40 protein-coding genes are annotated in these 49242 nt (G+C 46.8%); 36 read left to right on the plus strand and 4 right to left on the minus strand.

The features are described from left to right. Positions 1 to 2011 precede the first annotated feature (2011 nt). The 13 genes from mraZ (at position 2012) to GX089_10555 (ending at position 16447) form a co-directional block, all read left to right on the plus strand. Positions 2012 to 2464 (plus strand): division/cell wall cluster transcriptional repressor MraZ, encoded by a 453-nt coding sequence (gene mraZ / locus GX089_10495; protein ID NLP02914.1) that lies wholly within the window; start codon positions 2012 to 2014, stop codon positions 2462 to 2464. Continuing rightward, the gene (rsmH, locus tag GX089_10500; GenBank protein ID NLP02915.1) at positions 2461 to 3393 is read left to right on the plus strand and encodes a 16S rRNA (cytosine(1402)-N(4))-methyltransferase RsmH; all 933 of its coding nucleotides are present in this window, start codon (positions 2461 to 2463) and stop codon (positions 3391 to 3393) included. The genes mraZ and rsmH overlap by 4 nt, the downstream gene beginning before the upstream one ends. Continuing rightward, entirely contained in the window at positions 3390 to 3788 is a 399-nt protein-coding gene (locus GX089_10505; GenBank protein ID NLP02916.1) for a hypothetical protein, read from the plus strand. The genes rsmH and GX089_10505 overlap by 4 nt, the downstream gene beginning before the upstream one ends. Next, a complete protein-coding gene (locus GX089_10510; GenBank protein ID NLP02917.1) occupies positions 3788 to 5740 on the plus strand; it encodes a PASTA domain-containing protein in 1953 nt (650 codons plus the stop codon). Before GX089_10505 ends, GX089_10510 begins: the two co-directional genes overlap by 1 nt. Positions 5741 to 5797: 57 nt before the next feature. Then, positions 5798 to 7270, plus strand: a complete 1473-nt coding sequence (locus GX089_10515; GenBank protein ID NLP02918.1) for a UDP-N-acetylmuramoyl-L-alanyl-D-glutamate--2,6-diaminopimelate ligase — start codon at positions 5798 to 5800, stop codon at positions 7268 to 7270. Beyond that, on the plus strand, positions 7267 to 8658 hold the full coding sequence (locus GX089_10520; GenBank protein NLP02919.1) for a UDP-N-acetylmuramoyl-tripeptide--D-alanyl-D-alanine ligase: 1392 nt from the start codon (positions 7267 to 7269) through the stop codon (positions 8656 to 8658). The genes GX089_10515 and GX089_10520 overlap by 4 nt, the downstream gene beginning before the upstream one ends. Positions 8659 to 8660: 2 nt before the next feature. Further along, on the plus strand, positions 8661 to 10046 hold the full coding sequence (murD, locus tag GX089_10525; GenBank protein ID NLP02920.1) for a UDP-N-acetylmuramoyl-L-alanine--D-glutamate ligase: 1386 nt from the start codon (positions 8661 to 8663) through the stop codon (positions 10044 to 10046). Continuing rightward, positions 10043 to 11209, plus strand: a complete 1167-nt coding sequence (locus GX089_10530) for a cell division protein FtsW (GenBank protein ID NLP02921.1) — start codon at positions 10043 to 10045, stop codon at positions 11207 to 11209. Before murD ends, GX089_10530 begins: the two co-directional genes overlap by 4 nt. Further along, positions 11206 to 12576 (plus strand): UDP-N-acetylmuramate--L-alanine ligase, encoded by a 1371-nt coding sequence (locus tag GX089_10535; protein ID NLP02922.1) that lies wholly within the window; start codon positions 11206 to 11208, stop codon positions 12574 to 12576. The genes GX089_10530 and GX089_10535 overlap by 4 nt, the downstream gene beginning before the upstream one ends. Then, positions 12569 to 13432, plus strand: coding sequence for an FtsQ-type POTRA domain-containing protein (locus GX089_10540; protein NLP02923.1), 864 nt, complete (start codon positions 12569 to 12571; stop codon positions 13430 to 13432). Before GX089_10535 ends, GX089_10540 begins: the two co-directional genes overlap by 8 nt. Before the next feature lie 59 nt (positions 13433 to 13491). Continuing rightward, positions 13492 to 14727: a cell division protein FtsA gene (gene ftsA / locus GX089_10545; GenBank protein NLP02924.1), complete on the plus strand. Its 1236-nt coding sequence runs from the start codon at positions 13492 to 13494 to the stop codon at positions 14725 to 14727. Positions 14728 to 14774: 47 nt separating this feature from the next. Next, entirely contained in the window at positions 14775 to 16115 is a 1341-nt protein-coding gene (gene ftsZ / locus GX089_10550) for a cell division protein FtsZ (GenBank protein NLP02925.1), read from the plus strand. A gap of 140 nt (positions 16116 to 16255) precedes the next feature. Next, complete coding sequence (locus GX089_10555) at positions 16256 to 16447, plus strand: hypothetical protein (protein NLP02926.1); 192 nt, start codon at positions 16256 to 16258, stop codon at positions 16445 to 16447. Between the two features lies 1 nt (position 16448). Here GX089_10555 and GX089_10560 read toward each other — a convergent pair whose 3' ends face one another. Beyond that, positions 16449 to 16796: a histidine triad nucleotide-binding protein gene (locus tag GX089_10560; GenBank protein ID NLP02927.1), complete on the minus strand. Its 348-nt coding sequence runs from the start codon at positions 16794 to 16796 to the stop codon at positions 16449 to 16451. A 645-nt stretch (positions 16797 to 17441) separates the two neighbouring features. On the opposite strand from GX089_10560, the gene GX089_10565 reads away from it, so the two are divergent. From GX089_10565 to GX089_10660, 20 genes are all read left to right on the plus strand, one after another. Further along, positions 17442 to 18332 (plus strand): sugar transferase, encoded by an 891-nt coding sequence (locus GX089_10565; protein ID NLP02928.1) that lies wholly within the window; start codon positions 17442 to 17444, stop codon positions 18330 to 18332. Positions 18333 to 18345: 13 nt separating this feature from the next. Then, positions 18346 to 19356 (plus strand): Gfo/Idh/MocA family oxidoreductase, encoded by a 1011-nt coding sequence (locus GX089_10570; GenBank protein ID NLP02929.1) that lies wholly within the window; start codon positions 18346 to 18348, stop codon positions 19354 to 19356. 134 nt (positions 19357 to 19490) lie between these two features. Next, on the plus strand, positions 19491 to 19970 hold the full coding sequence (locus GX089_10575; GenBank protein ID NLP02930.1) for an N-acetyltransferase: 480 nt from the start codon (positions 19491 to 19493) through the stop codon (positions 19968 to 19970). Continuing rightward, complete coding sequence (locus tag GX089_10580) at positions 19960 to 21159, plus strand: DegT/DnrJ/EryC1/StrS family aminotransferase (protein NLP02931.1); 1200 nt, start codon at positions 19960 to 19962, stop codon at positions 21157 to 21159. Before GX089_10575 ends, GX089_10580 begins: the two co-directional genes overlap by 11 nt. Positions 21160 to 21173: 14 nt before the next feature. Beyond that, positions 21174 to 22124 carry a hypothetical protein gene (locus tag GX089_10585; protein ID NLP02932.1) on the plus strand — a complete coding sequence of 317 codons (951 nt, stop codon included), beginning with the start codon at positions 21174 to 21176 and terminating at the stop codon, positions 22122 to 22124. After that, positions 22121 to 23284, plus strand: coding sequence for a glycosyltransferase family 4 protein (locus tag GX089_10590; GenBank protein NLP02933.1), 1164 nt, complete (start codon positions 22121 to 22123; stop codon positions 23282 to 23284). Before GX089_10585 ends, GX089_10590 begins: the two co-directional genes overlap by 4 nt. A gap of 53 nt (positions 23285 to 23337) precedes the next feature. Then, a complete protein-coding gene (locus GX089_10595; protein ID NLP02934.1) occupies positions 23338 to 24711 on the plus strand; it encodes an O-antigen ligase family protein in 1374 nt (457 codons plus the stop codon). Positions 24712 to 24797: 86 nt separating this feature from the next. Next, positions 24798 to 25763 (plus strand): glycosyltransferase family 2 protein, encoded by a 966-nt coding sequence (locus tag GX089_10600; protein NLP02935.1) that lies wholly within the window; start codon positions 24798 to 24800, stop codon positions 25761 to 25763. Next, positions 25717 to 26880 carry a hypothetical protein gene (locus GX089_10605; GenBank protein NLP02936.1) on the plus strand — a complete coding sequence of 388 codons (1164 nt, stop codon included), beginning with the start codon at positions 25717 to 25719 and terminating at the stop codon, positions 26878 to 26880. The genes GX089_10600 and GX089_10605 overlap by 47 nt, the downstream gene beginning before the upstream one ends. A 111-nt stretch (positions 26881 to 26991) precedes the next feature. Continuing rightward, the gene (locus GX089_10610; protein ID NLP02937.1) at positions 26992 to 27981 is read left to right on the plus strand and encodes a hypothetical protein; all 990 of its coding nucleotides are present in this window, start codon (positions 26992 to 26994) and stop codon (positions 27979 to 27981) included. Continuing rightward, positions 27960 to 29060, plus strand: a complete 1101-nt coding sequence (locus GX089_10615) for a hypothetical protein (GenBank protein NLP02938.1) — start codon at positions 27960 to 27962, stop codon at positions 29058 to 29060. The genes GX089_10610 and GX089_10615 overlap by 22 nt, the downstream gene beginning before the upstream one ends. A 207-nt stretch (positions 29061 to 29267) precedes the next feature. After that, positions 29268 to 30794, plus strand: coding sequence for a hypothetical protein (locus GX089_10620; GenBank protein ID NLP02939.1), 1527 nt, complete (start codon positions 29268 to 29270; stop codon positions 30792 to 30794). 160 nt (positions 30795 to 30954) lie between these two features. Beyond that, positions 30955 to 32154, plus strand: a complete 1200-nt coding sequence (locus GX089_10625; GenBank protein NLP02940.1) for a glutamyl-tRNA reductase — start codon at positions 30955 to 30957, stop codon at positions 32152 to 32154. A gap of 98 nt (positions 32155 to 32252) precedes the next feature. After that, the gene (locus GX089_10630; GenBank protein NLP02941.1) at positions 32253 to 33851 is read left to right on the plus strand and encodes a hypothetical protein; all 1599 of its coding nucleotides are present in this window, start codon (positions 32253 to 32255) and stop codon (positions 33849 to 33851) included. A gap of 14 nt (positions 33852 to 33865) precedes the next feature. Continuing rightward, entirely contained in the window at positions 33866 to 34837 is a 972-nt protein-coding gene (gene hemB, locus GX089_10635) for a porphobilinogen synthase (protein ID NLP02942.1), read from the plus strand. 126 nt (positions 34838 to 34963) lie between these two features. Then, positions 34964 to 36106 (plus strand): glycosyltransferase family 4 protein, encoded by a 1143-nt coding sequence (locus GX089_10640; GenBank protein NLP02943.1) that lies wholly within the window; start codon positions 34964 to 34966, stop codon positions 36104 to 36106. A gap of 79 nt (positions 36107 to 36185) precedes the next feature. Further along, positions 36186 to 37478 (plus strand): NAD(P)-binding protein, encoded by a 1293-nt coding sequence (locus GX089_10645; GenBank protein ID NLP02944.1) that lies wholly within the window; start codon positions 36186 to 36188, stop codon positions 37476 to 37478. Between the two features lie 9 nt (positions 37479 to 37487). Then, entirely contained in the window at positions 37488 to 38546 is a 1059-nt protein-coding gene (locus GX089_10650; GenBank protein ID NLP02945.1) for a UbiD family decarboxylase, read from the plus strand. Between the two features lie 141 nt (positions 38547 to 38687). Next, positions 38688 to 39644, plus strand: a complete 957-nt coding sequence (locus GX089_10655) for a glycoside hydrolase family 32 protein (GenBank protein NLP02946.1) — start codon at positions 38688 to 38690, stop codon at positions 39642 to 39644. A 17-nt stretch (positions 39645 to 39661) separates the two neighbouring features. Continuing rightward, positions 39662 to 40222, plus strand: coding sequence for a UbiX family flavin prenyltransferase (locus GX089_10660; protein ID NLP02947.1), 561 nt, complete (start codon positions 39662 to 39664; stop codon positions 40220 to 40222). A gap of 142 nt (positions 40223 to 40364) precedes the next feature. Here the strand turns inward: GX089_10660 and GX089_10665 are convergent, their stop codons facing one another. Beyond that, positions 40365 to 41498 carry a hypothetical protein gene (locus GX089_10665; GenBank protein NLP02948.1) on the minus strand — a complete coding sequence of 378 codons (1134 nt, stop codon included), beginning with the start codon at positions 41496 to 41498 and terminating at the stop codon, positions 40365 to 40367. A 274-nt stretch (positions 41499 to 41772) separates the two neighbouring features. Here GX089_10665 and GX089_10670 point away from each other — a divergent pair, with 274 nt between their 5' ends. Together GX089_10670 and GX089_10675 are read left to right on the plus strand one after the other, a co-directional pair. Next, positions 41773 to 43386, plus strand: coding sequence for an FAD-dependent oxidoreductase (locus tag GX089_10670; protein ID NLP02949.1), 1614 nt, complete (start codon positions 41773 to 41775; stop codon positions 43384 to 43386). A 35-nt stretch (positions 43387 to 43421) separates the two neighbouring features. Continuing rightward, complete coding sequence (locus tag GX089_10675) at positions 43422 to 44618, plus strand: polysaccharide pyruvyl transferase (GenBank protein ID NLP02950.1); 1197 nt, start codon at positions 43422 to 43424, stop codon at positions 44616 to 44618. Between the two features lie 34 nt (positions 44619 to 44652). Here the strand turns inward: GX089_10675 and GX089_10680 are convergent, their stop codons facing one another. Then, positions 44653 to 45762 carry a hypothetical protein gene (locus GX089_10680; protein ID NLP02951.1) on the minus strand — a complete coding sequence of 370 codons (1110 nt, stop codon included), beginning with the start codon at positions 45760 to 45762 and terminating at the stop codon, positions 44653 to 44655. Between the two features lie 806 nt (positions 45763 to 46568). Here GX089_10680 and GX089_10685 point away from each other — a divergent pair. Then, positions 46569 to 48158, plus strand: coding sequence for a hypothetical protein (locus tag GX089_10685; protein NLP02952.1), 1590 nt, complete (start codon positions 46569 to 46571; stop codon positions 48156 to 48158). Between the two features lie 35 nt (positions 48159 to 48193). Here GX089_10685 and GX089_10690 read toward each other — a convergent pair whose 3' ends face one another. Then, on the minus strand, positions 48194 to 48511 hold the full coding sequence (locus GX089_10690) for a hypothetical protein (protein NLP02953.1): 318 nt from the start codon (positions 48509 to 48511) through the stop codon (positions 48194 to 48196). Positions 48512 to 49242: the final 731 nt, after the last annotated feature.

A 49242-nucleotide genomic window follows, 5' to 3' on the forward strand; every position in this document is an offset into this window, starting at 1 on the left:
ATTCTTTATTTACACCAGGTATAACAATAATAGTTTTTTCGCATTAGTTTTGCTCAGCTTAACTATAAATTAAATGTCTGGGCCGGAGGGTGTCAAAGGGGAAAAATTGCTTACTGGGAGAGGGTTTAAGACTTTCTTTAAAAAAGTAAAAATTATCTATGGCGCCATGCCTGTGAAAACAGGCATCCAGATACAGGGTTGTAGAAAAAAGATCTGGCGGTGGAAGTCTACCCACAGGCTTCAGCCCCAATGTAGCTTCTTAGCGAAGGCGGGTCTGTGTTGACGTAGTGCAGTGGACAGCGGGAAACTGTTGCAAGTTGGGTTGGATTAGCTGGCTTCTTAATCTTTACTGGTGGAAGAAGAAACGATAATTGTATAACGGAGTTTGAACTGTGATTTCGTGAGTAATTGCGTGAAAATATTTACAGATTCCTGCTTTTTCAGGAAACATGTGGAACGTTCTGGCTCGTCCCCTCGTCCCCTCGCGAGAGATAAACTAAGGGGGGCAGGGGAAAGAGTACCTAACGTGCCTGAAGGCGCCCTTGAGAACTATTTGAATTCTGAAACGTCAAATCTTGATAAATCCCAGAAAATAAAGTTGTTTTCGTGGTATGCGACAAAACCATCAGGCTCTGTAATCCAGGTTGTGTGTTGAAATTCTTTACTGTAACCCAGATCAAAAACCAGGTATTTGCAAGGCAGAATATCGGTGTCTATGTATAAGAGATAATTTGCATACTGATATTTTTTATTACAATAACAAACATGAAGCCATTTTCCACCCCGGAGATGAATTATGGAATCAGGACCGCCCAAATCCCCATTGTTTGTATTGGATTTTCCTTTCTGGAATGTGGGTTTCTTTTCCTCGCCCGGATGAGTGGTGGAGTGAAGCCTTGATGACCTTCCAAAAGGTCAGTCCCCAATTTTTCCAGGGGTATGATCCAAATAATGGGTAGTGGAGGCAGGGGATCGGCTATAGCATGACCAGGTGGAAATGTTTGGGGTAAAAGTTATTCTGGCCCGTGTAAAATTCACCTCTGAGGAGAAATGGTGACTTAAGCGGTTAAGTCATAAATTCACCCCGGAGGTGAATTTCGGAAAGACGGCTCTGGATAAAAGAATCCTCTCAATCTTTACTGGTGGAAGAAGAAACGATAATTGTATACCGGATTTCTATTTCGTTCTTGTGCAGCAGGATGGAAAAGGGATCGTAACCTTGTGCTGTCGTACCCAAGGTTGTGGAGGAGAGCCGGACACGGTTCCTGCCATTTCCATATGCTCTTAAATGTTGGCTTCTGATTTAATCGGTTAAGTTATAATTTCACCCCGGAGATGAATTAAGGAATCAGGACTGATCAAATCCTCATTTGTCTGTATTGGATTTTTCCTTTCAGGAATGTGGGTTTCTTTCCCTCGTCCGGATGAGTGGGGGAGTGAAGCTTTGGTGGCCTCCCAAAAAAGCAAAAAAGTAGTCCGTCCCCTTTTCCGAAAAAATGGGACAGTGGAAGCAGTGTTCGGTTATGGGGATAATCAGGCGAAATCTGATGCAAAAAGTTTTTCTCGCCAGTGTTTAAAAATTCACCTCTGAGGAGAAATAACGACTTAAGCGGTTAATTTAATAATTCACCCCGGAGATGAATTACGGAAAAACCGCCGGGCAAACCCTCCTCTTACCTATATATATGTATATGCATTTTCTATCGAGGAACCCGGATTAGGAGCTAAGCTTAAGCCCAAAAAAGAGTAAAAAAGTAGTCCGTCCCTTGCCGAACTCTTTCCATTTTTCCTCCCCGAACCCGGAATTATTCCCCCTCCTGGAGATTTGAATGCCTTATACCCTATGATTTCCATAAAAGTAAAAACATAGTCCGTCCCCTGGCAGGACAAAAAAGTAAAAAAGCAGTCCGTCCCTTTTTGCTCAAATTCACAAAAAACCTTGACATTCTCCCCATAATAAAGTATTCTAATGGGTAATTGTAGGTAATAGTGGGTAATTGTGGGGGAAATTATGGGACAGTTCCACGGAAGGTTTGACTACTCCATCGACAATAAGGGGAGAGTCAACATTCCAGCGAAGTTCCGCAAATCGATGAGTCCGCAGGCCAACGAGACTTTTATTATTTGTCGTGCGCCCAATAACTGCCTGCGCGCATACCCCCGTGATCTGTGGGATGTCTACGAGGCAGAGCTTGCCTCCAGACCCGAAACACCCGAAACACTGAGACATAAAAGACTCCTCTACAATACACTATCCGAATCAACACTTGACGCTCAGGGAAGGATCACCCTGAGCCCTGCGCAAATGTCAATAGCTGGAATCACCAAGGATGTCTCTCTTGTGGGTCATGCCAATTACCTGGAGATCTGGGACACTGCCCGCTACGATGAGTACCTGGGTGCCGATGATGATTTCGACACAGTCTTCTTCCAGTCAGTCGAAAGCAGGTTACCGGCAAAATGAACAGAGAATTCTATCACGAACCTGTTCTGAGGGATGAAGTTACGGGGCTGCTTGTAACCAGAAAAGACGGCGTTTATGTGGATTGCACCATGGGCGGCGGAGGACACTTCAGGGCTCTGGCTGAGAAACTGGATTCCAATGCGACTCTTATCGGTATCGACCGCGACATAGATGCCGTAAACTGGAACAAGTCTCATGCTGTAAAGAGTGATGCCGCTCAGATTATCGAACAGGAGCGGTTCTCTCAATTCAACAAGGTGCTTGACAAGCATGACATTGGTGCTGTGGATGGATTCCTGCTCGACCTCGGGCTCTCATCTTTTCAGATCGACAGCACCGAGCGCGGTTTCAGCTATATGCGCGACAGTGAACTTGACATGAGAATGAGTGCCGATGATGAAACCACCGCTGCCTCTCTTCTGGAAAGAATGAGTGAGGAGGAGCTTTCGGATATCCTTTCCCGCTATGGTGAGATAAGAAATCCCTCACGCATGGCCAGGGCTATCAAGTCCTGCCCGGAGCTCAAGACATCAAGCGATCTCCGTGAGTGTCTCAGCAGAGAGTACGGGCATCTCGATGTAAAGATAATCGCCAGGGTGTTTCAATCCCTGCGCATAGCTGTAAATGATGAGCTGGGTGAACTGAGGAGATTTCTGGACAAGGTGGTTGGTTTTCTCAGAGCCGGAGGACGGCTGGCTGTGATAGCATACCATTCGCTTGAGGACCGGATGGTCAAGGAGTTTATGAGAGAGCAGGAGCAGAGTTGCATTTGTCCGCCGGGTTTACCGGTGTGCAAATGTAATAAACCTGTACTGCTTAAGCGGATAACTAAAGGTGCTGTCAAACCCTCCGAGGAGGAGATCAGGAGAAATCCGCGTTCCCGCAGCGCCCGTCTCAGAGTCGCGGAAAGAACGGCGGTCGCATTATGAATAAGCGAAAAGAGGAATCAATGCTCAAACCAATTATCCGTTTCCGTTCCATGCTCCTCTGGGTAGCGATGCTCTCCATTATGATCTCCGGACCGCTTCTGGCAGTCTGGAAACAGGTGTATATCAATAATGCATCGATCCGGATGAGCGCAATGGCTGATTCCCTGGTTGTACTGAAAAAAGAGGAAGCTACATTGCGGCTTATGGTTCAAAGGTACTCCTCTACGGCGAGAATCGAGCAGTTTGCAAGAGAGGCACTGTCTTTAGAGTACCCGGTTTCAAAGCAGATTGTGATTGTAGGTACTCCTGAGAAGTCAAAGAATCTGAAAATTCTCTACAGTCCAAAGGAGCTTCTGGCGTTTCTGAAAAGGACTTTTTACGGGGACAAGGGCTGATGAATCAGTTCAGGCTGCGCTTGTACTTTATCTCTGTACTGCTCTCTCTGGGCGGAGTTCTCATCATTGCACGCCTCTTTTCGATTCAGATTCTCGAAAGTAAAAGATACGCAGAGAGGAGCCGTGACCAGACCCAGCATCGCCATATCCTCACAGCCCAGCGGGGATCTATTCTTGACAGGCGAGGGGCAGCGCTCGCCTCCAGCATTGAACATTCCATCTCGGTCAAGCCTGAAGTGCTGGGAGTGAATGCCTCAGGGCAGCGCCAGGCACGGGTAAAAAGGGTGTATCCCCTGGGGGACATCGCCGGGCCTCTTCTGGGTTATGTAGGCACCGACGGATACGGGCTTGGCGGGGTTGAATTTGCCTTTGATAATTTCCTTCGGGGCGAGGATGGATGGACAATACTGCAGAAGGATGGCAGAAACAAGAAGTACCGCAAAATCGGACTCCCGTCCAAGGAACCACGCAACGGTTACAACCTGATACTGTCAATTGACAGCGATATACAGAAGATAGTCCAGACTGTCCTGCGTCAGACTGTAAGCAACCTGAATGCGAAATCAGGGGTCTGCATTGTCATGGATCCTCACAGCGGCAGAGTCCTGGCGATGGCAAACGAGCCTTCATTCAACCCCAATGTGCCGCTGCACTACTCTCTCGCACAGCGTCAGAACAGATGTATCAGCGCCAACTATGAGCCGGGTTCCACATTCAAACTGATCACCGCTGCCGCCGCTCTTCAGGAAAACATAAAGAAAGAAAGCGACATTATCTTCGGCAATAACGGTGCATTTCAGGTTTACGATCAGGTAATAAGGGATCATGTCCCATACGGTTACCTTACTTTCACAGATGCACTCGCGAAATCGAGCAATGTCTGTTTTGCCAAGATCGCCAATGATGTGGGCAATGAGACTCTTTACAGGTACACCAGAGATTTCGGATTCGGGACAAAGACCGGAATAGACCTTCCCGGTGAGGAGAGCGGCATTGTTCATCCTGTGCGGTCCTGGTCAGGGCGTACCAGGGTCACGATGGCTATCGGGCAGGAGATTATGGTGACTTTTCAGCAGATGGTACTTCCTTTCGCTGCTGTGGCAAATGGTGGAATTCTTGTAACCCCCAGAATTTACGAAAGAATAGAGAGCAGAAACGGGGAGATTATTGACAGCGCGGAATACAGGCCTGTTCGGCGTATTCTCTCCGAGGATGTGGCATCGAGACTCAGAGTAATGCTTAGGAAAGTTGTTGACGAGGGGACAGGAAAGAACGCCGCCATTGAAGGGGTTTCGGTTGCGGGCAAAACAGGAACCGCACAGAAACCGGATTCCGGCACCTATTCCCAGATCCGTTCATGGTCTTCGTTTATCGGGTTTGTTCCTGCGGAAAACCCGGTTCTTCTCTGCGGTGTGATGATCGATGAGCCGGCCAGAGGAGAGATGGGCGGAGTGGCTGCAGCGCCTGCATTCCGCAAGATGATGTCTCAGATCATAAGTCATCCTGAGCTTGAGTTTGCACAGAAGATTCTCAGGAAAAACAAGGCTGAGCCGGAGCAGAAGAAGCAGGACAAAAAGGAAACAGTCGTTCCTTTTCTCTGCGGGCTTGACAGGAAGAGAGCTGAACAGTTGGCTGATTCAGCGGGGATACGCTGCAGGTTAAGCGGCAATGGCTCCAAGGTCACCTACCAGATCCCGTCACCAGGAACAGTGCTCAGGAGCGGATCTGAGGTGGTTCTCTATTTTGATCTTCCTGAGAGCAGGCCGGGTGTTAAGGTTGAGGTGCCATCATGCGTGGGTAAAGACCTGCGTGATGCGATTAACATGGTGAATCTTCGCGGGCTCAAGCCGTTTGCTGTAGGTGCTGGAACGGTTCGCAGGCAGAATCCTGCTCAAGGCCTGCATGTCAAATCGGCGGAGGTTTGTACGCTGTTTTGTTCGTTTGAGGGTTAATGTGATGAATAAGATAGATGCCGCTACGAAATTAAGAGAGCTGAATGGATTTTACTGATGCGGTTAAATGAATTACTCAAGAGATCTGCACTGCAGGTGATTGACAGATCGGGAGAGGCCGATCCGGAGATCCTGGATATCTGTTATGATTCCAGGAAAGCCGGACCCGCATCGCTTTTTGTTTCCATTCCCGGTACCCGTCTTGACGGTGATTTGTTTATCGCCGATGCGCTCTCCAGGGGTGCTGCCGCTGTGATTTCTGAGAAGCTCCATCCGGGTCTGGCTGTGCCATGTATAAAGAGTGTCAATTTAAGATCATCACTTGGTAAACTTGGAGCGGCTCTGTGGGAAGTGGACTTTTCCGGGATGATCTGTGTTGGGATCACCGGTACAAACGGAAAGACAACAACAGCTCATCTTTACGAACAGCTCCTCTGCCAGAGGATTCCATCAGAACAGATCTGGATGTTCGGCACAGTGGATTTTCATCTTGGGGGAAAACGGATCCCTGCCAGCCATACGACACCAGAAGCACTCGATATTCTCAGATGGATCGGGGAATCGGAGCGCAGGCCATCCGGGCTTGTTATGGAGGTTTCATCGCACTCTCTTTCCCTAGACAGGATCGGAGGGCTTCTTTACAATACCGCGGTCTGGACCAATCTCACACAGGATCACCTCGATTTTCATCATGACATGGAATCCTATTATCAGTCAAAAAAGCGCCTTTTTACAGACTATATGGTTTCCGGAGCACCGGCTGTAATCAATATCGATGATGCCTGGGGTGCGCGTCTGGCGGAAGAACTGACAGGTGCCAATTGCGTGACTTACGGCCGTAATGAAAAAGCACGGGTCAGAATCGTTTCCTGGGACTGTGACTGGAGCGGCTGCAGGGTGGAAATCGAGGAGAACGGCAGCAGAGTCACATTCAGTTCTGCTCTGAAGGGCTTTTTCAACATTTACAACATGGCATCGATGATTGCCGGGGCACGCGCGATGGGTTTTACTGATGAGCAGATCCAAAGTGCGTTTGACAATGTGAAGACAGTACCCGGAAGAATGGACAGGGTAGATGCTGATGTTCCTTTTTCGGTAGTAATCGACTATGCGCATACTCCCGATGCTCTGGAGAATGTTCTTAAAGCAGCCCGTCCTCTCACTAAGGGGAGACTGATATGTGTTTTTGGATGTGGTGGAGACAGGGACAGGACAAAGCGTCCGATTATGGGCAGGATAGTATCGGAAAACAGTGATGAGGCAATAGTGACATCGGATAATCCCCGCACGGAGAAACCTCAGGCGATAATAGATCAGATCCTCGATGGTATACCTCTGGATTTTCCACACATGGTCTGCACAGAAAGACGCTCTGCCATAAAGCAGGCACTCTCTATTGCCAGGGAGGGTGATTGTGTGATTATTGCGGGAAAAGGACATGAGAACTATCAGGAAATTAACGGCGTAAAGCACCATTTTGACGACAGAGAAGTTGTAATGGAGCTGCTTGCGCATGGAGATAAAAATTGAGCGGACACGATAAGAACAGTACAACACTAACGCTGGGCTTACTCATAGAGTGGTGCGGCGGGAAATCTCAAATCGGGGAGCGTCAGAGAAAGATGCCTGCCGGGATGGTATGTAATGATTCCCGCAAGATCGGACCCGGCGATGTGTTTGTGGCTATAAAGACAGAGAATGATGACGGGCACAGGTATGTGGAGGCAGCGTTCAAGGCCGGTGCCTCTGCGGCCATAGTTGACAGAAAGGCAGAGCTTTCACTCAGCGCCGCGCAGAAAAAGAAGCTTATTCTTGTTTCCGATCCGGTCAAGGCGGTTCAGAAGGCCGCTTCACGTTACAGGAAAGAGATGGGGATACTTTTCATAGGTATCACAGGCTCGAGTGGTAAGACCACAACCCGCACCTTTATCTCATCGGTGCTTCGTCAGGGGATGAGTGTCGGGGAGACATTTGGAAACTGGAACAATCATATCGGCGTGCCGATGAGTATCCTGAAGTTTTGTGGAAACGAGTGGGCCGGGGTTATCGAGATGGGTGCCAACCATGTGGGAGAGATTCACGAGTTATCACTTATCACAAAACCGGATATCGCCGTTATTACAAACATCGGATACGGACATGTTGGGCTGTTTGGTTCGATTGAGAACACATGTAAAGCGAAATTCGAGATAGCTGACGGATTGAGCCGTGGAGGTTTTCTGCTCTTAAACGGCGATGATCCCCGTCTGGTAAAGGGAGTACGGGAGAGAGGGCTTGCGGCGGAGTTTTACGGATTGTCATCCCGCTGTTCAGTACGTCCTGAAAACCTGAAGGTGACTCCTGACGGGTTGAGTTTTGATGTTGACGGGAGCCGCTACAGTCTTCAGATGCCCGGCCGTCACTTTGTATATGCCGCTCTTCCCGCGATTTTTCTGGGACGCCGCTGCGGGATACCGGAAAAAATGATAATAAGTGCGCTTGCGGATCAGAGACCGGTATCGATGCGGGGTGGGATAGAGAAGAAAAAAGGAGTGTCATTCATAGTTGACTGTTACAACGCCAATCCGTCATCGATGAGCAGCGGGCTGGCATACCTGGCTGATGTATCCAGACCGGGCAGCAGGGTTGCCATTGTCGGGGATATGCTCGAGCTCGGGAAATACTCTGTTAAGCTTCACAGGGAGCTTGGCAGACAGATAGTGAAAGCTGGTGTGAAAAAGCTGATTGCAGTGGGACAGTTCAGCCGTGAGGTAGGCAGGGCGGCAGAGAAGGAAGGGTTACCGTCGGGGAAGATATTTACAGTTGAAAATGCCGGGTCAGCGGTGGATATTGCCAGAAGAGTTCTCTGTAAAGGGGACACAGTTCTTCTGAAAGGATCCCGCGGAATTTATCTGGAAACCATTTTCGAGAAGTTTTAGATATGAGATTTGATTTCAGAAACAGTTATCCTGAGAAGGTTTCTATAATAGGGGCAGCCAGAAGCGGTCTGGCTGCTGCGGCTTTTTTCTCTCAGAAGGGCACGAAGGTTTTTATCAGTGACACATGTGAAGAGAATAAACTGGAGTTGATTCTGACTGACCAGTTACACGATAAAGTCGAATACGAAGCGGGCGGACACACAGAGAGGATTCTTGACAGCCAGCTTATCGTGCTTTCGCCGGGAGTCCGTTCAGACCTGCCGATTCTTTTAAAGGCAAAAGAGATGGGAATTCCGGTCTGGTCTGAGATGGAACTGGGATTTCAGGCAAGTGCCGCGACATTTCTTGCGGTGACCGGTTCTACAGGGAAAAGCACCACAGTGTCTCTTCTTGGTGCCGCACTTAAAGCTGCGGGACTGCCTTCGGTTGTGGCCGGCAATATAGGGATTCCTGTGATAAGTGAAGTGCCACAGCTTCCGGAGAATGCTTTTGTCGCTGCTGAGGTGTCAAGTTTTCAGCTTGAGAATATCGAGGGATTCAGGCCGCTTGGTGCTGCAGTGCTCAATCTGATGAAGAATCATCTGGACCGGTACAGCAGCAAAGAGGATTATTACAATGCCAAGAAAGAGATCGCCAGAAATTTCACTAAGGAAAATTACCTTGTATTAAACGCCAATGATCCTCTTTTGAGGGAATGGGCAGCATCGATGCAGGAGAGGACAAATGTGGTCTATTTCGGAGGGGATGTTCCGGGATGTGACTGCTTCTATTATGAAAACGGTACGATCCGTTTCAGGCTCCGCGGTGAGAGCGGTGTAATTCCTGACGTTGATAAAATGCGCATAAAGGGAAAGCACAATTATGAGAACGCCTGTGCTGCCGCTGCCCTGGCTGTTGCTGCAGGAGTTGACAAAGATGTCATAAGTCAGGGATTCTGCGATTTTGAGGGTTTGCCGCACAGGCTGGAGTATGTGGCGGAACTCGATGGAGTGAAGTTTTATAATGATTCCAAATCTACTACAGCAGAGTCGGTGGCTGTAGCGGTTTCAGCTTTTCCGGGCGGAGTTCATCTTATTGCCGGTGGCAGGGACAAGGGATGCGATTTCGCCGTTGTCAATGAATATATCAGAAAGCATGTAAGTGATATCTGTCTGATTGGTGAGGCGGCTGACAGGATGCAGGGTATCTGGGATGGGCTTGCTCCGATAAACAGAGCCGGGACACTGCATGAGGCGATACTGAAATCTATCAGATGTGCTGCAAGCGGTGATGTGGTTGTATTTTCGCCGGGTTGTTCGAGTTTTGACATGTTTATCAGTTATGAAGAGCGCGGGAATGTTTTCAAGCAACTGGTACGGGAACTGGTCAGTGAGAGGGCGATATCATGAGCAACAGAATGGCAAAGATGGATATCGGTCTCTTTACGGCGCTTCTTATCATGCTGGGATTCGGGATAATCTTTGTTTACAGCTCATCATTTGCCCTGGCACAGTACCGTTTCGGTGGATCTGACTTCTTCCTCTCCCGTCAGACGATCAGGGCTGTTGTCGCGATAATCAGTTTCATGGTTTTCATAAATGTCGATTATCATCTGTGGGGACGTCTGAGCAACCTTATTTACGTGATCGCGGTCGGGATGCTTGTCTTTGTGCTTTTCCTTCCTGACAGCCATGCTGTAAACGGGGCAAAAAGATGGATCTCCCTGGGACCGGTGAGTTTTCAGGTTTCCGATGTTGCAAGGATGGCTATTATACTGCTTCTGGCAAGGAGCTGTGAGAAGGCGGGTGCAGAGATCAGGGAGTGGTCAGTACTTCTGACGAACCTGCTGAAAATCGGCCTTGTGTGTATCTTGATTCTGCTTGAGCCTAATTTTTCCACCTGTATGATACTTGCACTTACAGGTCTGGCGATTCTCTTTCTTTCAGGCGCAAAGTTTTTACATCTGGCCTCACTGTTTCTGGCTGTGGTTCCGGTGGCTGCTTTTCTGGTGCTTAAGACACCTTATAGGCGTGCGCGTCTTACCGGATTTCTTCAGATGTCGGATAATACCTCAAGTCTTGGTTATCAGACTTACCAGTCGCTTATCGGACTTGGAAACGGCGGCATTTTCGGGGTTGGCATTGGTAAAGGTGAGCAGAAATTCTTCTACCTTCCTGAGCCTCATACCGACTTTGCCATTTCGATAATGGGTGAGGAGATAGGGTTTCTGGGGCTGATGATCATAATGGCTTTGTTTGCGTTCATTGTGTACAGGGGTATGAGAATAGCGCTCCGTGCTCCGGACAGGATGGGCCAGTTGATGGCTTTCGGGTTCTCTTTTGTAATTGCGTCCTATGTGATTGTTCATGCCTGTGTGGGAACCGGATTGATTCCTACAACAGGGGTTCCTCTTCCGTTTTTAAGTTACGGGGGAATGAGTCTGATTTTCATGATGAGCAGCATGGGTATTCTTTTAAATATTTCGAGTCAGTCGCGGTTTGACACAATGCAGCCAAGGTTCAGGCCTGTCTTGCCGGTGTCAAACAATACGGATGTAAAAAGGAAAGCATGAAGGATTTTTCCAGAAAAATTCATCTGGTCGGAATCGGAGGGGCAGGGATGTGTCCACTTGCCGAGGTATTGCTTTCCCGCGGACATCAATTGACTGGAAGCGACAGGCAGAAATCCTCCGCGACAGAGCGCCTTCAGTCCCTGGGGATCGCGGTGCAGTACGATCATTCACCAAAGTATCTGAAAGAAGCCGAACTGCTGGTTTATTCAAGCGCGATAAGAGAAGACAATCCTGAGAGAGTGTATGCCGCGGAACATGGTATACCATCCATGCGCCGTGCAGAGGTCCTTGGACAACTGATGAGAGCCCATTACACGATTTGTATTGCGGGTACGCATGGAAAGACAACAACGACCTCTCTGACTGGTGCGGTGTTTCAGGATGCAGGGATTGATCCTGTGGTGTTAGTGGGTGGTGTTATCCGTGGCGCGGAATCACACGCGGTAACTGGTACCGGAAATATCATGGTGGCTGAAGCGGATGAATATGACAGATCATTTCTGGCCATGTATCCCTCTGTTGCTGTGATCACAAACATCGATGCGGATCATCTGGACTGTTATGGAAGTCTGGAAAATATCAAGGATGCTTTTGTGAGTTTTGCAGCAAGGGTGCCGTTTTTCGGAGCCGTTGTGGCTTGTAAAGATGATCCGGGAGTAAGGGATATTCTTCCGAGAATAAGCGGTAATGTTATCACATACGGGATAGAGAGTGAAAGTGATTACACTGCAGAAAATATCACTTTTACATCCGGAAAGCCCTCATTTACTGTGTATAAAAGAGGCACTGAACTGGGTGAGATCAAACTTAATATTCCGGGCATGCACAATGTGCTCAATTCGCTGGCTGTTATCGCGGTGGCTGACCGTACCGGAATCTCTTTTGAAGTAATACAGAAGAGTCTTGCAAAGTGTCAGGGTGCCCGGAGGAGGTTTGAAATAGCCGGTGAGGTAAACGGGATAACCGTTATCGATGATTACGCGCATCATCCCGGAGAGATCAGGGCAACGATAGACGCGGCGAGAAGATGCGGATACAAGAGAATAGTGGCGGTTTTCCAGCCTCATCTTTACTCCCGGACAAGAGAGCTTATGGATGGTTTTGTGGAGAGTCTCTCTGAGGCGGACAGTGTTTACGTTACAGGAATTTACAAGGCAAGAGAGGAAGCGGTTCCCGGAGTTTCGTCAGGGCTTATAGTCGAGAAACTGAAGAGCGGAAATCACAGATCTGCTGTATATGTACAGGAATCCGGAGATCTTGTCGGGATTTTACAGAAAGATCTCAGAGCTGGAGACGCTGTGATATTGATGGGTGCTGGTGATATCTGGCAGAGCGCTGTGAAACTGGTAGAGGCGTTAAATGGCTAAGAGAGTAGGAGCGAACAACCGTAAAAGGGCTGTTACCAGGAGAGCGGAGATTCGCAAAGGGCTGCGGAAGTCAATCGTGCGTATCGGCTCGGCTCTCTTTATCTGTACTGCGGTGGGAGGGCTGCTGTATGCAGGGACGATCGGGTTTTCAGAGCTCAGGAACCGGATTGAGAAGTCGGATCTGTTAAATGTAAAGGAAATATCGGTAAAGGGGAGTCTCAGGACAGAGGAACAGAAGATAATCGCCCGTTGCGGATTGAGGCCTGGGATGAAGCTTTATTCCATAAAGAAAGATGTGGTGAAATCGGCAGTCAGTGCTGATCCGTGGGTTAAAAGTGTGAAGCTGAAAAGAAAGCTTAACGGCAGGGTGATAATAGCGATTGCAGAGCGTGAACCAGTTGCGCTGGTAAATTTCGGCACGATTATGCAGGTTGATGATGAGGGTGTGCTTCTGCCTCTGCCCAATGGATCTGTGTCTTTGCTTCCTCTTGTTTCCGGACTGCGGGACACGGTGGATGAGGCCGGCAGGAGAGTTATTGACAAGAAGGGAACAGAAAGGCTCAATGATTTTCTCAGGGAAGCGGGGGAGGTTGATGGCGGGCTTTTTTCCAGGTTTTCTCAGCTTGACCTGTCGCATGACTGCATGGTGCGTCTGGTGCTCAAGGGGGTTCCATCGGTGATCGATATTGGGACAGAAGATGTAGTTGAACGCTTAAATCAACTGCTTGAGATCGAGAAAATCCTCAGCTCGGAAAAGTTTCTTCCTGCCAGAATAAATCTGTGTTATCAGAATCTTGCTTATGTGACGCAGAGAAGTGAGGTGGAAGAGGAGATTGTGCGGTCAGTGGCTGATTAGGTGTAAAGAGGGACAGGAAAAGAAAAAGAGTGTTTGAAATATCGTTGATGGAGGTTTAAATGGAAGAGAATGTAATTGTCGGGCTGGATATAGGTACTACAAAAATCGCCTGTATAATCTCTGAAGTCGATTCAAACGGAGAGTTGAAGATTATCGGAGTAGGAGTACATCCCTCCGATGGTCTGCGGAAGGGTGTTGTTGTCAATATCGACAAGACTGTCCGTTCGATACAGAAGGCGGTTGAAGAAGCGGAGTTGATGGCCGGTGTTGATGTGGACTCTGTGTGGGTGGGTATAGCGGGAGATCATATCAGGGCTATAAACAGCAGAGGTGTTGTGGCGATTTCCCGTGATGACAACGAGATAACGGAGCTCGATGTACTGAGGGCGAAGGACGCCGCAAAGGCTGTTTCCATTCCCATGGACAGGGAGATTCTGCATGTTATTCCTCAGGAGTATGTTGTTGACGAGCAGAAGGGGATAAAGGATCCCATAGGGATGTGCGGTGTGAGACTTGAGACCCAGGTGCATATCATCACCGGAGCCGTGACATCTGCACAGAATATCTACAAGAGTGTTGACAAAGCAGGTCTGAAGGTGATCGACCTTGTGCTGGAGCCGCTTGCGTCCTGTTATTCGGTGCTGGAGAAAGATGAGAAGGAGCTTGGGGTAGCGCTGGTTGACATGGGTGGGGGCACTACGGATATAGCCATATATTTCGACGAGAGTATCCGTCATACCGCAGTGGTAGGTCTGGGCGGGAAAAACGTGACAAGTGATATAGCGATCGGTATCCGCACCCCTATCGAGAGGGCAGAGGAGATAAAGAAACAGTATGGATGTGCTTATTCATCGCTGGTAAAAGGAAACGAGTATATAAGTGTTCCGGGTGTTGGCGGAAGGGAGCAGCGAGAAGTTTCCAAGGCAGTGCTTGCTTCGATAATAGAGCCGCGTCTGGAGGAGATTCTCTCCCTTACTTTCCGTGAGATAAAGCGTACCGAGTATGCGGATATGCTTGGAGCGGGCATAGTACTTACCGGGGGAGCATCGATGATGGAGGGGATACAGGAGCTGGCTGAGAAGGTGTTTATGATGCCGGTAAAGCTGGGTGTTCCATCAGGATTCGGCGGGCTTACAGAAGCTGCCAAGTCTCCGATTCATGCCACGGGTGTGGGGCTTTGTATGTACGGTCTTGAGCAGATGAAGAACAGGAAGGGTAAGAAGAGTCTTGGAGGCGAGGATAATTTCAAGAAGATTTTTGACAAGATGAAATCATGGGTAAAGGAATTTTTCTGAGAACATAATATGCACCAATTATTAACAATAAACCTCAGGAGGGGCTTATGGTTTTCACGTTAGACGAGACGTTTGATACCGTAGCGAAGATGAAAGTTATCGGCGTGGGGGGAGGCGGAGGAAATGCAGTAAACCGCATGATTTCCGCGGGTCTCACCGGTGTTGAGTTTATCGCTGTCAATACTGACGCGATGGCACTTGACAACAACAAGGCAGCTCACCGGATTCAGATCGGAGAGAAGGTGACAAAGGGTCTTGGAGCAGGCGCCAATCCGGAAGTGGGCCGTCTTGCAATGGAAGAGGACAGAGACAAGATCGCTTCTGTTCTTGACGGAGCGGATATGGTTTTTATCACCGGTGGAATGGGCGGCGGTACCGGAACCGGAGGAGCGCCTGTTGTGGCGGAGATCGCTCAGGAGATGGGAATTCTTACGGTCGCCGTCGTTACACGTCCTTTCCTTTTTGAAGGCAAGGTGCGTGACCGGAATGCACGGAAGGGGATCGATGATCTGCGGAATGCGGTTGACACAATCATAGTGATACCGAACCAGAAACTGCTCTCTATTGTTGATAGAAGCACTTCCCTGATCGATGCTTTCAAGACAGCCGACGATGTTCTCTATCAGGCGACCAAGGGTATTTCTGACCTGATTTCTGTTCATGGTCTGGTCAATCTCGATTTCGCCGATGTGAAGACGATCATGAAGGGTATGGGCGACGCTCTCATGGGAACAGGGTATGCAGAAGGAGAAAACAGGGCGGTTATGGCTGCGGACAGTGCTATTCACAGCCCGCTTCTGGACGATATCTCGATTACCGGCGCACGTGGAATACTGATCAATATTACAGGTGGAGAGGATATGACACTCTACGATGTAAGCGATGCTACTCAGACGGTCTACGATGCAGTTGGTGAGGATTCCGAAACGAATATTATCTTCGGTGCGGTTACAGATGCGAGCATGAACGGTAAGATCAGAGTTACTGTTATTGCTACCGGTTTCAATGAAGAAACTTTGGAGAAGAGGGATGCTGCTCCCAGGATGGCTTTAAAGCTTCCGGGTCAGAAAAGGGATGCGGAAAAAAGTGTAGAGCAGATGTCAATTTCTCTTTCCATGCCTGCCAAAGCAGAGGTTCAGGAGAAGGCCGAGGCGCCGGCTGCAGCAGTTGAGCAGCCAAAGAGTGCAAATGAGCAGAACACGGAAGTATCTGTTACTGAAGATGCTGCATCGCATCAGCCTTCCAACGGCAATTCGATCGAATTTCCTCCGTTTCTCAAGAAGGAAGCTATCCGTAAAGAGCGGGTTTATGTTTCCAAGGGGAGTGTAATAACCCAGTATGAGGACGATATGGATGTTCCGACATTTTTGCGCAAGCAGATGCAGTGATTTATTCCTGATTTCCGCAGGACACGCTCTTATCCTGCGGAAATCAAAACCCAAAAGCCTGTTCATCACTGTATCTGCAAGGGTGAGCAGGCGGTCAGATCAATGAGTCTGGGATATAACTAATCGTTAAAGGAAGAGTTATGGATGAATTGAAACTCCGTCTGATAAACAGGGCATCAAAGCGGCACAGAAAGATTTTTCCCTGTTCCCACAAGGAGCATCTGACGGATTGCTTTACAATGCAGGATAACCTTCTGTTTTTCTGGTATAATACTGAAGACCAGAGCACACATGTTTTAATAGACGAGGTTGACCCGGCACTGGTCTGCTAGCTTATCCAGGTGGCCACCCCATGGCTCTGCCGCTTAGAATGTGAACATGGATGTGGTCCACGCTTTGACCCGCTTTCTCTCCGGAATTGATTACCAGTCTGTAGTTCTTTTCCACCAATCCCTCTTTTTTCACAAATTCGGAAATGGAGCTGAAGAGTTTTTCCAGAATATCTGTTTTTCCCTCGGGTATGTCGTGTATGCCGGGGTAGTGTTCTTTGGGGATGCCCAGGTAATGGTGGGGTGCCTGGGGGCTTATATCTTTTATTATCACCATGGAATCGTTCTCAAAGACTTTCTGAGCAGGGATCTCATTTCGGATTATCTTGCAGAAGAGGCAGTTTTTCTCCATAAAGGATACTCCTTTGAGTGTGACATGGATTTAACTGAGACTTGATATAGTAAGATAAATGTTTAGAATGGTGGATTTCCACAATTTAATGATGAACGGCAGACAGGTACAGGATCTGGTCAGGACTGGGTTCCTGTTTTCACAGGAACGATGGAACAATCGAAGTTTCTGTGGACGGCCAGGTCACTGGGTTTCTGTTTCACAGGAATAGCAGAGGGGTGAAAGTGTTTCCTGCGAAGATTATCTGTGTTTTGAAGGGAAGTTTAATGGCTTTACATTCGCTGCTTACTGAGGGGTAGCGGAAGCGAGCGCGTATATAGATTCTGCCTTGTTCTGAAGGCATAAATTCTTAAAAGAAATTATTTGGCCTTCCTTTTGCTCACCTAATAAATCAGAGAAACGCCTGTAAGATCCCCCAATGTAAAGGGAGGAAGTATGCAAGTAGGTGGCGGGAGACCCTTTTCAGGGAATCTTGTCAATCCTGGTCTCTATGGTTTTTTGCCTGAGGAGAGGTTTCGTGAGATGCTCACTATGGAGCGCAAGAGGACCGAGAGGTCGGGAGCCCCGTTTGTGCTGGCTCTTATTGATATCAGCGATCTTCTCAGGGATAAGAATTTCTCCGGGGTGATAGCTATACAGAAGATAATGCAGGTGCTGGGGGAGAGGGTACGGGAGACGGATATCCGGGGATGGTATGAGAGGGAGCGGGTTTTAGGGGTTATCTTTACCGGGCTTGCAGGGCAGGGTCAGGATGTGATTTCTGCGAAAATCAGAAAACAGATAGAGGAGGTTCTGGGCGGATGGGTGAGGGGGCAGGTGGAGATCTCTGTTTACAGTTTTCCGATAAGTAACAGTGTTTCATCCGGAGAGATTCTCCTTACCTTCTATCCTGAGACGGACAAATCGAGGGTAAAGAAGTTTCCTCTTTTTGCAAAGCGTGTTCTCGATATAGTGGGGGCCACCCTGGGGATACTTCTTTTCTCTCCTTTTTTTATTCTTATCCCTGTTCTTATAAAGTTTAGCTCACCGGGGCCGGTATTTTTTCGTCAGCAAAGAGTCGGGCAGGGCGGAAAGCTCTTTACGTTTCTTAAGTTCCGCTCCATGCACATAAACAGTGATGAGTCGCTTCACAGGGAGTATGTATCGCGTCTTATAAGGGGGGAGATAAAGGAGGAGAAGGTTTATAAGATAAGTCAGGATCCCAGGGTGACATCACTGGGGAGATTTCTGCGCAAGACGAGCCTGGATGAGATTCCGCAGTTTCTAAATGTGCTTAAAGGGGATATGTCTCTTGTGGGACCCCGTCCTCCTATCCCCTACGAGACTGCCCAGTACAGTCTCTGGCATATCCGGCGTCTTATGGAATGTAAACCTGGAATAACCGGTATCTGGCAGGTAGAGGGGAGAAGCAGCACCACCTTCGATGGCATGGTGCGGATGGATCTTCAGTACAGCAGAAACCGTTCGATTCTTACAGATCTTAAGTTGATTTTAAAAACCCCGTTGGCCTTGATAAGCGCCAGGGGGGCCTATTGAAAAGGAGCAAGTGATGTTTGGCATAGGAGTTATCGGTTACGGGTACTGGGGACCCAATATAGTAAGGAATTTCAGTGCCCTGGAGGGGGTAAGGGTAGTTGGTGTCAGTGACAGGAACTCAGAGGTGATCTCCAGGCTCTCATCCGCAAACCCATCCCTGCGTGTAAGCACCGACCCCACGGAGCTTATAAAGGCATCGGATATCGATGCTGTGGCAATAGTGACTCCGGTCTCTACCCACTATGAGCTTGCCAGCATGGCACTGGAGAATGGAAAGCATGTCTTTGTGGAGAAGCCCTTTACTGCCACATCGCAGCAGGCCATAAGTCTTATCGAGCTGGCTGAGAGGAAAAATCTCAAGATCATGGTTGACCATACGTTTCTCTTTACCGGCGCGGTACGGAAGATAAAGCAGCTTATAGAGGAGCGGGAGCTGGGAAAGATATTCTACTACGATTCCATAAGGGTCAACCTGGGGCTTTTCCAGCACGATGTCAATGTGGTGTGGGACCTTGCTCCTCATGACTTCTCCATCATGTCTTACCTTATAAGCGAATCCCCCGCGGCGCTTTCCGCCTGGGGACAGTCGCATGTAAATACTCTGGAGGATATAGCCTATATAACAGTGCATTTCAACACCAATATCGTGGCACACTTCTCTGTAAACTGGCTCTCTCCTGTGAAAGTGAGGACAACTCTTATCGGTGGGGAGAAGAAGATGCTTGTGTGGAATGATCTAAATGCTGATGAGAAGCTTAAGGTTTACGACAAGGGAGTAGAGGCCAGTAACAGGCAGGGGATCTACGACATACTGGTAAGTTACAGGGCCGGGGACATGTGGGCTCCAAAGGTTGAGGGAACCGAGGCTTTAAAGCTTGAGTGCAGGCATTTTATCGACTGCATAGAGAATGACAGGGCTCCGATAAGTGACGGCAGAAGCGGACTTGCGGTGGTCAAGATGCTGGAGGCGTGTGACCTTTCATTGAGAAATCAGGGTCGCCCGATAGAGATCACTTCAGAGTGAAATTCTGTGTGATTGTCTATCATATCCGTGCGGTAAAAATGGGGTAATACAGGTTCAGGAAAAATAATAACCATAAAATCTTAATCCATACTTGAAATCAGGTAATTCTTCAATCATGAAAATCGAGGTCGAAGATGAGCTTTCAGCAGATTTCCTCTGATGTAAAGTTAGGCGAGAATGTCAGGCTCGCCCCCTACGTTAATCTTTACGGATGCAGTATAGGTGATAACTCCAGGCTGGGGGCCTTTGTGGAGATACAGAAAGGTGCATTTGTGGGGAAAAACTGCAAGATCTCCAGCCATTCGTTTCTCTGTGAGGGTGTGGTGATAGAGGATGATGTCTTTATCGGCCACTCGGTGACTTTCATTAACGACCTCTATCCCAGGGCTACAAACTCTGACGGCAAGCCTCAGAGCGAGGAGGACTGGCAGGTGATTCCCACACTGGTAAAAAGAGGTGCCTCGATAGGCTCCGGTTCCACCATTCTCTGCGGGGTAACTGTTGGTGAGGGGGCGATAGTGGGGGCAGGGAGCACTGTGACCAAAGATGTTGCTCCCGGAACGATAGTTGCAGGAAATCCAGCAAAACTTCTAAGGAGGATCGATGAGCGCTGAAAGAGTTCCCTTTTTAGATCTCAATTCCCAGCATCGGGAAATGGAACAGGATTTTGTGGCTGCTTTCCGTGAAATTCTACACTCCGGAAAATTTATCAGCGGTCCGTCAGTGGAGGAATTTGAACGTGCATTTGCCTCTTTCTGCGGGACACGGTTTGCGGTGGGAGTTGGCAGCGGTACCGATGCCCTGAGGTTTGCGCTGATGGCTGCGGGTGTCAAGGCAGGGGATCTGGTGATAACTGTCCCCAATACTTTTATCGCCACCACAGAGGCGATCACCCAGGCTGGTGCCACGCCGGTATTTGTGGATGTGGATCCTCAGACAAGCAATATCTCTGTCTCACTACTGAGGGAATACCTGGAGAAGAACTGTTTCAGGGATGATCTCACTGGTGAAACAATCCATACATCGAGCGGCAAACCTCTTAGAGCCATAATCCCGGTTCATCTGTATGGTCAGACAGCGGACATGGATTCTGTTAATCAGATAGCGAATGAATTTGGACTTACGGTAATAGAGGATGCTTGTCAGGCACACGGGGCGCAGTATTACTCCAACAGCCTTGGGGGCAAGTGGATAAAGGCCGGGGCGCTGGCAAAGGCTGCGGCATTCAGTTTTTATCCCGGGAAAAACCTGGGTGCTTTTGGTGAGGGTGGCGCGGTTACCACCGATGATCCCGAGATAGCATCGACTGTACGCATGCTGCGCGATCACGGGCAGGCGAAGAAATATTTCCACGAGATGGAAGGCTATAACGGGAGACTGGACAGTATTCAGGCATCGGTATTAAGTGTCAAGCTCAAGAGGCTGGAAGAATGGAACCAGAAGAGGCAGGCTGTAGCATCCCGCTATAACCGCATGCTCTCTGAGATCTCATCTCTTATTGTTCCTTTTGAGCCATCATGGGCCCGTTCCGTTTATCATCTATATGTTATAAGGACTCCTCAGAGGGACATGCTTCAGGGCTTTCTCTCCGAGAAGGGGATCGACACCGGGCTTCACTACCCCGTACCTCTTCATCAGCAGAAAGCTTATCGCAGCCTGGGTTACCGTTCGGGAAGTTTTCCGGTAAGTGAGCAGCTCTCAAAGGAGATTCTCTCTCTTCCCATGTTTCCCTCTCTATCATCCGTACAGCAGGAAAAAGTAATCGAGACTATAGCTGAATTTTACTCCAGATACATACACTGAGTCAGGAATTGGAAATGTCATTGACTGGTCTATACTATACCTTGAAGCCGCTTATGCCCCGCAGGCTGCAGATTTACCTGCGCAGAAAAAGAGTGGAATACCTGCGAAATATCTGTCAAGATATCTGGCCTATCGATCCCCGTGCCGGTGTGGCTCCTTTAAACTGGCAGGAGTGGCCGGATGGGAAGCGGTTTGCACTGGTTTTAACCCATGATGTGGAGCGGGAGAAGGGGCAGGACAGATGCTGCATGGTGGCGTCACTTGAGGAGAAGTTCGGGTTGCGATCCAGTTTCAATCTGGTTCCGGAGCGCTATGATGTTTCTCCTGCACTGAGGGATTATCTGGTAAAGAGGGGTTTTGAGGTGGGGGTTCATGATCTGAGGCATGACGGGAAACTGTTCAGTTCCAGGATGAGTTTTCAGGTGTGTGCTGAGAGGATAAATCACTACCTGAGGGACTGGAACGCCCAGGGTTTCAGGGCCGGCGCCATGCATCATAATCTGGAGTGGATAGGAGAGCTTGATCTTCTCTATGATCTCTCCACTTTTGACACAGATCCTTTTGAGCCTCAGCCTGATGGTGTGGGTACGATTTTTCCTTTCTGGGTAAGTTGTCCGGGTCCCAGGGGAGGGTATGTGGAGATTCCCTACACTCTAGTGCAGGATTTTACTCTCTTTACGCTTATGAGGGAGCAGTCAATTGATATATGGAAGAAGAAGCTTGACTGGATTGTACAGAAGGGCGGCATGGCCCTGCTTAATACTCATCCGGACTATATCAATTTCAACAATCAGTGGGGTGAGGAGGAGTATCCGGTGCAGTTATACAAAGATTTTCTGAGCTATGTTCAGAGCCATTATGAGAATCAGTTCTGGAATGCTCTTCCCTGCCAGGTAGCATCGTTTATTAAGTCTACCATGGAAGTCCCATCGGTCAGAGAAGAACAGATGAGGTGCGACAAATGAGAATATGTATGGTGGCTTATACATACTACGAGGGTGATAACCGGGTCCGGAGGTATGCAGAGACGCTGGTAAAAAGGGGAGATACAGTCGATGCGATAGTGCTTCGTCAGGACGGTGCGGCATCCTTCACCAATGTATCAGGTGTAAATGTTTACAAGGTGCAGAGACGGACGATCAATGAGCGGTTTAAGATAGAGTATCTTTTGAAGCTTGTTACTTTTCTGATCAGGTCATTTTTCCGCCTCACTTATCTGCATATCAGACACAGGTACGATCTTATCCATGTACATTCGATACCCGATTTTGAGGTCTTTGCTGCACTGGGAGCGAAGCTTCTGGGGGCAAAGGTGGTTCTGGATATCCATGATATAGTCCCGGAACTTTTCATAAGTAAATTTAATTCATCCACTGCTTCCCCTCTTTTCAAGATGCTTCTTCTGGTTGAGAGGCTCTCAATGGCATTTGCTGATCATGTGATAGTGGCAAACCATATCTGGCATCAGCGACTTATAGCCCGTTCTGTTTCAGCCCGCAAGTGTACGGTGGTGATGAATTATCCGGATCCCTCGATTTTCAGGGTGAGAAAGCAGGGTGGAAGGGGGGAGAAGTTTATCATGATCTACCCCGGGACTCTCAGTATTCATCAGGGGCTTGAAACTGCGATCAGGGCTGTTGACCTTATAAGGGAGCGTGTCGTTGATCTGGAGTTTCATATCTACGGTAAAGGGACTGATCAGCAGTATTTTGAGGATCTGGTGAAAACACTTGGTTTACAGGACAGAATTTTCTTCAGGAATATTGTTCCCATAGAGAAACTGCCTCAGATTATTGCCGGGGCGGATCTTGGTGTGGAGCCCAAGCTCAAGCGTTCTTTTGGAAATGAGGCGTTCAGTACAAAGATACTGGAGTTTATGTATGTGGGTATTCCTGTTATTGCTTCAGATACTCTGGTTCATACACACTATTTCGATGAGAGTCTGGTGAAGTTTTTCAGGTCCGAGGATGAGGAGGACCTGGCGGAGTGTATTGTGCAGTTAAGGAAGGATAAGAGGCTGAGGGATACGCTTGTGGCCAACTCTTTCAGGTATATGGAGCAGAATAACTGGGAGGTTCGCAAATACACTTATCTAAACATCGTTGACTCTCTTACCTCCACCTGAGAGGCCGGTATTTTGCTACTCTATAAATCCGGAATTCACAGAAAAGAAACCCTATGATAGAGCAGAACCAAAAAAAGGGTATCTCCCCTGCTATTCTGATTCCTCTGATCTGGTTTCTCAGGGTAGCATCCCGGGGTATCACCTACTGGCTTAGTCCCGATATGACGATGATCTCAGATACTGAGATGGACTATCTGAAGGGAAGCGCTATTGACCGTAACTTTTTTATTGTGCTTGAGATGCTGGCGGTGATGGTGCTTTGTTTCAGGAATATCGACTGGGGTGAGTTTGTACGCAGGAACCGGTGGCTTTTGATTCTTTACCTCTTTATGGGTATGAGTGTTCTCTGGTCCGGGTTCCCGATGGTTTCCTTCAAGCGCTGGATCCGCACCATCGGTGATTTACTGATGGTTATAGTACTTATCACCGAGATCGATTTTACATCTGCGATTGTGAGATTGATTCGGGTTTGGTCCTATCTACTGATTCCTTTGTCAGTATTGTTTGTAAAGTATTACCGTCATCTGGGAGTAAGCTACGACAGCTCCGGTGCTTTTGAGATGTGGATAGGGGTAACCACGCACAAAAACAGCCTGGGGCAGCTTGTGTGTGTGAGTGCGTTTTTCCTGGCCTGGATTTTCTTTTCACGTGCTTTCAAGACCAGGCTGTTTGATATTCCGGTGATGCTTCTTGCGCTCTGGCTTCTCAATGGGTCCAAGACCGCCACCAGCCGTACATCACTGACTGTCTTTCTTGTGGGTACGGCAATACTGCTTCTTGTAAAGCTTGCCGGGACAAACGCCAGGCTTATCAGAAATGTTGCATTGGTGCTGGTATTTGGGTTTCTGGTGGGGAATGTACTTACGCAGCATTTTGCCAGGGCAGATCTGGTTCCCTACATAGTGGCCTCCACAGGCGGTGATCCCACATTTACCGGCAGGACTTTTCTCTGGGATGAGCTGCTCAAGATCGGTGAGGAGAGATGGCTTCTGGGGGCGGGGTACGGAGGATTCTGGATAGGCAGCCTGGGGCATCAGCTCTGGGAGATCTTCTCCTGGCGTCCGGGACAGGCACACAATGGGTTTATCGATGTCTACATAGACCTGGGGGTAATCGGGCTTATTCTTCTTGGCATTGTTTGTATCTCCACTTTCAGGAGCATGGTTCGCAGTATCGCTTTTAATTCGGACTGGGGGCGGTTTCGACTGGTGATGTTTATCATGATTCTGATCTATAACTATACCGAGAGTTCATTTATCAAGCCGACCTCACTTCTCTGGGTAGTCTTTCTGCTTATCGCGATCCAGGTTCCTGAGGAGTGTCCTGAGGGTGCATTGGGGAAGCAGGTACTCTTAAATGAGGATGAAAGTGGGGGAGAGGACTGGGATGAGCCGGTTCTGGCAGGGGAGAGTGAGGAGGCTGCCTGAGCAATATGTAAAAATGCTCTCTGTGCGCTTCTTTCATGGAATGTAAATACCACAAGTAAATATCTGTTGGGAAGTAAGGCAGAGCCATGGTAGAACGTCTGAAATATGTGCTTATTACACCGGCGCGGAATGAGGAAGCCTTTATCGGTGCTACGATCGAGTCGGTTATCTCTCAGAGTCATTTGCCTGAGAGGTGGATCATAGTAAGTGATGGGTCAACTGATCGTACCGATGAGATTGTGCGGGGGTACAAAAGCAGGTTTGCCTGGATAGAACTTTTAAGGATGCCTGAGCACAGGGACAGGCAGTTTGCATCAAAGGTAAACAGTTTCAATGCCGGGTATGCGCTGCTTGAGGGGTGCAGTTACGATGTAATCGGTAATGTCGATGCTGATGTGACGTTTCCGCCTGATTATTTCGAGTTTATTATGAGTAAATTTGCCCTGATTCCATCGCTTGGTGTAGCCGGTACTCCTTTCCAGGAGCAGGGATATCGTTCCGGTGAGGGTGCGTTTGCAAATCTGGATCATGTTTCCGGTGCTTGTCAGCTTTTCCGGAGAGAGTGTTTCGAGCAGATAGGGGGTTACATTCCCATAAAGGGGGGAGGGATAGACTGGGCAGCGGTGACAAGTGCCCGCATGAGAGGGTGGGTTACAAGGACATTCAAGGAGAAAACCTTTGTTCATCATCGAAAGATGGGTACCGGATCCAGTGGTTTTCTCATGTCGCGGTTTAATCATGGTCGTAAAGATCATTACCTGGGGGGACATCCTTTGTGGGAACTGTTCAGGGGTGTTTACCAGATGAGTAAAAAGCCTTATGTGATTGCAGGTCTGTATCTTCTGGCGGGATATTTCTGGTCTTTTCTCAGTCGTACAGAAAGTCCTCTTCCTGCAGAGCTGATACGTTTTCATCGGGCAGAGCAGATGGCTCGACTCAGGGGAATTTTCGGCAGAGTTCTTTTCAGGGGAAAAAACGCAAATAAAAACCAGATGGAGGGAAAAGGTGAATACGGCAAGATCTTTCATAGAGAAGAGTCTGTTGAAGGTTGAGAGATGGGTGGAGCAGAATGAATACCGGGGGTACGAGCCTTTTGACGGGCTCTCATCGTTTGTAAGGCCTTTGACATTCGGCAATATTTTCGCTGAGAGGCTTCTGCAGCAGCTTGTCCGTCAGTGCCCCATCAATCTCAGGCCCGTTCTGGGTGTGACCAGAAAGGAATCGACAAAGGGCAGAGGGTATATGGCATGGGGGTATCTGAAGAGGTGCAAAGTGACAGGCGATAAAGAATACGCCTGGAAAGCAGCGGTGTGTTTTGAATGGCTGATGAACAATACCGCACCCGCTTACAAGAAGCCATCATGGGGGAATCATTTCGATTTTACAAGCAGGGCAGGGCGGCTCCCCAGATTCGAGCCTATAATCGTGTGGACATCATTGATCGGTCAGGCTCTCATTGATGCATACGAACTGCTGAATGAGAAGAAATATCTGGACTGGGCTGTTGATGTAAGCGGCTGGATACTTGATCTTCCAAGGGAGAAGACAGAGAGTGGTGATTGTATCAGCTACGTAGCCTATACTCAGAGTTCTATTCACAATTCCAACATGCTTGGAGCTGCTTTTCTGGCCAGGCTGGGGAGGATTACCGGAGATAAGGAGATGCTCTCTGTGGCTGCAAGTGCCATGCGTTACAGTTGTACACGTCAGAGACCTGACGGCTCCTGGTATTATGGGGAGGGAGAGAAGACCAGGTGGATAGATAATTTCCATACAGGTTATAACCTGGATAGTTTGAAGTGTTATCTGGAAAACATTGAGGATAAGACCTATAGTGAAAATCTGCGCAGGGGTTTTGCTTATTTCAAGAACAATTTCTTTGAAAGCAGCGGCCGTCCCAAGTACTATCATAACCGGGTTTATCCGGTGGATATCCAGTGTGCATCTCAGGCAATAGACACTCTTTCCTATTTCTCCGATTTTGACAACGATGCATTGGAGCTGGGGCTTAAGGTGGCCAGATGGACAATAGAGAATATGCAGGACAAGACCGGTTACTTCTATTTCAGGCAGCTTCCGGGGATAAAGGCCAAAACACCTATGCTTCACTGGGGGCAGGCAACTATGTATAAGGCGCTGGCGAGACTGGAGATGGCGCTGGTTTCCTGAATTGAAGTCGAATTTAACGGCAAGGGGGGAGGAAAAACGATGAGTTCTGATGTTTCATCGGGAAGAGAGACCGTGATATCGAAAGACAAGAAATCCGGTGGTATCAGGTATTTGCGAAAAAAGAGGAAAACAGATGTGCCCATCGGCAGAATCCCATTGCTGATTATCTTTGCATCGCTTTTTCTTACGGGTTTTTCGATTGGTCAGTTGTATGAGATTCCGTTTTTTATATCAAAGGGTGAGTATGCAATTGGGGTATACTCGGGGGATTCTCCGTTCAGTTTAGCACCTCATCCGGAGATATCCAATCCCGTTCTTACATTTCGTGATGTTTCCGATGTACCGGCGGATTTTGTCGCTGATCCGTTTATGGTGAGGGAAAACGGGGTGTGGTACATGTTTTTCGAGGTGTTGAACAGGGAGACAGAGCAGGGTGATATCGGCCTGGCATCAAGTGTTGATGGCAAGGAGTGGAAGTATGACAGGATAGTGCTCGATGAGCCGTTTCATCTCTCTTATCCCTATGTGTTTGAATGGGAGGGAGAGTACTACATGGTTCCTGAGAGCAAGAGCGCTTTTGCTGTAACTCTTTACAAGGCAGAAAAGTTTCCGCGTGAGTGGAGGCCGGTAAAGACTCTGATAAAGGGCAATTTCAGTGATCCTTCGGTTTTCAGACACAATGATTACTGGTGGATCTTTGTGTCTGAGACCAATGATATTCTTCGTCTTTTCTTTTCAGATTCACTTCAGGGTACATGGCATGAGCATCCCGGCAGTCCTCTGGTGGTGCGGGATGCCAGGTATGCGCGTCCTGGGGGGAGAGTCATTGCTCTTGGAGATACTCTCCTCAGATTGACACAGGATTGTAAATCTGAATACGGACTGGAAGTGAACGGGTTTCTTATTGTTGAATTGACTCCTGAGAAATACAGTGAAGTATCCTGGGAGGGCAATCCGGTTCTTCAGGGCAGCGGAAAAGGGTGGAATGCCAAACGGATGCATCATTTGGATGCTCACAGGATCGCAGATAATCTCTGGATTGCTGCTGTTGACGGATGGAGAAGGAGTGTGAGGATAGGTTGGAAGGGTTCAAAGCAGTGATACACGGGGTTATTGGTTTGGGAGTTCTTCTTTCGGCGATTTTTGGACCGGGTCTGTCCGGGGCAGCCGGAAGGACTTTGATTACGGATCAGGGGGATCTTCAGGCAGCCCTTAACAGGGCCAGACCGGGGGATACAGTGTTTGTGCCTGAAGGGAAGTATAGACTGAACAGTTCAGTTGTCATTGTCAAGCCGGTTTTTATAAAGGGGGCCGGAAAGTTAAAAACCATCTTTTCCCATGGGGAGAAGAGTGATTTCTGGCTATTCAGAGTGGAGATGGTTGTAAAGGGTAGACTCAGAATATCTGAAATAGGGTTTGAGGGGAGGGCTCCTGAGGAATCGCCGGGAATACTTCTGAAGGGCGGGCCGAGAGATTTCCGTATTGATAATTGCATGTTCAGGCGGTGTTCGAGGAGGGCTATTGAGGTTCACGGTGATGCATCGGGGGTAATCGACCATAATGATTTTATTGACAACTGGTATACAGCCGTAGTGGTTTTCGGTGATGGAGAGATGGGGTGGAGCAGGCCTTTTAGTCTGGGGAGTGGTGATGCTGTATTTGTTGAGGATAATTATTTCGAGCAGAAAGATGTGGCTGAGATCTCCATGGCTCATCATATAGCATCGAATAATGGTTCCAGGTATGTGTTTCGTTATAACCTTGTTGTTGATGGGTATTTGGGATCGCATGCTGTTGACGCTCACGGGAACAAGTTTGGATGGAAGAGGGGTAGCAGGGGTTTTGAGATTTATAAAAACAGAATTTCCGCTGTCCATCGCTGGGCCGGGATTAATATCCGGGGTGGGGATGGGGTAATTTTCGATAATGTTTTTCATGGAGATTTTGTTTCACCTGTGCATCTTATGCATGAGGGTCGGGGTGGGGATGGGGTATGTGAGTATCCATGTGTTGATCAGATACGGGAGTTATATATATGGAACAATACCTTAAACGGAAAGCCTGTCAATATCAAGGTGCGTCATCCGGCGATTATCCAGACAGACCGTGATTATTTCCTGATGAAAAAACCGGGTTACAAGCCTTTTATATACCCGCATCCTTTGACAAAAAATAATTAGAGTTTCTTGATTATGAATTTATAGTTTTCGATACTGTTGTGAGGTAAATTTATCCTTTCGTAAACATACTCTGTTTCCGGAATCGGAAATCTCCTTTCATGGTTTCCTGACACTACCGGGTTTTTGATTTAATCCTCTTATCTGAAACTCACCATTATTTCTATCTGTCATGAGACTTGCTTTAATAATTGCTGTCAGGAGATTCTTATGGATAATGAAAAACATGTGTTCAGGCGTCAGTTTATTTTTTCTCCCCGTCGGATAAATGCTTTCCCTGGATGGAAAAGAGAGGAGGTAGGAAACAGGTATTTTCTCCTGGCACATCCTGACCTCTCTTACACCTTGATCAGGAACGAGCGAAATTTCCTGCTTTTACTGGGTTACATTCTGGATCCTCTTTACCCTGAGCGTTCCGATGAAAAGATCGTAAATGAACTGTTTTCAACGGCTTGGTCTCTGGGAGGACTGTTTACTGCATTGAAGAGAATGTTCGGGCGTTACATAATAATTGCTTCTATAAACGGAAGGATGGCAGCTTTCAGTGATCCACTGGGTGCCAGGGCGCTTTTTTATACATCTGATTCTGCGGGCAGGCTCTGGGTAGCCTCTCAGTCATCGATACTTGCAGAATACTTCGGTTTTCACACAGACAGAGAGATAGAGAGGGACCTTTTCGGGATTCCTCTTTTTGCCGGTGAGGAGTACTGGTATCCCGGGACAGTGACTGCTTATCGGGAGATTTCGCATCTTCTTCCGAACCATTACCTCGATTTTTCCTCAAAGAGTCAGATCCGTTACTGGCCGGTGGAGGAGTTGATAAAAAGAGATGATCAGGAGGTTTGTGATTATGTAGTTGAGTTGTGGAGAGGTGCTTTCAGGGCTTTGTGCAGAAGGTTTGATTCTGCGCTGGCGATATCTGCCGGTCTTGACAGCAGGATAATCCTGGCGGCCAGCCGTGAGGTCAGTTCAGGGATGCAGTTTATCACTCACACCCATAAAAATCTGGGGGTTTCCGGGCCTGATATAGTTATCCCCTCTGTCATGCTTCCACGCCTGGGGCTCAAGCACACAATCGTTTTTCATTCAGAGCATATTGATCCCGATTTTGAGAGGATCTTTCGCAGAAATGTGACTACTGCCAGGCGTAACAAGGGTATAAACGCCTATGCGCTGTATCGTCATTTCCAGGAGTGCGGCAAAGAGTGTGTGGTGATAAATGGTAATGGTGGTGAGATTACCCGTAACTTTTACTTTCTGCCCAGGGTGATTCCTCTGAGTGGATTTTCTCTTGCGAGTCTGGCATTTATGGAGGCAAGTACTGTTGCGGTGAATCAGTTTGGGAACTGGTTGGAGGGATTAAGCGGGGTCAGGGAGTCAGGGTATTCGGTGCTGGATCTTCTATACTGGGAGCAGCGGATAGGTAACTGGGCATCGATGTCTTTTAGCGAATATGACATATCATTTGAGAGTTTCTCACCATTTGGCTGCAAAGATTTACTTGAGAGTATGCTTTCTGTGAGTGCATCGGAGCGTTGCTGGCCCGATTTCAGGTTTCATCAGAGGGTTATTCAAAGGCTTTGGCCTGAGGTGCTGGAGTATGGGGTGAATCCTGTGAAAGGCAGGAAGGCTGCACTCAGGCAGGCATTGAAGCGAACCTGTATTCATGAGGTGCTGAAAGCTATCCGTTATTTGCGCTTTTCCGGTGTGAGATACCTGATGGCTGGCAGAGGCTGAAGGAGAAGGGGATTCTCTTCCTGTTTGGTATGTGTATTGCGGTTTGATAAAATTCAACTGTTCAGTTTTCTTCAGGCTTTATCCTTTGTCTGGTATGGGTGATGGGGGTGAAGAGGCTTGAAGAGCTGAGGTATTAAACAGATTACAGGGGAAAGTGGGGATGTTATTCTGTGTGGTTGGGCTTAGTTTCAGGACTGCTCCGGTTGAGGTGAGGGAGAAGCTTTCCTTTGGTGATGATGTGATTGATGATGCTTACCGGCTCCTGCTTGCCAAGGAGGAGGTGCAGGAGTGTGTGATTATCTCAACCTGCAACAGGGTTGAACTCTATGCAATGCTAAAGGAGTGCAGGGGAAACATACTCAAGGATTTTTTCCGTGATTTTCACAAATATAGTGGATCTCTTGATGATGTGCTTTACTCCAGGAGCGGCTCTGAAGCGGTGAGGCATCTATGCGTGGTTGCATCGGGACTCGATTCCATGGTGATAGGGGAGGCTCAGATTTTTGGGCAGGTAAAGGAGGCTTACTTAAGGGCGGTGAAGAACAAGGCGGTGAGCCATGCACTGGATCATCTGTTTTCTCAGGTTTTCAGTGTGGTTAAGAAGGTGCGCAGTAAGACCAGAATCGGTGAGAAGAATCTCTCCGTGAGTTATGCTGCTGTAAAGCTGGCACAGTCGATATTCGATACTTTTACAGATAAGAGAGTGATGATACTCGGTGCCGGGGAGATGGGTGAGCTTACGGTCAGAAATCTTATAAGTGCGGGTGTAAGCGGGGTGGTGGTTGCTAATCGGACTTTCCAGAAGGCAGTGGAGGTTTCGGAGCGTTTTAACGGTACTCCAATAATGCTTCATGAGATTTGGGAGTATTTTCCCGGTACCGATATAATTATCAGTTCTATCACCGCTCCTGGTTTTCTGATTAAATCCTCGGAGATAAGCTCTTATCTCAATCTGCGCAAGGGGCGTCCTGTTTTTCTGGTAGATATCTCTGTTCCCCGCAGTATCGATCCTGAAGTGTCAAAGCTTCAGAATGTGCATCTATATAATATCGATGATCTCAGGGCAGTAGTGGATTCCAATGCCGAGTTGCGCCGCAGGGAGGCTGAGAAGGGTGTCTCCATAATTGAGAAAAAGGTTTGTGAGCTGGTGGAGTGTATGAAAAGCTACGATATCCTTCCTACCCTTGTATCGATCAGGTCAAAAGCGGAGGAGATCAGAAGGGATGGTTTGCAGAATCTGGAAATTCCCGATCAGCAGCGCCAGGTTGTTGATCTGCTTACCAAATCCATGGTCAATAAAATTCTGCAGCATTCAGAGATTGTGCTTCGGGAGTACAGCAGTAACCTGAAACGCAGTTGATTTGGCAAGGCTTTTGCAGCATTACCTGGACTAAAGCAGCTTCTGCTGCAGTATCTTTTCTCCACTTGTAAACTCTGAACTTGAAGCGGAGGTTACCGATGCGCAAGTATGTGCGGTTTGTCCTGGGGTTACGCAAGTATCTCAAGGAGAGGATTGATCCTCTTGAGGCTCTGGACCATGCCCGCAATCTTTTAAAGGAGCGTATAGTTTCCCGGGAAAAAAACTTTCTCAATATTGTTGAGAAGGGGGTGTTTAACTACTCCCGCAGTCCGTATTTGAAGCTTCTGGAGCAGAAGAAGATAAAGTTTTCCGATGTAAAAAGCTGGGTGGAGAGTGTTGGTATAGAGGGGACGCTTGAGAGACTATTAAATGAGGGATTGTATTTCACTGTAGATGAGTTTAAGGGTAAGACTGAAGTGAATAGAAACGGGTTAAGGTTTCTATGTAAAGAGAGCATGTTCGATAATCCGTTTCTTTCTTATGTATATGAGGTCAGAAGTGGTGCTACCCGCAGTGCCGGCACCAGGGTGAGAATCGACTTTGATTACCTGGAGCAGCGTTCTCTCTACGATGCATTCCTTTTGGCTGCACACGATTCCCTGACATCTCCGATTGCCAACTGGTTTCCTCTTTTCCCGGGTGCTCCAGGTATCAATTCATCGCTGCGTTTCACCCGTATCGGTAATCCTCCCCGGAAGTGGTTCTCACAGGTTGAGAAGGCTCAGATCAAGGTGAACTGGGAGAAGACCTGGGGAACGAATCTGATTTTCTGGATGTCACGTCTTCATGGAGTGGAGATGGCCAGGCCTGAATATGTAAATCTCAACAATGCCCACAAAATCGCCCAGTGGGCATCATCGATGCTTGATTACTACCCCAGTTGTGTTATCTACACATTTGCCACATCTGCTGTAAGGGTATGTATGGCAGCACAGGAGAGCGGGATATGTATCAAGGGGACCCGTTTTCTGGTTACAGGAGAAACGCTTACACATCAGAAGAAAAAAGAGATAGAGGCTGCCGGGGCTGTTGCTATTCCGGTGTATGGGATTTCCGAGGCGGGGGTTATAGCCGCGGGGTGTGAGAAGACGCACAGCAGTGATGAGAGTGATCATTGTCATATTTACAAAGACACAACTGCCATAATCACTCACAGGCACAATGTGCCTCATTTTGACCGGGTTGTCGATTCGTTTCTCTTCACGACTCTTCTCTACGAATCTCCCAAGTTGCTTCTCAATGTTGGGATGGGGGATTACGGGACTGTTTACACAAAGCAGACTGACTGTAGATACGGGAAAATCGGGTTTGATACCCATGTGGCTAATATCAGGAGTTATGAGAAATTGACAGGAGAGGGTGTAACTTTTGTGGACACCGATTTTATTCATATAATCGAAAAAGAGCTTCCGGGAAAATTTGGCGGCTGCAGCACCGATTATCAGTTGATTGAGGAGGAGGATGAGAAGGGGTTAAACAGGCTGAGGCTCCTTATCAGTCCAAGACTGGGAGAAATTGATGAAAACAAGGTTGTGAGTACTTTCATAGGTTTGTTGAAAAAGGCTGAGAGCAGTCCCGAATCATGGGCCCAGTCAGGATCGGTGATGTGGGATCAGGCGCGGCATGTAAGGGTGAGGCGGGAGTATCCTCTGGCCACCCCGAGCGGAAAAATTCTTCCATTCCATCTTGTCAAATAAACCCGGGAGGAGATATGGCTTTTCCGGTTCAGCGTCCGAGGCGTCTGCGCAGAAATGAGACTATCCGCAGTATGGTCAGGGAGAACTGTCTTTCACCATCAAACCTTATTTATCCTCTCTTTGTAGTGCATGGAAAGGGTGTTCGCAGAGAGATTGAGGCGATGCCGGGGAGCTATCATTTCTCGGTGGATAAACTTGGTGATGAGGTAAAGGAGATTTCGGACCTGGGGATTCCGGCAGTCCTACTCTTTGGTATACCAAAGAGCAAGGACCCGATGGCATCGGAGGCTTATGCATCCGATGGTATAGTGCAGAGAGCTATACAGGAGATAAAGAGCAGGAGTCCGGAGACAGTTGTAATCACCGATGTCTGTCTTTGTGAGTATACAGAGCATGGGCATTGTGGTATCGTGGAAAACGGTTATCTCGTAAACGACAAATCGCTTGAGCTTATCGAAAAGGTGACTCTTTCCCATGCCATGGCTGGTTCCGACATGATGGCTCCTGCGGCAATGCTAGACGGGCAGATAAAGGCGATGAGAACTGTTCTGGATCAGAACGGATTTTCCGAGAGGGCGATAATGGCCTATTCTGTCAAGTACGCATCAAGACTCTACGATATCTTCTTCAAACACGGTACCGGCGGGGTTCTGGCCTTTGGTGACAAGAAGACTCATCAGATGGATTTCGCCAATTCCGATGAGGCTGTAAGGGAGATAGCGCTCGATATCGAGGAGGGTGCGGACATAGTGATGGTGAAGCCAGCGATGTTTTATCTCGATATAGTTTACCGGATCTCCACAGGTTTCAATGTCCCTCTTGCCGTTTACAATGTAAGCGGAGAGTATGCGATGATCAAGCAGGCTGTGAAAGCCGGGCAGGTTGATGACAATGAGATTCAGAGGGAGATTATGACTGCTTTCAGGCGTGCGGGAGCGGATCTGATTATAACGTACCATGCCAGGGAGATTGCGCGCCTCCTTTGATCCTGAATTGCATGATAATAGGGTTATCCTGGTAATAAAGAAGAAAGAAGTATTCGATTGTTGTAAGTAAAAAAAATAAACAGTTCAGATACGATGTCTGATTAATGTCTGGGGGACTTACCTTTTATGGAAAAAATGAAGATAGTGCATGTTTATAAATCATTTAATGTTTACAACGGATTAATAGAGATACTCACGATTCTGGCGCAGAACCTGGATCATGCGCGTTATGAGCTGGGTGTATGTGTTTATGAATACCAGGAAAACTCTTTCGGGAAGAGGTTTGAGGAGCTTGGAGGGAAGATTTTTAATCTTAACGTGCCTCAGAAACTCTACAACGAGCCCCGGGGGATTTTTGCTCTCTACGATTTTTTCAAGAAGTACAAGCCTCATGTGGTTCAGACTCACGTACTGAAGGCAAACCTTTACGGTACGATGGCCGCCCGTATGGCAGGGGTGCCTGTAGTGGTGGCAACTGAGATGACTCTTAAAAACATAGCCCATTCTCCTTTGTCTCGTTTCCGTGACAGCCTCATGCAGCCTCTGGCCGGCTATTTAATTGATCGTGCCGACAGGTTCATGGTTACCTCCAACTTTATCAAACAGGAATGGCTCAACTCAGGGAACGGGGGGCATTTTGAGGTGATATATCCTCCTTTCAACCTGGAAAAGTATGATGAGGCGGTAAGGGCTCCCCGCAAAATTACACCATCATTGGGGAAGAGAATCGGCTTTGTGGGGAGGCTTTCGGAGGAGAAATGTGTCAATGTTCTTCTCGATGCCATGCTGGAGGTTTCGAGAAAGATTTCGGATGCGGATCTGACAATTGTGGGAACCGGGCCTGAGGAGGAGGTGTTAAAAGAGCACTGTTCGAGGCTTGGTCTTGGTGGAAGGGTGTCCTTTACAGGGTACAAATCCAACTCTTTTGAGGCTTTAAGGGATATGGATCTTTTTGTCCTTCCATCAAGAACCGAGGGGTGTCCCATCGTGATACTGGAGGCCATGGCAATGGGTCTTCCGGTGGTGGCTACAAATGTGGGCGGTAACCCGGAGCTTTTGGAGGACGGGGTGACCGGTATTCTGGTTCCTCTGGGGGACAGCAGGATGATGGCTGATGCGATAATAAAGCTTATCAGCAATAATGAGCTGGCAAGACAGATGGGACAGAATGGAAGAAAGAGGGCTTTCTCCAATTTCCATCCGTCATCATTTACAAGCAAACTCCAGATTCTTTATCGTCAACTCTACGATGAGAAGAAGAAAAGTTAGCTTTTGTTTTTCAGGTCTTTCTGTTCGACGTGTATATGAGAAGTAACATAGACGAGAAGTGAAAGGATCTGCTTCAGTCATGAAGAATGTGGTTATTATAGGATGCGGATTGGCGGGACTGGGAGCCGCATGGAGGCTTGAGAAAGAGGGTGTTGATCCGATTATTTTCGAGATGGAATCCAGACCGGGTGGATTATGCAGGACAGAGAGGGAAGGGGATTTTTTCTTTGACTATACTGGTCATCTTCTTCACTTTCGCAACGATATCTTTCAAGATCTCGTTTTTTCTCTCATGGGTGAGAAACTCAATAAAAGAAACAGAAGCGCATGGATCTATTCCAAGAATGTGTATACCAGGTATCCTTTTCAGGCAAATCTCTACGGGCTTCCCGTTGATGTGGTGGTAGAGTGTATATACGAGTACAGTAAGCAGTATTTCAGTGGATCCAGTGGGGATGCCGCCTCTTTCGGGGACTGGATTGAAATGCATTTTGGAAAGGGAATCGCAGAGCATTTCATGATTCCTTACAACTCCAAGCTCTACAGGCGTCATCCCGCAGAGATGACCCCTGATTGCACAGGACGATTTGTTCCCAGTTCTGATCTCAAGCTTCTTCTTAAGGGGGCATTAAGTGATAATTCGGGGTCTCTGGGATACAACACCGAGTTTTATTATCCTGATAAAGGTGGAATCGAAACGCTTGTCGGGGCTTTATGTACCGGAAAGAAAATAAACCTTGGTGAGAAAGTTACCAGGATTGACACTGAGAGGCGCAAGGCCTATACGTCTTTGGGTCAGGAGGTTTCATTCGATGGGATAATCTCCACTCAGCCGCTTCCGGAGCTTGTGGTATCGATGGGGGATGGGGGGGATCTCAGGGAGAGAGTGTCGGAGCTGAAACATGTTTCAGTGTTAAATGTAAATGTTGGCGTGAGAGGGAGTCTTGGTGAGCGGCACTGGGTTTATGTGCCTGAGGAGGAGTTTTTGTTTCACCGGATAGGATTCACCCATAACTTTTCGGATCACATGGCTCCAGAGGGGTGCAGTTCAGTTTATCTGGAGATCTCCTATGATCCTGTAATGGGGATAGATCGTGGGGCAACTGTTGAGAGATGTATTGAGGATATGAGGAGAATGGGACTTATTTCCGGTAAGGACGATATTGAGGCTGTTAATATAATAGACATTCCCTATGCGTATGTAATATTTGACAATCGCAGGGTAAAGGCGCTTGAACATATAAGAGGGGCTCTGGAGAGCATCGGGATCTATTCAGCGGGGCGTTTTGGTTCCTGGGAGTATCTCTCGATGGAGGATGCGTTCATGGATGGATGGGCTGCGGCTGAGAAGATGTTAAAGAGCAGAGGGTGACCTGGAAAAATGGAGCTTCGGAAGTTTATTGATATTCTCGATAAGCATGGTTTTTTAAAGCGTGTAAAGAGGAGTGTTGATTGGAAATATGAGATCGGGGAGATTGCCCGCAACGAAAAGGGTACTCCTTTGCTATTTGAAAATATACGTGACTATCACGGTTTCCGTCTCTTCACTGGCGGGATGGCATCACTGCCTTTTATGGCGCTTGCATTGGGGATGGAGCCTGGGTTCTCCAGGGGAGGTTTTATCCGGGAATTGAAGAGGAGGAGTAAGAGTACTCTGCGACCGGAAATCTCTGAGTTTACCGGAGATTATAAAAGTTGGAGTGGCGGGAAGGTGAATCTTTTTGATCTTCCTGTGCCCTGGTGGAGCAGAGAGGATGGGGGGAGGTATATCGGGACCTGGCATATCAATGTGAGCAAAGATCCTGTGACCGGATCTTCTAATGCTGGAGTCTACAGGATGCAGATAGTCGGGCGGAATCAGACGACAGTGAGTGTTTCTCCGCGGAGTCATCTTGCTTTACATATGGCTGAGGCGGAGAGTCGTGGAAAGGATCTTGCTTTTGCTGTGGCTATAGGTGCTCCCGAGTCGGCAGTGTTGGCTGCTGCAGCCGGAGTTCCCTATGGAAGCGATGAGTTTATGCTGGCGGGAGGATTTACGGGTGAGCCTCTGAGGCTTGCACGGTGCGGGAGTGTTGATCTGGAAGTTCCTGCTGATTCGGAAATCGTACTGGAAGGGTATGTAAAGAGGGGAGTGAGAGTGCAGGATGGGCCATTCCTTGATTATGCAGGAATTCCCAGTGTAAACAAGAATGCTTTTCTCTTTGAGGTAAAGAGGGTGAGTATACGTGAAGGGACGTTCTTCAGGGGTATGTCTGTGGGAGCAGCGGGTGCTGAAGACCATCAGATTTTCTCAGTTCTCTCCAGTCTGGGGATGACGGATTTTCATGGTTCAGCTTTGCGTCAATTGGTCCAGAATTTTCTCTTGAAAAGCAGGTTGTTCACACTTTTTCAGTATTCCGGGCGGGCAGGCAAGCTTTTTAATAAAAGTTCTTTAACATAGTTCAAATCATACCCGACGTTTTGATACCGGGGGTCAGTATCGGAATCGGCATCGGATTTTTCATTACATAATATCTGGAAGTTCAGGCAAATATGGTCAAAAAATATGTTTCACCAGTTAGAATCAAGGAAGTATAAACTTATGAAAATCAAGGTCCTGATTGCAGTGGCGTTTCCAGTTTTTCTGGCTGCAGGCGGGCTTGCTTTAAAGCACCCGGTTTCTTTTTCAAAGGAGAATATCTGGGCAATTGGCATCTTTGAGGGAACATCACCACTTGAGGTTATGGAGCCCGGGTCGATTAAAAATCCGTTAATCAGAGCCTCCGATATTACAGATATTAAAGCTTCTTTTGTTGCTGATCCTTTTATGTTTCGCAGGGATTCGACATGGTATATGTTCTTTGAGGTTTTGAATGCTCTTGACGGAAGGGGTGATATTGGTCTGGCGGTCAGCAGGGATGGTTACAAATGGGAATACAGCAAGATAGTGCTCGACGAACCATTTCATCTTTCCTACCCCTATGTTTTTGAGTGGGATGGCGAGATTTATATGATTCCGGAGAGTGCCACCGCCAGGCATTTACGTCTTTACCGTGCAGTTGATTTCCCTGGTCGCTGGGAATTTCTCTGGACTCTGCTGGAGGGTGAGTTTGGTGACCATGGGATATTCAGGCATGAAGACAGGTGGTGGCTTATGGCCGGGGCGGACCCTTACCGTAACAATTCTTTGCGGTTGTATTATACCGATGATCTTCGCGGTGCATGGAAGGAGCATCCGATGAGTCCGATAGTGAAAGATGATGCAAATATCGCAAGACCGGGTGGAAGGATTATAATGCACGAGGGGAAGATTTATCGATTGGCTCAGGATTGTGATCCAACTTACGGTAAGTCGCTTAACGCCTTTGAGATTACCAGGTTATCTACTACCGAGTATGCAGAAAAGCCCTGGAAATCTAATCCGGTGTTGTCCAATGGGAGGTCGGGCTGGACAAGTCATGGGATGCATCATCTTGACGCACACAAAACCGGTGACGGTAAATGGATCGCGTGTATAGACGGTTATGTAAGGCAGCTTGTTGTGAGGATCAATTTTTGACGCCGGGACTGCAGAAGATGAAAAGAATCCTGTTGGGCATTACCGGTGCATCGGGAGTGATCTATGGCATAAGGTTCCTTGAGCTTTTAAGAGGCCGTGCTGAAGTTCACCTTATTATCACCGATGCTGCTGAGGAAGTAATCAGGCTGGAAACAGGTCTTGACAGATTATCAGTAGAGAAATATGCTGATTACAAATACAGTAATAATGATCTGTCTGCACCTGTGGCAAGTGGATCATATAAGTTTGATATAATGGTTATTCTTCCATGTTCAATCAAGAGTCTTTCTGCCATTGTAAATTCATATACGGATACTCTTCTTGCGCGTGCTTCAGATGTAGCTTTGAAGGAGTGCAGGGGGCTTGTGTTGTGTGTACGGGAGATGCCTTTCCACAGGGGACATCTTGAGCTTATGCTCAGGGCTGCATCGATGGGTGCTGTAATCTGTCCTCCCGTACCCGGTTTTTATGGAAATCCCGGATCTGTTCAGGATATTATCGATTTTGTGGTTGGAAAGGTAATGAATCTTATTGGTGTAGAGCAGGATATTTTACAGCCATGGGGCAGTATTGGGTAGTTTCAAATTGGATGATTTCTGGGTTTCTGTTTTGTGTGGATGATGTTGGCTGGTTTTTACACATAGGTATTGCAACATGCTCCTGTCTGTTCTGGTCTTCCGGACTGAGTTCCCCAAAGCAACATCACAATAAACAAGAAAATCAAGAGCTTTTTATAATTTTCTCAATTACTTCATTGCTAAGCCCTGTAAGATCATGGATTGATTGCAGGTTTATCCCTTTAAGAGTCATTCGCCGGACTATTTTATAAACCAGTTTTTCTTCCTGCTTGATTTCTGCATCCTTTTGTTCAATCACAGCATCCTTCTGTTCAATCACAGCATCCTTCTGTTCAATCACAGCATCTTTTTGCTCAATTACTTTCTTTAATTCTCTCTCCTTTTCCAAACGCCCTTCCAAACGCCCTTCCTCACGTCCTTCATCACGAAATCTATCTGCTATTGTTCTCATATATGTCTCACCACCTCTGTGCCCTATCACCACTATATTCCTGAACCGATCTGACATCTCCTCACTGATCACAGATTCCAGATAGGTTAATACCACATACAGATAATCATATTTTTCAGCCTCGACCTCTTCTGATATCCTTATAATTTGAGGTAAAACACCCAAAATCTCCGGACTTCTGCTATACTTAAGGGATAGCAGAAGCATCTTGAGTTTACCTGTTCCTGCATCAGAGGGAGAACTGTCATCTATTTGCTCCGGTTTTAATAGAGATAAATCAAGCATAAAAAAGTGAAAATCCGGAATAACATGATCGGTACCCTCTAGAATTGCGATGTTATCCTTCATGCTATTGTCCATATTACAAGGTCGATCATTACAATGGCAGATCACAATCGGAATTATCAGTGGATAATGACCTTTTATCCCATGTTGATTTTCATGCTGGTCCCAGATCTCCACGATATAGCGTAAAAGCTGGAAATGGATTCTTTTATCCGGAGAACTCTTATGCTCAAAGAGAAGGTATACCCATTGATCGTTTTCCAGAGTTTTTGCACGATAGATTACATCTGAGCGATGTTCCTTAAGTTTTTCATCAACCCAGCTCTCTTTTACAATCTCCAATGTTTTCCAATCGATATGGTTTTGAACGTTTGTTGACAATGCTAAAGAAGAGAGTTTCCTGGCAATGTCAATGTCCTGCATCGACTCATGGAAAAGACGGTCGTGAGGGTGTGGAATATTAAACAAGTCCTGATTGTCATTATTGGGAGCCATATTGCTGTATTCCTCATTGTCTATTTTATTTTGCTCAGGCTTCATTGTTGTTTTCCTGAAAATAATAATGATTACTTCTGTATCGAAGGAAAACATGACTTATCGGAAATAGTTGACATAGAAAAAGAATAATTCCGGATTCCTGCTTTTAGCAGGAGTGATTGTTTCTCCGCATTAGAATATGGCATGCTTCTTGTTGAGAATTTAACTCTGTATTTGGATTATCTGCCATTTTGCGAAATATCACTATTTCATAATAAAAAAAATTCAAAAGTTAGAATCACAGAAACCATTCATCCCCACAAGCAAGGAAAAGACTATGAGATGCAAATACTATTACCCCCTGAAAAAAGATCATGAGTCCAGGACTTACACATCGGATATTTGTATTTATGGAGCTACTGCAAGCGGTATAGTTGCTGCTGTTGAGGCTGCCCGATCAGGAAAAAAGGTTAACCTGGTGGAATTCAGCCGATTTATTGGTGGAATGACAACTTCAGGATTAAGTGCTACCGATATCGGGGATAAGGATGCTATAGGGGGCATCACTCTTGAGTTTCACAAGGAGCTTGGAAACATATATGGTACTGAGGAGCACTGGTTTTTCGAGCCTCATGTTGCTTTGTCGATTCTCCGGGATTGGCTGGAGCGATACAAAGTGAATCTGTATCGTGAACAGAGGCTAATGAGTGTGGAGATGTCACCTGAGAGGCGTATAACCGGTTTGATAACTGAGAGCGGGGATATTTTCAGGGCATCAGTATATATCGATGCGACCTATGAGGGAGATCTTATGGCCGCTGCAGGAGTTTCATATACTTCAGGCCGTGAATCCAATGAGGTCTATGGTGAGGCATTCAGCGGGGTACACCTTGGTTCACCTCATCATAACTTTACCAGATTTGTGGATCCATACCGGATTCCCGGCGATATATACAGTGGTCTGCTTCCTGGAATATGTACATATCCTCCAGGAATTAATGGCGAGGGTGATGATCTAATTCAGGCTTATAATTTTCGCCTGTGCTTGACAAAAAAAGATAACAGAGTTCCCTTCCCCAAGCCTGCCAACTATGACAAATTCAGGTATGCCCTGGCTGAGAGGTATATAAACATGGGAATTTTTGATATATTCGATCTGACAGTTCCTTTACCCGGAGGTAAAGCTGATCACAACAACTGGGGGGCAGTTAACACAGATAATATCGGGAAAAGCCAGGGATGGCCTGAGGGCAGCTATGAGGAGCGTCAGGAGATCTACCAGGATCATCTTGACTATCAGCAGGGACTGTTCTGGTTTTTGTTAAATGATGAACGTCTGCCAAAGAGGGTCCGTGCTATGACTGCAAAATGGGGCCTTGCACCTGATGAATTCACGGATACAGATAACTGGCCGCCTCAACTTTATGTAAGGGAGGCCAGGAGGATGATTTCTGATTATGTCCTTACCGAGTCAGATGTTCTGGGGAAAAATCAGATCGAAGATTCTGTTGGGATGGGTTCTTTTAAAATGGATTCGCACAATTGTAAAAGAATAATAAAGAATGGCCGGACTATAAATGAGGGCAATATCGAGGTGGCTGTTCCTGCTCCGTATTCCATTCCCTATCGCACTTTGAGACCGAAAAGAACTGAATGTGTCAACCTTATTGTGTCTGTATGTATCTCAGCTTCACATGTCGCTTTCTGCTCGATGCGAATGGAGTCAACATTCATGGTTCTGGGGCAATCTGCAGCTGCTGCCGCCGTACTTGCAATTGACAAAGCCGATGCTGTTGTTCAGGACATATCATACAGTGATCTTTACAATAAGCTGATAAGCAATAACCAGTATCTCCGGGAAGCTGAAGCTGGTGCGGAGGAGTATGAGAGAGAGGGGAAAAGAGTCAGAGCTGGTGAACCTCCCATTGACATAAGAAGAATATCCCGGTAGTATAGAACCCGAAAGCAGAACTGGAGTTATCAGATATGGAACCGAACAAACCTGTCAGGATCGGAATAACCGGGTCTTATGGTGGAATGAATATGGGTGATGAGGCGATTCTTCAGTCCATAATCAGCCAGATCCGAAGCTCGATCAAAGCGGAGATTGTCGTTTTCAGCCGGGATCCCGAAGATACTCTAAAAAGGCACAAAGTTGAAAAGTCTATTGCTATCAGAGATCTAAGCAGAAAAGAGTCTGAATTGGAAGTGATGGATCTGGATATTCTCATTGTCGGGGGTGGAGGAATTCTTTTTGATGTAGATGTAAAGGAGTATCTGCGTGAGGCTCAGATTGCCCATGAGAAAGGAATCCCTTTCATGGTTTATGCCGTTGGAGCAGGGCCTCTGAGGGACCCTGAGTCACAGAAGATAGTCAGGGAAGTTCTTGATTACGCTTCTATTGTAACTGTCCGTGACAGGTTATCACGGCGCTTGCTCGAAGATATCGGGGTACACAGGGAGATAGTTGTTACTGCTGATCCTGTGTTTGCTCTGGAGCCAGATGAGACTATCGCTGATATTCTTTCCAATACCGGAATAGTCAGAGGGAGGAAGCTTATTGGAATGTCGGTAAGGGAGCCTGGAAGAGCTGCGCCGGATCTTAAAGTAGAACATTACCATGAAGTTATAGCTAACGCTGCAGATTTCATGATAGAACGCTATGGTGCACAGATAGTCTTTATTCCAATGGAGCGGAAAACTCTATTCGATCTGCATCACTCCTATGCGGTAATCACGAAGATGGTATGGCCGCAGTTTGTCAGTGTACTTGATGCAGAGTACACGCCTTTACAGATAATGTCAATCATGAAGGAACTTGATTTTGTAGTCGGAATGAGGCTCCATTTCCTTATCTTTGCTGCCTTGCAGACCATCCCATTTGTGCCTCTACCTTACTCCGGAAAAATCTCCGGTCTGCTTGAGGAACTGGGGCTCGATATGCCTCCATTTGAAAATATCACTTCCGGCAGGCTTATAACATTTATCGACAGGGCATGGCATTTACGGGAGCAGATACAGAAAAGAACAGTCGAGTTTATATCAGGGCTTAAAAAGCGTGCTCAACAGAACAACACTATACTCATAGAGGAGCTTCGTATACTGGCAGCCAGGAAAGGTCAGGATCCCGATATTATGCCAGCTGTTTTGTCCAGTGTACTACAGAAGAGCGAAGCTGCATAAAAGGGTGTTCTGATCAATCTCTGAGGCGATACCGCTATTTATTTCTTATCATTGCTTTACCGATAATCTTCATGTAGCTGTCATGTTGACATCTAAAAGATGTCTCATCCAGATTGTCAAAGTTAGATACAAGTTTCGCATATTCGGTATCTGTCAAACTGAGCGCCTCCAGTATTCCTGTCTCAAGATTCGGCCCGGGATAGAACAGGGCTATTGGGGTGATGTTTTTTTCAACAGGGAGGTCTGAGGAGACAAGAAGTGGTTTTTTAACAGCAAGGGCCATGCTGGTGGTCGAGGTTATTTTCTTACCCTCATATCTGGAGAAAATTGGAAGAGTTTTGTCGATAAGTGGGAGTAGAAAATGCATGTTGGAAAGGATTCTGAAAAAATTCTTAAAACTCAGGTATTCATCATAAAAATGAAATATTTCAGAAAGCCCATTTTTTTTCACGTTGCCTTTAAGAAAAGAGCCGAACTGGTTTGAGCTGTTTCCAATTATATGTACCTGTATTTTCTGCTTATGCTTTTCAGATAGTCTGCTGACAGATTCGATAAGGCCTGTGTAATTTCTCCGCAGTTCCTCAACGTTTCCCTGCACACCCAGTTTGGGAACAGATGTACAGCCCGAGTTTTCCGGTTTAATATTCCGTGATTTCAGGAATTCATCAAAGAAAACAGGATAGAAGTAGCCGGAATTGGAATCAGGAGAGAATCCTGAGAGGTTCGCAAGTTGTCTGTTGAGGAAGACAGAACCATTGATAGATTTTTCTATTCGGGACTGAATTTTTGAAGAAAGAAGTGATTTTGGCTGGTCCGGAGGCAGATTGTGTACAACCCGGACTACTTGCAGCTTTCTAAAAAAGAGAAGGTATGAATACTGAACTGTTGATCCTTCGAGGGTATTGAAGATAGTAAGGTCGTATTTTTTTCTGCTTATCCGAAAAAGGAACAGAAATAAAGGTTCATTCTTTTTTCTTACAATAAAGTTGACCTTCTTTTCCAGCGATTTCAGGATATCTACATTTCTGGCTTTTTCACTTGTGGCAACAGTGACATTGAAGTTGCTTTCCAGAAGGAAAAGGATCTGGGGGTAGAGAACTTCAAGGTGTTGAAATTTTGGCTCGATTAGAATGATTGAAGGCATAAAGGTCTTACAAAATACATCGGGGAACGGGCTGAATTGTTCAGTAACTAACAGGATTCGTTGAGGTGTAGATTGTTCGACCTAGGAAAGTCCATAAGAAATGGATCACACGAAGTCAGGGTGGACTTCCATATAATTGCGTAGCTTATTTCGACTTTACGGATTGCTTCACAAGAAAAGAAGATCACAGAGATGTCAGCTAAAGAGCAAGTAAGTTTCCAGGTATTTTGAGACTCTTTTGATTTGATATTTTTAAATAGTGCAGGCACTCTTCTCAATTTTAGCCTTCATCGCACCTGTGTACTCAACCCAGGAGAAGATTTGCCTGCACCATGTAAACCGTTCAAATTGGCGCTATTGAATGAACAATGTAAGTATAAAGTCAAGATTTGTGTATAAACAGTTTTGCTGCTTATTTCTGATAACACAGAGACCTCATTTGAATCTGTCTTGAATAAAAGATGTTTGCAAGATACATGCCGGATGATAATGGGGAGTGTAAAACTGGGTAATTGAACTGTTTCGCTGAAGAATATGTGTTTTACTAGTCATTTTTCAGCTAAAAACTGGCAGCCCCAGCAAAGGAATGTCAAAATGGGAAAGGAAATGAGAAAAAATGAGTCCTGGTCCATACCTTGAAATGAAAGAGATAGTTCATCACTGATTAAAAAAAACTGCCCTGTAGTCCATCAAGACTACACTTTTTCCCCTGTAATTATCATCCTGACACACAATGATAAAAAATCCCTTATTCTTTTATATATGCAAAAATTCTGTCCACTCTTACATTTTTAAAGAGGAAAAACATGTTAAAAATCACCAATCCTCATCTCTTCTGTCTGATTCTATTACTCCCTCTCTATTCTCTTTTCTCCGATTCCCTGCTTATAAAAACAATCGACATCAGCAGTGCCGGAAATGGAAAAAGAATGCTTCTGGGTGATATTACCGGAGATGGCTGCCTGGAGATTATAATAATGCAGCCCGATCGCATGGATGACGATCGATATATAGGACATGAGGTAAACTGTCTTACGGCCTTTACTCTCGATGGAACCCGGTTGTGGCAGATTGGAAATCCGGCAAATGGCGCATCTGCAGGCTCCGATATTCCGGCCCAGGTGTATGATATCGATGGTGATGGCTTTAATGAGGTGCTGGCATGCATGAACGGAAAGTTCAGAGTCTTTGATGGGCAAAGCGGGGCCGAGGAATACTCATTTTCCTATCCTCACAAGGATGCTCATGACTGCATCATTATTGCGAATCTCTCCGGAACCGAAAAACCCCAGGATATAATCCTGAAGGACCGTTACAGTCAAATCTGGGCTCTTGACAGAATGGGGAAAGTGCTGTGGACTTACAAGGGCAATACTGGTCATTACCCATGGCCGTATGACTTCGACAATGATGGTTTTGATGAGATTATCTGCGGTTTTGATTACCTGGAAAGCAATGGAAAAAAAATCTGGTCAATGGATCAGAGCGGGCATGCAGACTGTATATGGGTTGGGGATATCGATCAGAATCCATCAAACGGAACCGAGATAGCGGTAGGTGGAAATGATGTTACGGTGTATCATCAGGACGGTACTTTGATGTGGAGAAACAACCAGCCAGTGGAACCGCAAAATATTGCCATAGGTGACTTCCTTCCAGATCAGCCGGGGCTGGAGATAGGAGGTCAGGACCGTATTGACAGAGGATCTCCCGGACGTGAAGCAATATTTGTTCTTTCAAGTACAGGAGAAACAAGCTACTATCAGACACGTTCCGGATGGGGGAGTATCGCATATATGTGTCATAACTGGAATGGTGATGGAACTGATCATCTGATGATCTGGCGGGGTCCGGAACCTCCGGCGCTCTTTGACGGAAAAGTGAAAAAAGTAGCTTCTTTCAATGATGGCTACATGATGACAGGAGATATGAATGGTGATGGCAGGGATGAAATCATAACCTTTACAGAATCACGAGCGTATATTTATGCAAATGGAACAGTTGATTTGTCGAAGGCTGCTTCCGGATGTCCTGCCCCAAGGCCACAGCAGAAAAGGCACTACAATTTCACAAGATACTGGGGCGGAGAATATACACCGCAGAATCTGATCACAGGTACAGAAGTAAGGAGCCTGAAAGGTAAATTTAAAGCCCGCACCTCGAAACCATTCTCATTGTTTGCCAACTCAGGTACACTCACAATCCAGTCACATCTGAACGGAACTGAAAACTGGAAATTCGAGTTTTACACGATTCAGGGCAGATTGATAGGCAGTATCAGGAACTTTAACCGCGGTGTATGCAATGTGAATTTTAAGCGTATCGCTGATGGTGCCTGTATTATGAGGGCTGAAGTTGACAATTCCGTCTTTTTGGAAAAAATCGTGCTCAAATAGTATTAGAATTGCCTTATGGTTTTTTTGTACTTGATCTATACATTATAAAAGATTCCCATCGTAGCCCCGAAGATATTGTGAAGCATGATAATGATAATAATACTGTATGCGGGATGATGATGGTGGGGTGAGGGGGAGGGAAAGAGTTTCTGGCGAACCTTACAATCCCTGCACAATATCAGTGTTGCTGCCATAGAGATGGATATATGAGGTACTGATAAAATGAGTCCTCGCCACCAGGATGGGGCCCCCCAGACGGAGAGCGTGACTGCATAGAGCAGGCCTATAAGAATGCCTGTGAGAAGGAAGATAAGATATCCCAGCATCGCTGAACCGCTGTTTTTTCTTTTCATAAGAGCTGATCCGGCTAATGCCAGGTAGTCGATACTGCAGAGTCTCATCCTTTGAGCAACCACGAGCAAAACATAAGCTACAGATGTACTGATTATCGCTGCTCTCAGAGCGGTTTCAATATTGAAGAGAATAGGGCTGGTCCTTTGATGTGTCTAAAGTTCTATGTTGTTTTTAATACGTATGTAGAATGTAGATAGTGTCTGAAAATTAGGGGACGGACTATTTTTTTGCTTTTAAAAGCGTTTAAGTTCTGTTTAGATTTCATTGATGAAATTTATTGATAAAGGGGAGTGTAGTAGGTGGTTTAGGCGTATTGAAGGTTATCATCGAAAATGTATTTTAGTTAATCCTGTTTTGAAAATGGAAATAAGAAAGTATTCCTTTTAGATTTTCATTTTTTCACCCCGGAGGTGACATAGCGACTAAACGATTTTTCAATTGAACACCTTTTCTCATATCCAGAAATCATCCCCAGATCAACTTAATCAAATTGAGAATTCCCCCTTAAGGCGGTTATCATATTCTTCAATTTCACAAAAAGGAAAAAGAAAGTCCGTCCCCTGCAATTTCATTTTTTCACCCCGGAGGTGACACAGCGACTAAACGATTTTTCAAATTGAACACCTTTTCTCATATCCAGAAATCATCCCCAGATCAACTTAATCAAATTGAGAATTCCCCCTTGAGGTGGTTATCATCTTCTTCAATTTCACAAAAAGGAAAAAGAAAG

Source organism: Fibrobacter sp. (assembly GCA_012523595.1).
GTDB lineage: Bacteria > Fibrobacterota > Chitinivibrionia > Chitinivibrionales > Chitinispirillaceae > JAAYIG01.

Excerpts from the sequence above, each read along its gene's own strand:
- mraZ (NLP02914.1), top strand. The coding sequence starts at position 2,012 with ATGGGACAGTTCCACGGAAGGTTTGACTACTCCATCGACAATAAGGGG.
- rsmH (NLP02915.1), top strand. The coding sequence starts at position 2,461 with ATGAACAGAGAATTCTATCACGAACCTGTTCTGAGGGATGAAGTTACG.
- GX089_10505 (NLP02916.1), top strand. The coding sequence starts at position 3,390 with ATGAATAAGCGAAAAGAGGAATCAATGCTCAAACCAATTATCCGTTTC.
- GX089_10510 (NLP02917.1), top strand. The coding sequence starts at position 3,788 with ATGAATCAGTTCAGGCTGCGCTTGTACTTTATCTCTGTACTGCTCTCT.
- GX089_10515 (NLP02918.1), top strand. The coding sequence starts at position 5,798 with ATGCGGTTAAATGAATTACTCAAGAGATCTGCACTGCAGGTGATTGAC.
- murD (NLP02920.1), top strand. The coding sequence starts at position 8,661 with ATGAGATTTGATTTCAGAAACAGTTATCCTGAGAAGGTTTCTATAATA.
- GX089_10530 (NLP02921.1), top strand. The coding sequence starts at position 10,043 with ATGAGCAACAGAATGGCAAAGATGGATATCGGTCTCTTTACGGCGCTT.
- GX089_10535 (NLP02922.1), top strand. The coding sequence starts at position 11,206 with ATGAAGGATTTTTCCAGAAAAATTCATCTGGTCGGAATCGGAGGGGCA.
- GX089_10540 (NLP02923.1), top strand. The coding sequence starts at position 12,569 with ATGGCTAAGAGAGTAGGAGCGAACAACCGTAAAAGGGCTGTTACCAGG.
- ftsA (NLP02924.1), top strand. The coding sequence starts at position 13,492 with ATGGAAGAGAATGTAATTGTCGGGCTGGATATAGGTACTACAAAAATC.
- ftsZ (NLP02925.1), top strand. The coding sequence starts at position 14,775 with ATGGTTTTCACGTTAGACGAGACGTTTGATACCGTAGCGAAGATGAAA.
- GX089_10555 (NLP02926.1), top strand. The coding sequence starts at position 16,256 with ATGGATGAATTGAAACTCCGTCTGATAAACAGGGCATCAAAGCGGCAC.
- GX089_10560 (NLP02927.1), bottom strand. The coding sequence starts at position 16,796 with ATGGAGAAAAACTGCCTCTTCTGCAAGATAATCCGAAATGAGATCCCT.
- GX089_10565 (NLP02928.1), top strand. The coding sequence starts at position 17,442 with ATGCAGGTGCTGGGGGAGAGGGTACGGGAGACGGATATCCGGGGATGG.
- GX089_10570 (NLP02929.1), top strand. The coding sequence starts at position 18,346 with ATGTTTGGCATAGGAGTTATCGGTTACGGGTACTGGGGACCCAATATA.
- GX089_10575 (NLP02930.1), top strand. The coding sequence starts at position 19,491 with ATGAGCTTTCAGCAGATTTCCTCTGATGTAAAGTTAGGCGAGAATGTC.
- GX089_10580 (NLP02931.1), top strand. The coding sequence starts at position 19,960 with ATGAGCGCTGAAAGAGTTCCCTTTTTAGATCTCAATTCCCAGCATCGG.
- GX089_10585 (NLP02932.1), top strand. The coding sequence starts at position 21,174 with ATGTCATTGACTGGTCTATACTATACCTTGAAGCCGCTTATGCCCCGC.
- GX089_10590 (NLP02933.1), top strand. The coding sequence starts at position 22,121 with ATGAGAATATGTATGGTGGCTTATACATACTACGAGGGTGATAACCGG.
- GX089_10595 (NLP02934.1), top strand. The coding sequence starts at position 23,338 with ATGATAGAGCAGAACCAAAAAAAGGGTATCTCCCCTGCTATTCTGATT.
- GX089_10600 (NLP02935.1), top strand. The coding sequence starts at position 24,798 with ATGGTAGAACGTCTGAAATATGTGCTTATTACACCGGCGCGGAATGAG.
- GX089_10620 (NLP02939.1), top strand. The coding sequence starts at position 29,268 with ATGGATAATGAAAAACATGTGTTCAGGCGTCAGTTTATTTTTTCTCCC.
- GX089_10625 (NLP02940.1), top strand. The coding sequence starts at position 30,955 with ATGTTATTCTGTGTGGTTGGGCTTAGTTTCAGGACTGCTCCGGTTGAG.
- GX089_10630 (NLP02941.1), top strand. The coding sequence starts at position 32,253 with ATGCGCAAGTATGTGCGGTTTGTCCTGGGGTTACGCAAGTATCTCAAG.
- hemB (NLP02942.1), top strand. The coding sequence starts at position 33,866 with ATGGCTTTTCCGGTTCAGCGTCCGAGGCGTCTGCGCAGAAATGAGACT.
- GX089_10640 (NLP02943.1), top strand. The coding sequence starts at position 34,964 with ATGGAAAAAATGAAGATAGTGCATGTTTATAAATCATTTAATGTTTAC.
- GX089_10645 (NLP02944.1), top strand. The coding sequence starts at position 36,186 with ATGAAGAATGTGGTTATTATAGGATGCGGATTGGCGGGACTGGGAGCC.
- GX089_10650 (NLP02945.1), top strand. The coding sequence starts at position 37,488 with ATGGAGCTTCGGAAGTTTATTGATATTCTCGATAAGCATGGTTTTTTA.
- GX089_10655 (NLP02946.1), top strand. The coding sequence starts at position 38,688 with ATGAAAATCAAGGTCCTGATTGCAGTGGCGTTTCCAGTTTTTCTGGCT.
- GX089_10660 (NLP02947.1), top strand. The coding sequence starts at position 39,662 with ATGAAAAGAATCCTGTTGGGCATTACCGGTGCATCGGGAGTGATCTAT.
- GX089_10665 (NLP02948.1), bottom strand. The coding sequence starts at position 41,498 with ATGAAGCCTGAGCAAAATAAAATAGACAATGAGGAATACAGCAATATG.
- GX089_10670 (NLP02949.1), top strand. The coding sequence starts at position 41,773 with ATGAGATGCAAATACTATTACCCCCTGAAAAAAGATCATGAGTCCAGG.
- GX089_10675 (NLP02950.1), top strand. The coding sequence starts at position 43,422 with ATGGAACCGAACAAACCTGTCAGGATCGGAATAACCGGGTCTTATGGT.
- GX089_10680 (NLP02951.1), bottom strand. The coding sequence starts at position 45,762 with ATGCCTTCAATCATTCTAATCGAGCCAAAATTTCAACACCTTGAAGTT.
- GX089_10685 (NLP02952.1), top strand. The coding sequence starts at position 46,569 with ATGTTAAAAATCACCAATCCTCATCTCTTCTGTCTGATTCTATTACTC.
- GX089_10690 (NLP02953.1), bottom strand. The coding sequence starts at position 48,511 with ATGAAAAGAAAAAACAGCGGTTCAGCGATGCTGGGATATCTTATCTTC.